Origin of the sequence: Saccharopolyspora ipomoeae, from assembly GCF_029952525.1 — a bacterium.
GTDB lineage: Bacteria > Actinomycetota > Actinomycetes > Mycobacteriales > Pseudonocardiaceae > Saccharopolyspora > Saccharopolyspora ipomoeae.
This window is the reverse complement of record NZ_JASAOF010000004.1, coordinates 284507-335718: the sequence shown is the minus strand read 5'-3', so window position 1 is coordinate 335718 and position 51212 is coordinate 284507. Positions and strand designations below refer to the sequence as shown.

The 51212-nt window shown below is 70.0% G+C and carries 53 protein-coding genes and 1 tRNA gene (1 of these 54 cut by a window edge); 36 read left to right on the top strand and 18 right to left on the bottom strand.

Annotated features, from left to right (window positions below; genetic code table 11):
• The first annotated feature begins 195 nt into the window (after positions 1-195).
• Both menD and QFW96_RS11020 read left to right on the top strand, forming a co-directional pair.
• Entirely contained in the window at positions 196-1941 is a 1746-nt protein-coding gene (gene menD / locus QFW96_RS11025) for a 2-succinyl-5-enolpyruvyl-6-hydroxy-3-cyclohexene-1-carboxylic-acid synthase (protein WP_281455466.1), read from the top strand.
• 360 nt (positions 1942-2301) lie between these two features.
• Positions 2302-3771: a M1 family metallopeptidase gene (locus QFW96_RS11020; protein WP_281455480.1), complete on the top strand. Its 1470-nt coding sequence runs from the start codon at positions 2302-2304 to the stop codon at positions 3769-3771.
• A 204-nt stretch (positions 3772-3975) separates the two neighbouring features.
• On the opposite strand, the gene QFW96_RS11015 is transcribed toward QFW96_RS11020, so the two are convergent.
• The gene (locus QFW96_RS11015) at positions 3976-5367 is read right to left on the bottom strand and encodes an isochorismate synthase (RefSeq protein WP_281455465.1); all 1392 of its coding nucleotides are present in this window, start codon (positions 5365-5367) and stop codon (positions 3976-3978) included.
• A 102-nt stretch (positions 5368-5469) separates the two neighbouring features.
• Here QFW96_RS11015 and QFW96_RS11010 point away from each other — a divergent pair, with 102 nt between their 5' ends.
• The 3 genes from QFW96_RS11010 (at position 5470) to QFW96_RS11000 (ending at position 7679) form a co-directional block, all read left to right on the top strand.
• Positions 5470-5967, top strand: coding sequence for a DUF3592 domain-containing protein (locus QFW96_RS11010; RefSeq protein WP_281455464.1), 498 nt, complete (start codon positions 5470-5472; stop codon positions 5965-5967).
• 107 nt (positions 5968-6074) lie between these two features.
• Complete coding sequence (gene paaC, locus QFW96_RS11005; RefSeq protein WP_281455463.1) at positions 6075-7022, top strand: 1,2-phenylacetyl-CoA epoxidase subunit PaaC; 948 nt, start codon at positions 6075-6077, stop codon at positions 7020-7022.
• 126 nt (positions 7023-7148) lie between these two features.
• On the top strand, positions 7149-7679 hold the full coding sequence (locus tag QFW96_RS11000) for a hypothetical protein (protein WP_281455462.1): 531 nt from the start codon (positions 7149-7151) through the stop codon (positions 7677-7679).
• A gap of 22 nt (positions 7680-7701) precedes the next feature.
• Here the strand turns inward: QFW96_RS11000 and QFW96_RS10995 are convergent, their stop codons facing one another.
• Positions 7702-8553, bottom strand: a complete 852-nt coding sequence (locus tag QFW96_RS10995) for an inositol monophosphatase family protein (RefSeq protein ID WP_281455461.1) — start codon at positions 8551-8553, stop codon at positions 7702-7704.
• Between the two features lie 177 nt (positions 8554-8730).
• Between QFW96_RS10995 and QFW96_RS10990 the strand changes: the two genes are divergently transcribed.
• Together QFW96_RS10990 and QFW96_RS10985 are read left to right on the top strand one after the other, a co-directional pair.
• Positions 8731-9855 (top strand): glycosyltransferase family 4 protein, encoded by a 1125-nt coding sequence (locus QFW96_RS10990; protein WP_281455460.1) that lies wholly within the window; start codon positions 8731-8733, stop codon positions 9853-9855.
• A gap of 34 nt (positions 9856-9889) precedes the next feature.
• Positions 9890-10579: a demethylmenaquinone methyltransferase gene (locus QFW96_RS10985; protein ID WP_281455459.1), complete on the top strand. Its 690-nt coding sequence runs from the start codon at positions 9890-9892 to the stop codon at positions 10577-10579.
• Between the two features lie 55 nt (positions 10580-10634).
• Here the strand turns inward: QFW96_RS10985 and QFW96_RS10980 are convergent, their stop codons facing one another.
• Positions 10635-11552, bottom strand: a complete 918-nt coding sequence (locus tag QFW96_RS10980) for a LysR family transcriptional regulator (RefSeq protein ID WP_281455458.1) — start codon at positions 11550-11552, stop codon at positions 10635-10637.
• Between the two features lie 113 nt (positions 11553-11665).
• Between QFW96_RS10980 and QFW96_RS10975 the strand changes: the two genes are divergently transcribed.
• From QFW96_RS10975 to QFW96_RS10880, 20 genes are all read left to right on the top strand, one after another.
• Positions 11666-12937, top strand: coding sequence for a CitMHS family transporter (locus QFW96_RS10975; RefSeq protein ID WP_281455457.1), 1272 nt, complete (start codon positions 11666-11668; stop codon positions 12935-12937).
• A gap of 8 nt (positions 12938-12945) precedes the next feature.
• Positions 12946-14235, top strand: coding sequence for an acyclic terpene utilization AtuA family protein (locus QFW96_RS10970; protein ID WP_281455479.1), 1290 nt, complete (start codon positions 12946-12948; stop codon positions 14233-14235).
• A complete protein-coding gene (locus tag QFW96_RS10965; protein ID WP_281455456.1) occupies positions 14222-14521 on the top strand; it encodes an AtuA-related protein in 300 nt (99 codons plus the stop codon). Before QFW96_RS10970 ends, QFW96_RS10965 begins: the two co-directional genes overlap by 14 nt.
• Positions 14522-14779: 258 nt before the next feature.
• Positions 14780-16078 carry a geranylgeranyl reductase family protein gene (locus QFW96_RS10960; protein ID WP_281455455.1) on the top strand — a complete coding sequence of 433 codons (1299 nt, stop codon included), beginning with the start codon at positions 14780-14782 and terminating at the stop codon, positions 16076-16078.
• Positions 16079-16270: 192 nt separating this feature from the next.
• Positions 16271-16636 carry an NADH-quinone oxidoreductase subunit A gene (locus QFW96_RS10955; protein WP_281455454.1) on the top strand — a complete coding sequence of 122 codons (366 nt, stop codon included), beginning with the start codon at positions 16271-16273 and terminating at the stop codon, positions 16634-16636.
• 86 nt (positions 16637-16722) lie between these two features.
• Positions 16723-17442 (top strand): NuoB/complex I 20 kDa subunit family protein, encoded by a 720-nt coding sequence (locus QFW96_RS10950; RefSeq protein WP_281455453.1) that lies wholly within the window; start codon positions 16723-16725, stop codon positions 17440-17442.
• Complete coding sequence (locus QFW96_RS10945; protein ID WP_425524741.1) at positions 17439-18206, top strand: NADH-quinone oxidoreductase subunit C; 768 nt, start codon at positions 17439-17441, stop codon at positions 18204-18206. Before QFW96_RS10950 ends, QFW96_RS10945 begins: the two co-directional genes overlap by 4 nt.
• A 19-nt stretch (positions 18207-18225) precedes the next feature.
• Positions 18226-19554: an NADH-quinone oxidoreductase subunit D gene (locus QFW96_RS10940; RefSeq protein ID WP_281455452.1), complete on the top strand. Its 1329-nt coding sequence runs from the start codon at positions 18226-18228 to the stop codon at positions 19552-19554.
• Positions 19551-20306 carry an NADH-quinone oxidoreductase subunit NuoE gene (gene nuoE, locus QFW96_RS10935; RefSeq protein WP_281455451.1) on the top strand — a complete coding sequence of 252 codons (756 nt, stop codon included), beginning with the start codon at positions 19551-19553 and terminating at the stop codon, positions 20304-20306. Before QFW96_RS10940 ends, nuoE begins: the two co-directional genes overlap by 4 nt.
• 8 nt (positions 20307-20314) lie before the next feature.
• The gene (gene nuoF / locus QFW96_RS10930) at positions 20315-21619 is read left to right on the top strand and encodes an NADH-quinone oxidoreductase subunit NuoF (RefSeq protein WP_281455450.1); all 1305 of its coding nucleotides are present in this window, start codon (positions 20315-20317) and stop codon (positions 21617-21619) included.
• Positions 21616-24159, top strand: coding sequence for an NADH-quinone oxidoreductase subunit G (locus QFW96_RS10925; protein WP_281455449.1), 2544 nt, complete (start codon positions 21616-21618; stop codon positions 24157-24159). The genes nuoF and QFW96_RS10925 overlap by 4 nt, the downstream gene beginning before the upstream one ends.
• Positions 24156-25463 carry an NADH-quinone oxidoreductase subunit NuoH gene (gene nuoH / locus QFW96_RS10920; protein WP_281455448.1) on the top strand — a complete coding sequence of 436 codons (1308 nt, stop codon included), beginning with the start codon at positions 24156-24158 and terminating at the stop codon, positions 25461-25463. The genes QFW96_RS10925 and nuoH overlap by 4 nt, the downstream gene beginning before the upstream one ends.
• On the top strand, positions 25450-26016 hold the full coding sequence (gene nuoI / locus QFW96_RS10915) for an NADH-quinone oxidoreductase subunit NuoI (protein WP_281455447.1): 567 nt from the start codon (positions 25450-25452) through the stop codon (positions 26014-26016). The genes nuoH and nuoI overlap by 14 nt, the downstream gene beginning before the upstream one ends.
• A complete protein-coding gene (locus QFW96_RS10910; RefSeq protein ID WP_281455446.1) occupies positions 26013-26984 on the top strand; it encodes an NADH-quinone oxidoreductase subunit J in 972 nt (323 codons plus the stop codon). The genes nuoI and QFW96_RS10910 overlap by 4 nt, the downstream gene beginning before the upstream one ends.
• Positions 26981-27280, top strand: a complete 300-nt coding sequence (gene nuoK, locus QFW96_RS10905; protein ID WP_093414272.1) for an NADH-quinone oxidoreductase subunit NuoK — start codon at positions 26981-26983, stop codon at positions 27278-27280. The genes QFW96_RS10910 and nuoK overlap by 4 nt, the downstream gene beginning before the upstream one ends.
• Before the next feature lie 38 nt (positions 27281-27318).
• Positions 27319-29304 (top strand): NADH-quinone oxidoreductase subunit L, encoded by a 1986-nt coding sequence (nuoL, locus tag QFW96_RS10900; RefSeq protein ID WP_406688563.1) that lies wholly within the window; start codon positions 27319-27321, stop codon positions 29302-29304.
• A gap of 55 nt (positions 29305-29359) precedes the next feature.
• Positions 29360-30937 (top strand): NADH-quinone oxidoreductase subunit M, encoded by a 1578-nt coding sequence (locus tag QFW96_RS10895; RefSeq protein WP_281455445.1) that lies wholly within the window; start codon positions 29360-29362, stop codon positions 30935-30937.
• A 44-nt stretch (positions 30938-30981) separates the two neighbouring features.
• Positions 30982-32523, top strand: a complete 1542-nt coding sequence (gene nuoN, locus QFW96_RS10890) for an NADH-quinone oxidoreductase subunit NuoN (RefSeq protein ID WP_281455476.1) — start codon at positions 30982-30984, stop codon at positions 32521-32523.
• 47 nt (positions 32524-32570) lie between these two features.
• On the top strand, positions 32571-33599 hold the full coding sequence (locus QFW96_RS10885; protein WP_281455444.1) for a polyprenyl synthetase family protein: 1029 nt from the start codon (positions 32571-32573) through the stop codon (positions 33597-33599).
• A gap of 212 nt (positions 33600-33811) precedes the next feature.
• Positions 33812-35116, top strand: a complete 1305-nt coding sequence (locus QFW96_RS10880; RefSeq protein WP_281455443.1) for a sunset domain-containing protein — start codon at positions 33812-33814, stop codon at positions 35114-35116.
• Between the two features lie 30 nt (positions 35117-35146).
• Here QFW96_RS10880 and QFW96_RS10875 read toward each other — a convergent pair whose 3' ends face one another.
• Positions 35147-35593 (bottom strand): Lrp/AsnC family transcriptional regulator, encoded by a 447-nt coding sequence (locus tag QFW96_RS10875; protein WP_281455442.1) that lies wholly within the window; start codon positions 35591-35593, stop codon positions 35147-35149.
• A 74-nt stretch (positions 35594-35667) separates the two neighbouring features.
• On the opposite strand from QFW96_RS10875, the gene ddaH reads away from it, so the two are divergent.
• The gene (gene ddaH, locus QFW96_RS10870) at positions 35668-36522 is read left to right on the top strand and encodes a dimethylargininase (RefSeq protein ID WP_343231370.1); all 855 of its coding nucleotides are present in this window, start codon (positions 35668-35670) and stop codon (positions 36520-36522) included.
• Between the two features lie 66 nt (positions 36523-36588).
• Here ddaH and QFW96_RS10865 read toward each other — a convergent pair whose 3' ends face one another.
• A complete protein-coding gene (locus QFW96_RS10865) occupies positions 36589-37500 on the bottom strand; it encodes a YceI family protein (protein ID WP_281455441.1) in 912 nt (303 codons plus the stop codon).
• A 195-nt stretch (positions 37501-37695) separates the two neighbouring features.
• Here QFW96_RS10865 and htpX point away from each other — a divergent pair, with 195 nt between their 5' ends.
• Positions 37696-38571, top strand: a complete 876-nt coding sequence (htpX, locus tag QFW96_RS10860; RefSeq protein WP_281455440.1) for a zinc metalloprotease HtpX — start codon at positions 37696-37698, stop codon at positions 38569-38571.
• Position 38572: 1 nt separating this feature from the next.
• Here htpX and rfbA read toward each other — a convergent pair whose 3' ends face one another.
• From rfbA to QFW96_RS10840, 4 genes are all read right to left on the bottom strand, one after another.
• The gene (gene rfbA / locus QFW96_RS10855) at positions 38573-39448 is read right to left on the bottom strand and encodes a glucose-1-phosphate thymidylyltransferase RfbA (RefSeq protein WP_281455439.1); all 876 of its coding nucleotides are present in this window, start codon (positions 39446-39448) and stop codon (positions 38573-38575) included.
• Between the two features lie 207 nt (positions 39449-39655).
• On the bottom strand, positions 39656-40147 hold the full coding sequence (locus QFW96_RS10850; protein WP_093414257.1) for a YajQ family cyclic di-GMP-binding protein: 492 nt from the start codon (positions 40145-40147) through the stop codon (positions 39656-39658).
• A gap of 46 nt (positions 40148-40193) precedes the next feature.
• The gene (locus QFW96_RS10845; RefSeq protein ID WP_281455438.1) at positions 40194-40586 is read right to left on the bottom strand and encodes a VOC family protein; all 393 of its coding nucleotides are present in this window, start codon (positions 40584-40586) and stop codon (positions 40194-40196) included.
• 14 nt (positions 40587-40600) lie between these two features.
• The gene (locus QFW96_RS10840; protein ID WP_281455437.1) at positions 40601-41191 is read right to left on the bottom strand and encodes a cadmium resistance transporter; all 591 of its coding nucleotides are present in this window, start codon (positions 41189-41191) and stop codon (positions 40601-40603) included.
• 200 nt (positions 41192-41391) lie between these two features.
• Here QFW96_RS10840 and QFW96_RS10835 point away from each other — a divergent pair, with 200 nt between their 5' ends.
• Both QFW96_RS10835 and QFW96_RS10830 read left to right on the top strand, forming a co-directional pair.
• Positions 41392-41814 carry a DUF4440 domain-containing protein gene (locus QFW96_RS10835; protein ID WP_281455436.1) on the top strand — a complete coding sequence of 141 codons (423 nt, stop codon included), beginning with the start codon at positions 41392-41394 and terminating at the stop codon, positions 41812-41814.
• A gap of 254 nt (positions 41815-42068) precedes the next feature.
• Positions 42069-42827: a S1 family peptidase gene (locus QFW96_RS10830; RefSeq protein ID WP_281455435.1), complete on the top strand. Its 759-nt coding sequence runs from the start codon at positions 42069-42071 to the stop codon at positions 42825-42827.
• Positions 42828-43412: 585 nt separating this feature from the next.
• On the opposite strand, the gene QFW96_RS10825 is transcribed toward QFW96_RS10830, so the two are convergent.
• Entirely contained in the window at positions 43413-43571 is a 159-nt protein-coding gene (locus tag QFW96_RS10825) for a hypothetical protein (RefSeq protein ID WP_281455434.1), read from the bottom strand.
• Between the two features lie 228 nt (positions 43572-43799).
• Between QFW96_RS10825 and QFW96_RS10820 the strand changes: the two genes are divergently transcribed.
• Positions 43800-44546, top strand: a complete 747-nt coding sequence (locus QFW96_RS10820) for an SAM-dependent methyltransferase (protein ID WP_281455433.1) — start codon at positions 43800-43802, stop codon at positions 44544-44546.
• Between the two features lie 643 nt (positions 44547-45189).
• On the opposite strand, the gene QFW96_RS10815 is transcribed toward QFW96_RS10820, so the two are convergent.
• Positions 45190-45603 carry a hypothetical protein gene (locus tag QFW96_RS10815; protein ID WP_281455432.1) on the bottom strand — a complete coding sequence of 138 codons (414 nt, stop codon included), beginning with the start codon at positions 45601-45603 and terminating at the stop codon, positions 45190-45192.
• Between the two features lie 289 nt (positions 45604-45892).
• On the opposite strand from QFW96_RS10815, the gene QFW96_RS10810 reads away from it, so the two are divergent.
• Together QFW96_RS10810 and QFW96_RS10805 are read left to right on the top strand one after the other, a co-directional pair.
• Positions 45893-46309 (top strand): hypothetical protein, encoded by a 417-nt coding sequence (locus QFW96_RS10810; RefSeq protein ID WP_281455431.1) that lies wholly within the window; start codon positions 45893-45895, stop codon positions 46307-46309.
• Positions 46302-46661 carry a hypothetical protein gene (locus QFW96_RS10805; RefSeq protein WP_281455430.1) on the top strand — a complete coding sequence of 120 codons (360 nt, stop codon included), beginning with the start codon at positions 46302-46304 and terminating at the stop codon, positions 46659-46661. Before QFW96_RS10810 ends, QFW96_RS10805 begins: the two co-directional genes overlap by 8 nt.
• Positions 46662-47104: 443 nt before the next feature.
• Here QFW96_RS10805 and QFW96_RS10800 read toward each other — a convergent pair whose 3' ends face one another.
• The 6 genes from QFW96_RS10800 to QFW96_RS10775 form a co-directional block, all read right to left on the bottom strand.
• On the bottom strand, positions 47105-47323 hold the full coding sequence (locus QFW96_RS10800; RefSeq protein ID WP_281455429.1) for a hypothetical protein: 219 nt from the start codon (positions 47321-47323) through the stop codon (positions 47105-47107).
• A gap of 780 nt (positions 47324-48103) precedes the next feature.
• Complete coding sequence (locus tag QFW96_RS10795) at positions 48104-48319, bottom strand: hypothetical protein (protein ID WP_281455428.1); 216 nt, start codon at positions 48317-48319, stop codon at positions 48104-48106.
• Positions 48320-48549: 230 nt separating this feature from the next.
• Entirely contained in the window at positions 48550-48927 is a 378-nt protein-coding gene (locus QFW96_RS10790) for a hypothetical protein (protein ID WP_281455427.1), read from the bottom strand.
• A gap of 50 nt (positions 48928-48977) precedes the next feature.
• On the bottom strand, positions 48978-49238 hold the full coding sequence (locus tag QFW96_RS10785; RefSeq protein ID WP_281455426.1) for a winged helix-turn-helix domain-containing protein: 261 nt from the start codon (positions 49236-49238) through the stop codon (positions 48978-48980).
• Positions 49239-49632: 394 nt separating this feature from the next.
• A tRNA-Tyr gene (locus QFW96_RS10780) sits at positions 49633-49714 on the bottom strand.
• Positions 49715-49788: 74 nt separating this feature from the next.
• Complete coding sequence (locus tag QFW96_RS10775; protein WP_281455425.1) at positions 49789-50097, bottom strand: hypothetical protein; 309 nt, start codon at positions 50095-50097, stop codon at positions 49789-49791.
• A gap of 71 nt (positions 50098-50168) precedes the next feature.
• Between QFW96_RS10775 and QFW96_RS10770 the strand changes: the two genes are divergently transcribed.
• The gene (locus QFW96_RS10770) at positions 50169-50417 is read left to right on the top strand and encodes a hypothetical protein (protein WP_281455424.1); all 249 of its coding nucleotides are present in this window, start codon (positions 50169-50171) and stop codon (positions 50415-50417) included.
• Here the strand turns inward: QFW96_RS10770 and QFW96_RS10765 are convergent.
• Entirely contained in the window at positions 50401-50811 is a 411-nt protein-coding gene (locus QFW96_RS10765) for a TIGR03668 family PPOX class F420-dependent oxidoreductase (RefSeq protein WP_281455474.1), read from the bottom strand. The two genes, QFW96_RS10770 and QFW96_RS10765, sit on opposite strands and share 17 nt — an antisense overlap.
• 28 nt (positions 50812-50839) lie before the next feature.
• Here QFW96_RS10765 and QFW96_RS10760 point away from each other — a divergent pair, with 28 nt between their 5' ends.
• Positions 50840-51212, top strand: partial view of an alpha/beta hydrolase gene (locus QFW96_RS10760; RefSeq protein WP_281455423.1) — the start only. The gene runs 602 nt beyond the window's last position; the window shows 373 of its 975 coding nt (coding positions 1-373); it begins with the start codon at positions 50840-50842; the stop codon falls past the right edge of the window.

Here is a 51212-nt window from a genome sequence, read left to right as displayed (position 1 = left end):
AAGCCCTCGACCGGCTCCCACAACTTCGGATCAAACAGCTCAGACACAACGGGATTCTGCACACCTGGGACAATAGGGGTAGCAAGTGCTCGGCGCGGGGTCCTCCCCGCGGTCCCCCGGTGCTTGCGTGGACGCCGGAGAAGGTCGCCGCGGACCCTTCTCCGTTGTCCGCCAGGCGATTTCAGAGGTGATCGGTTGAACCCGTCCACAGCCCAGGCTGAGGTCATCGTCGATGAGCTCGTCCGGAACGGGGTGCGCCACGCGGTGCTCGCCCCGGGATCCCGCAACGCACCTCTCGCCTACGCTCTGCATCGGGCCGCGCACGCAGCGCGGTTGCGGCTGCACGTCCGGATCGACGAGCGCAGCGCGGGTTTCCTGGCGCTGGGTCTGGCGGCGCGCACGCACCGGCCGGTCCCGGTGTTCTGCACCTCCGGCACGGCCGCGAGCAACCTGCACCCGGCGGTCAGCGAGTCGTACCACGCGGGCGTGCCGCTGCTGGTGATCACGGCCGACCGGCCACCGGAGCTGCGCGCGGCGGGCGCCAACCAGACCATCGACCAGCACCGGCTGTACGGCAGCGAGGTGCGGTTGTTCGACGAGCTCGGCGTGGCCGAGTCCCGGGCGGGCCAGAACGCCTACTGGCGCAGTCAGGTCTGCCGAGCGTGGAGCGCGGCCTCCTGCGGCATGCGCGGAGGACCGGTGCACCTCAACGTGCCCTTCCGCGAGCCGCTGGTGCCCGACGACGACGCGGAGTGGTTCGAGTCGTTGGAGGGACGTCCCGGCGGGGAGCGGTGGACCGAGGTCGCCGACCGCGGCGCGGGGCCGAGCTCGCTGTCGCGGCTCCGGCCCGGGCGCGGCCTGGTGCTGGTCGGCGACTGGGGCGCCGAGGCCGCCAGCGCCTGGGGCGAGCGCTACGGCTGGCCCGTGCTGTCGGAGGTCGGCGGCGTCGGGGTGTCCGGCGCGGCCGCGATCAGCACCGGCATGTGGCTGCTCAACCTGCCCGAGTTCGTCCGCGAACACCGGCCAGAGCAGGTGCTCTGCGTGGGGCGCCCGACGGTGTTCCGCCAGGTCCAGCGACTGCTGGCCGACACCGACGTGGAGGTGCTGCTGGCGCACGGCGGCGTTGACGGGAACGGGGTCGACTGGCCCGCGCCGGCGCACAACGTGCGCGAGGTCGCGGAGGCATTCGGTTCCGGGCCCGATCCGAGCGGGCCGGGAGTGGTGGACCCGCAGTGGCTCACGGCCTGGCAGCAGGCCGACCAGAAGGCCTCGGCGGCGCTGCACGCCGCGCTCGACCTGGAGCGGTGGCCGAACGGACCCGCCGTGGCGCGCGAGGTCGTCGACGCGCTGCCGGAGAACGCGCTGCTGGTGCTCGGGTCGTCGAACCCGAGCCGGGACGTCGCGCTCGCCGCGCGGCAGCGCCCCGACGTCCTGGTGCACCGCAACCGCGGTGCGGCCGGAATCGACGGGACGGTGTCGACCGCGCTCGGCGCGGCCACCGGGCACGGCGGCCCGGCCTACGCGCTGCTGGGCGACCTGACGTTCCTGCACGACAGCAACGGCCTCGTGCTCGGCCCGTACGAGCAGCGACCCGACCTGACCATCGTGGTCTTCAACGACGACGGCGGCGGCATCTTCAGCCTGCTGGAACAGGGCAGCCCGGAGCAGCGCGGATCGGATCAGCGCAACCCCGATCAGCGCGGCCCGGAAAGGGGCGACTCCTTCGACCGCGTCTTCGGCACGCCGCACGGCACCGACCTGGGGCGGCTGTGCGCGGCGCACGGCGTCGAGCACGTCCAGGTCCCGGGACACGCCGAGCTGCGCGAGGCGTTGCGGCCGAAGCCCGGTCTGCGCGTGGTCGAGGTGCGCGCCGACCGCGAGGAACTGCGCGCGGTGCACCAGCGGCTGCACGCGGCGGTCCGGTCCGCACTGCTCGGCTGAGGCGCGACCGGCCTGAAAGGCCTGCCGCAGCGACGTGAAAGTCGTTGCGGGACGAACGATTCCTGGCTCGACGGAACGCGAACGCGGTGCGCTTCCAGCGCTCGTCGGTGTTCGACCGGCCATTGTGGCCGGTGGCAACGCCGTACTCCATTGGTGTGCATTCGCGTTTTTCCGTGTGGTGATGGGAAAAACTCGGCTCGAAAAGCCCGCCGGGTGTGAACGCGGTTGCCTACTCTCCTGATCGGACCTGAAGTTCGAGGAGGTGGCAGGGTGATTCGACCCAGCAGGGTGATGAAGCGGCCCAGCAAGGCGGTGAAGCGGCCCGGCAGCGCGGTGCAGCGGCGGAGCCTGCGCGCGGTGATGGCGGCCTGCTGCGCGAGCGCGATGTTCGCCGCGCCGGCGTTGGCGGGCAGTGCGGGACCGGGTGCGCCGGGAGCGGGTGACCCCTACTTCCCGGGCTACGGCAACGGCGGCTACGACGTGTCGCACTACGACCTGCAGCTGCGCTACCAACCGGCCGACGACCACCTGCGGGGCACCGCGACGATCGTCGCGACCGCCACGCAGGACCTGACGGCGTTCAACCTGGACTTCGCGCTGACCGCCAAGTCCGTGCTGGTCAACGGCGCACCGGCGCAGTTCTCCCAGAACGGGCTGGAGCTCACCGTGACCCCGCCGGACACGCTGCCGGAGGGTGAGATGGCGACGTTCGTCGTGGAGTACGAGGGCACGCCCTCGGCCGTCGACGTCAACGGCTTCAACCCGTGGGTGCGCACCTCCGACGGGGCGCTGGCGATCGGCCAGCCGGAGATCTCCTCCTGGTGGTTCCCCGGCAACGACCACCCGCGCGACAAGGCGACCTACGACGTGGCCGTCACGGTGCCCGACGGCACCGAGGTCGTCTCCAACGGCGTGAACACCCGCCGCAGCACCCTCGCCGGCTGGACCACCTGGAACTGGCGCAACACCGAGCCGACCGCCACCTACCTGGCGTTCATGACCATCGGCCAGTACGAGATCGTCAGCAAGACCGGCGCTTTCGGGCAGCCGTTCGTCACCGCCTACTCCGACAAGCTCGGCCCGCTGGCCGGTCCGGCGAAGGCGAGCATCGAGCGCACCCCGGAGGTCCTGGACTTCCTGAGCGGGCTGTTCGGCGAGTACCCGGTGTCCGCCCAAGGCGGCGTCGTCCCGTCAGAGGGCCTGAGCTTCGCGCTGGAGAACCAGACCCGGCCGACCTACAGCCACCTGTTCTTCCAGAGCGCGGCGAACGTGTCGGTGGTCGTGCACGAGAACGCCCACCAGTGGTTCGGCGACTCGGTGTCGGCCGACACCTGGCGCGACATCTGGCTCAACGAGGGATTCGCGTCCTACTCGGAGTGGCTGTGGTCGGAGGCGCACGGCACCGGCACCGCCCAGGAGCTGTTCGACCACTACTACGGCTCGCACCCGGCCGACGATCCGTTCTGGCAGGTCCTGCCCGGTGACCCCGGACCCGACAACGTCTTCCACGAGGCCGTCTACGACCGGGGTGCGATGGCGCTGCACGCGCTGCGCACCGTCGTCGGCGACGAGGCGATGATCGACATCACCCGCACCTGGGCGGCCGAGCGCCGCCACTCGACCGGCACCATCGAGCAGTTCGTGGAGCTGGCGGAGCAGAAGTCGGGCAAGCAGCTCGACGACGTGTTCAACGCCTGGCTGTTCACCCCCGGGAAGCCCGCCGTGAACCCGGCCACCGGCGTCGCCGCCAGCGCCGCCCGCGAGAACGCGCCCGCACCCCCGGCAGTTTCGGAGATCGACCGCGCGCACGAACTCCTGCACGAGCACTGAGCTGGGAACCGGTTCGTGGTCAACCTGCGTGGCGGTGCGGGTGGCGGAACCTGAGCGCCTTCGTGGACTCCGTGCGCCGCTCCTTGAGCATTCGAATACGCGGCGTCCCGGCGTGCTCGCCACGAAGGCGCTCAGAACCCGCGCCGGTGCCAGTTGCCGGGGTGGTGGAAGAGAACGCGGCTCCGCCGCATGCACGAACAGGCCCTAGAGGACACCTTCCAGCGCTTCGCGCACCGGGAGGAGTTTGGCCTCGGCTTCGGCCACTTCGAGGTCCGGGTCGGAGTCGGGGACGATTCCGCCTCCGGCGAACAGCCGGACCCGACCGCCACGGACCCCGGGGCCGCCACGAACCCCGGGGGCACTGCGAGCACCGCCGGAGACGCCTCCGGCGGTGCTCTGCTGTTCGATCTGCCCGCAGCGCAGGGCGATGCCGAGCTCGCCGTTGCCCGCGCCGTCGATCCAGCCGACCGGGCCCGCGTAGCGGCCGCGGTCCATCCCCTCCAGCTCCGCGATCGCCGGGACCGCGTCGGCCGTGGGCGTGCCGCCGACCGCCGCGGTCGGGTGCACCGCCTCGACCATCGTGAGCAGGCCGGACCCGTCGGGAACGCCCGGGAGGTCGGGGCTGCCCGAGCGGGTCGGGGTGTCGGCGAGCTTGCCCTCCACGTCCGTCGCCAGGTGCAGCACGTTGCGCAGCCGCAGCACCGACGGGGCCGAGGGCACCGACAGCTCGCTGCAGAACGGGCGCAAGGCCTCGGCCAGCGACTCGGCGGCGTAGGAGTGCTCGCTGCGGTTCTTCTCCGAGCTCAGCAGCTCGGCGGCGATCTCGTCGTCGGTGCGGCCCGGGTGCGGCCAGGCCGTGCCGGCCAGCACCCGCGAGCGGACCTCGTAACCGCGCCGCTCCAGCAGCAGCTCCGGGGTGGCGCCGACCAGCCCGTCCACCGCGAAGGTCCAGCAGTTGTCGTAGCGCGCGGCCAGGTTGTGCAGCAGGAACCGCTCGTCGAGCGGCTCGGAGGTGTTGGCGAGCAGGTCGTGGGCGAGCACGATCTTGCGCAGCTCGTCGCCGGAGGAGCGCATCCGCCGCACCGCCTCGGCGACCGCCTGCCGGTAGCCGGTGGCCGACAGCCACCCGTCGCTGTAGGAGACCGTGCCCGGCTGGCGCACCGGCTCCCGCGCGAGCTCAGCGGCATCGCTGCCGGTGGTGGGGGCCGAGTCCGGATCGCCGACAGTGGTGATCCAGCGGACGCCGTCGCGCTCCCCGATGACGACCTCGGGCAGCACCATTACCGAGTCGCCCGGCTGGTCGGCGAACGCCAGGCTCGCGAACGCCACCGGGCCGCAGCCCGGCAGGCCCACGGCGTCGTCGACGTCGATGTGCCCGCACAGCCGCCGCCACCACGAGTCGGCGTCGGCGAAGCGGGCGGCGCCGGAGGTGTCGAGGCGGGCCGCGCAGCCCCATCCGACCAGGCCTTCGCCCTCGCGGACCCAGCTCAGCGACTCGCCACCGGGCAGCAGGTCCAGCAGCGGCCGGTCGTGCCGGGGGTCGGCCGGGTCGAGCCTGCGGGTGCGCGCCATCAGCCGCCGGGATGTAGTCGCCACGCTTGGAGCGTATTCGGCGTGACGGTTCGGGTGTGCCGAGCGGCCACGTGGCTCTCGACACGAGCCCGGCACCGCACCACTCGACCCCTACAATCGGTCACCGTGGCAGGCGACGCGGTGACCCAGGACGCGGCCGACTCGGTGACCGGCTCCAACACGGACGGTGATCGGGCGGCGTCGAAGTCCTCGCCCGGCCGTGTCCGCCGCCGGGTGGCCCGGGGTGTGCTCATCACCGGTGCGCTGCTCACGGTCATGGGCTTGTCGATCATCGGGGCCTGCTTCATCAACGACCGCACGATCGTGGAATCGCGGGGCCAGGCGGTCGCCGAGGTCGTGGACACCTCGCTGACCCGGACCGTCGTGCGGTTCAACACCGAGGACGGTCGCGTCTACATCCCGCCGAACGGCGTGCTCTACCCGACCGACCTCCAGGTCGGGCAGCTGGTGCGCGTCGAGTACGACTCCCGCAACCCCGACCTGGTGCGGGTCGCCGGGCGGACCGCGCTCATCTCGCTGCTCCCGGTCCTCAGCTCGCTGGCCGTGCTGTGGGCCGTGGTGCTGCCGACGTATTGGCTGCTCAGGAGATCTCACCAGGACTGAAGGCCCTTTTCGCCGCCCCGCGGCCGGTGCGAGACTGAGTGTCCGCCGAAAGGGGGTCGGTGGCCGACGAGTCGACGAGCCGGCCCCGCGTCTGCGAGGTCGTTGCCATGAACAGCCCCAGAGCGCTCTTCGAGGAACGCGACCAGGGTCAGCGCTGGGTGCTCGGAGCCCCGGTCCTGGCCACCGTCGACCGCTCGGTTCCCGCCGGGGCGGACCCGGCTGACCTGGCCCTGTACTGCACGATGCTCGGAGACGACGCCCTGGTGCTCGCCCACCGGCTCTCCGAGTGGGGGCTGCGCGCGGGCCTGGAGGAGTCGGCCGCGCTCGGCGAGATCGCCCACGAACTGCTGGGACACGCACGGGTTCTGCTCGGCCGCGCCACCGAGGTCACCGGTCGGACCGACCCGGACGGCCTCGCCTACCTGCGAGAACCCGCCGAGTTCCGGAACGTGCGGCTGGCCGAGATCGACTGCGGGCCCGGCCCGGGCGGGAACTTCCCGACCACCGTCGCCCGCCTCCTGCTGTTCACCACCTGGCGCTTCGCGGTCTTCGAGGAGCTCACGGGCAGTACGGACGCGGTGCTGGCGACGCTGGCAGCGCGCTCGCTGGACGAGCTCGGCCGACACCGCGACCACGCCGCCCAGTGGGTCATCAAGCTCGGGGACGCCGACGGTGAGATGACCGCCGGATGGCAGCTGGTGCGGCCGCTCGGAGCCGAGCTGTTCGTCCCGCACCCCGTCGAGGCGCGGCTGGCCGAGGCGGGCTGCGGCGTCGACCCCTCCCGCGTGCGCGCCCGCGTCGGCCAGTCCCTCGACGAGGTGTTCTCCATCGCCCGGCTGCCGGTGCCCGCCGGGTTCGGCGAGTTCACCCGGCCCGGCGGCCGCGACGGCGCGCACACCGGTGCCCTGGAGTTCCTGCTGGCCGACCTGCAGCACCTGGCCAGGGCGGGGCTGGCGAGCAGCCGCCTGACCCCGCGCGCGCCCGGGGACCGGCCCGGCCGGGAAGCACGACCGCCAGGGCGGCGAAGTGTCGGAAACGCAATCGAAGATGAGTAGTTCCCCGCACGCCGATGAGCACCGGCCAGGAGCACAGTGATCGAGGGGGTATCGGAACGCCGGAAGCACTGGCCTGGGGGCCTTCCGCGTTCCCCTGTCGGGGTCTAGTGGAAGGGCGCAACTGGGATGGACGAGATCTGGTTGCAAGTGCTCGTGGCGTTGATCGCGGGAGCCGCCGGTGCGGGCGTCGTGCTCGCGGTGCGGCGTCGCGGCGTGCCGGAGGAACCGGCCGAGGCGGTCGTCGCCGCGGACCCGGAGCCGCTGCCGCGGTCCGAGCCGGACGGCTGGGAGCCGTTCGTGCAGCACTGCGAGCAGGCGGTGCGGCGGGCCTGCCGTGCCGTGGAGGCCGTGTCGTCGCTGCGGGCCCGCAACCTGCTGCGGACCGTGGTGCGCCGGATGGACGCCGAGCTCCCCAGCCTGCGCGTGTTCGCCGAGCTCGGCCGGGGCCTGGGATCCGCGCCGCGCGACGTGGAGATAGCCCGCCGCGTGCGGGCCGAGCTCACCGACGCCGAGCAGCGCTTCGCGGAGGTCACCGCCGAGGTGCTGGACCTCGTCGAGGACACCGATCCGCAGCGGGTTCAGCAGCTGCGCTGCCGGTTCCCGCTGGTCAAGCCGCTCTCCGCGGTACTGCCGGAACCGGTCGGCCAGCCGTGCTGAGCGCCGGACACCGCTGAGCAGGTCAGCCGGTCGTGATCTCGGCGGCCTGCAGCCACCACTGGTGCACCTCGGCGGCCGCGCCGGGGGCGGCGACGAGCAGGCCGTCGCGGGGCAGCGGGTTCGGTTCGCCGCGCCGGTCGAGGACGGTGGCACCGGCCTCGGTGGCCAGCGCGAGCGCGCCGGCCACGTCCCACTCCTGGTAGTCGTCGAGCACCGCCGCCACCGCGTGCCCGAGCACGACCTGGGTGATGGCCAGCGCCGGTGAGCCCAGTAAACGCACCCCGACCTGCGCGGACGCCGCGTTGGTGATGAACCGGTCCATGCCGGGCCAGGGCCCGTTGCGGGTCAGCTCGGTGCACACGATGCCGCCGCGGATCTCGCCGTGATCGGGCAGCCGCACCGGGGTTCCGTTGGCGCGCATGCCCCGGCCGCGCGCGGCCGCGTAGATCTGGGTGCGGTACGGGTCGGCGACCACGCCCACCACCGGCCCGTGCGCGTCGAGCATCGCGAGGCTGTAGGCGCACCAGGGGAGTCCGGCCACGTAGTTGGCGGTGCCGTCGACCGGGTCGACCGACCAGCGGAACCGCGCCCCGCCCTGCTGCGGCGGGCCGCTGGGCTCCTCCCCGAACTCCTCGCCGAACACCGGGGTGCCGGGGAACTCGTCGGCGAGGATGCGGCGGGTGTGCCGCTCCAGCGTGCGGCCGGTGTCGGTGACCCAGTCGAACGGCGATTCGCTCGGTTCCGGCCGCGCCCCTCGTCCCGCCGTCGCGATGATCACGTCCGCGGCGTCGTTGGCGAGCCGGCCGGCGACCTCGAAAGCCCGTGACACCAGGGCCGGTTCGATCTGTGCGGGAGGAGTAGGCAGGGCCGTCATGCGTCCCCAGCCTCCGCGCGGCGGGTGACCGCCCAGCAACGCCGAGGTGACCGGCCGTGGAGCCGCAGGCCACGTTTGCGGACCGATGTCCGAGTTGGGGCGGACTTCGGTTGTCGTTGGTGGTCGCGTCACATGGGCGTCGGCTGTTCGCCCGAACCGGCCGCGACCGTGTTCCGCGTGCGCATCGCGATCGTGACCGAGAGCTTCCTGCCGCAGATCAACGGAGTGACGAACTCGGTGTTGCGGGTGCTGGAGCACTTGCGTCGCCGAGGGGACCAGGCCCTGGTCATCGCCCCTGGTCCGGGCCCCGACTCCTACGCGGGCTTCCCCGTCATCAGGCTGCCCGCGATGGACCTGCCGATCGTGTCCTCGCTGCCGATCGGGTTGCCGAGCCGCCGCGTGCTGCGCGGGCTGCAGGAGTTCCGGCCCGACGTGGTGCACCTGGCCTCGCCCTTCGTGGTGGGCGCGCGGGGGCTCAACGCCGCGCGCAGGCTCGGGGTCCCGACGGTCGCGGTGTACCAGACCGACGTGGCCGGTTTCGCCGAGTCCTACGGGCTCGGGCTGACCGCGAAGGCCGCGTGGAAGTGGATCCGCCGCCTGCACTGCCACGCCGACCGCACCCTGGCACCGTCCACGTGGGCCGTGGAAACCCTGCGCGAGCACGGGATTCCGCGGGTGCACCGGTGGGGGCGCGGGGTCGACACCGAGCGCTTCACGCCGCGCAGGCGAGACCCGCGGCTGCGGTCGGAGCTGGCGCCGAACGGGGAGCTGCTGGTCGGCTACGTGGGCCGGTTGGCGCCGGAGAAGCGCATCGAGCGGCTCGCCGAGATCGACGGCGACCCCGGCGTGCGGCTGGTCGTGGTGGGCGACGGGCCGGAGCGCGAGCGGCTGCGCGGGGAGCTGCCGAACGCGGCGTTCCTCGGCCAGCGCACCGGCGACGAGCTCGCCGACATCTACGCGAGCCTCGACGTGTTCGTGCACACCGGCCCGCACGAGACGTTCTGCCAGGCGGTGCAGGAGGCGATGGCCTCCGGCGTCCCGGTCATCGCGCCCGACGCGGGCGGTCCCCGCGACCTGGTCGACGTGGGTCGCACCGGTTACCTGCTGCCCGCGCACGACGACTCCGAGCACGCCGAGGCGCTCCGCCGAGCCCTGGACGACCTGCGCGATCCCGCCCTGCGCGAGCGCTTCGGCGGCCACGCCCGCAACGCCGTCGCCGGGCGCACCTGGCCCGCGCTGTGCCGCCAGCTGGTGGATCACTACGCCGCCGTCTGCGGCTGGGCGGAGTCGGCGGCTGCCTGAACCCGGCTCAGCGTCGGCCACGTACGCTGCGGGTGTGTCTCGGGCAGGCTTGGACAAGAACCCACGCGAAGTCGCGGCGATGTTCGACGGTGTCGCGCGCCGGTACGACCTGACCAACACGGTGCTGTCCTTCGGGCAGGACCGGCGTTGGCGGAAGGTGACCCGGCAGCTGCTCGCGCCCCAGCAGGACGAGAAGGTCCTCGACCTCGCCGCGGGCAGCGGTGTGTCGACGGTCGAGTTCGCGCGCTCCGGTGCCTACTGCGTGGCGGCCGACTTCTCGCTGGGCATGCTCTCGGTCGGCAAGGGGCGCGGGGTGCCGCTGGTGGCCGCCGACGCGCTGCACCTGCCGTTCGCCGACGACGCCTTCGACGCCGCGACGATCTCGTTCGGCCTGCGCAACCTCGCCGACACGGTGGCCGGTCTGCGCGAGATGCGCCGGGTCGTCCGGCCCGGCGGGCGCCTGGTCGTGTGCGAGTTCTCCACCCCGACCTGGCAGCCGTTCCGAGGCGTCTACATGAACTACCTGATGCGCGCGCTGCCGCCGATCGCCCGCGCGGTCTCCTCCAACCCGGACGCCTACGTCTACCTCGCGGAGTCCATCCGCTCCTGGCCGGACCAGCGCGCGCTCGCCGAGCTCATCGCCGAGGCCGGCTGGACCGACACCACCTGGAAGAACCTCACCAGCGGAGTGGTCGCGGTCCACCACGCCCGAAACCCGCTCTGAGAACTGCGGGCCCACCGCGGGCGGCGGTATCTGAGCGCTTCCGCACGGGAGCGGATCAGAGCCAGGACGTCTCCGGCGCGGGTGTGCGCGCTCGGGTCAGGGCTTCGGTGAACGCCCTGGTCGCCGGGGGTTGCGGGTGGTGCGGCGCGCGGATCACCGCGATCCGGCGGTGGGTCTCCGGTTCGGTGAGCGGGACGTGCGCGAGACCGGCGAAGGCCACCAGCGGCAGCACCGTGCCCGGCATGACCGCGGTGCCCAGACCAGCGGCTACGAGCCCCGCGACCGCCGAGATGTTGCCGGATTCCAGCACCACGCGAGGTCGCGTCCCGGCCGCGGCGAAGGCGCGGTCGGCGTGCTGGCGGATGCTGGAGTCCGCGCCGAACGCGATGTGCGGCTCGCCCGCCAGCTCTGCCCAGGTCAGCGCCGCGCGAGCGGCGAAGCGGTGCTCCGGCGGGAAGACCGCGCACATCCGGTCGGTCGCGATCGGGAGCACCACCAGGTCCGGCGGCGGCTCGGCGACGACCGTGACGCCCAGGTCGGCGGTGCCCGCGCGGACCTCGGCCAGCACCTCGTCGGACATGCCGTCGGTGATCGACAGCTCCACGTCCGGGTGCTCGGCGCGGTAGGCGGAGACGACCGGCGGCAGCAGGATCGCCGCCATCGACGGCAGCGCCGCCACCCGGACCCGGCCCCGGGAACCGGCGAGGAAGCCCTGGAAGTGGTTGATCCCGGCGTCGAACGACTCCACCACGCGCCGCGCGACCAGGCAGAACTCCACCCCTTCCGGAGTGGTGACCAGCTGCCGGGTGGTGCGCCGGAACAGCGTGGTGCCGACCCTGCGCTCCACGTCGCGCACCGCGCGGCTGATCGAGGACTGCGCGAGGTGCAGCCGCTCGGCGGCCGGGGTGAACCCGCCGGTGTCGTGCACGGCCAGGACCAGTCTGAGCTGCTGCACCGTCAGATCCATGCTCATGGCACATGAATCTATCCGTTTTTATTGCTTGACCGGCATGAGCGGTGTGGATCACAGTCTTCCCGTTCGGTTCGCTTCCCGTCCGACCCAACGGCGGTGTTCGGAGGTCGCCCATGCTCGCCGCGAGCGGATTCCTCACGATCGGCGTGTTCCTGGCCCTGGTGCTCTCGCGCCGGGTGTCGGTGCTGTTCGCGCTCACCCTCGTCCCGATCGCCGCTGCGTTGCTGAGCGGTCACGGCGCGAAGCTCGGCGAGCTCGTGGCCGACGGACTGGTCACGGTCGCCCCGGTCGCCATCATGATCACCTTCGCGGTGCTCTACTTCAGCCTGATGATCGACGCGGGGCTGTTCGACCCCGCCGTCACCCGCATCCTGGCCTGGGCCAAGGGCGACCCGCTCAAGATCACCGTCGGGACCGCGCTGCTCACGCTGCTGGTCGCCCTCGACGGCGACGGCGCCTCCACCTTCCTGATCACCGTCTCCGCGCTGCTGCCGATCTACCAGCGGCTCGGCATGCGGCGGATCGTGCTGGCCGGTGTGGTCTGCCTCGGCGCGGGCGTGATGAACATGGTGCCGTGGGGCGGTCCTACCGCGCGGGCGATGGCCGCGCTCGAGCTCGACTCCGCGCAGCTGTTCCTGCCCGTGCTGCCCGCGATGATCGCCGGGATCTGCTGGGTGCTGCTCGCCGCGTACCTGATCGGCCGCTCCGAGCGGAAGCGCCTCGGCGTGATCGCCGTGGAGGACGTCGAGCGGGTGCGGCTCACCGGCGCCGACCGGGCCCGGTTCTGGTTCAACGCCCTGCTCACGCTGGCCCTCGTCGGCTGCCTGCTGTTCCAGCTCGCCGACCTGGAAGTGCTGTTCCTGGTGGCCTTCCTGGTCGCGCTGCTGGTCAACCGGCCGACCTGGCAGGGCCAGCAGGAGCTGTTCGGCAAGCACGCCTACAACGTGGTGCTGGTCGTCGTGGTGATCTTCGCGGCCGGCGTGTTCACCGGCATCCTCACCGGCACCGGCATGATCGAGGCGATGGCCGAGGGCCTGGTCGCGGTCATCCCCGACGCCGGGGGCGCGGTGCTGCCGGTGATCACCGCGATCGCCGGGATGCCGCTGAGCCTGGTGTTCACCCCGGACGCCTTCTACTACGGAGTGGTGCCGGTGCTGGCCGAGACCAGCGCGGCGCTCGGCGGTGATCCGGCCGCGATCGGTCGGGCGGCGATCCTCGGGCAGATGACCACCGGTTTCCCGCTGAGCCCGCTGACCGCCTCGACGTTCATCCTGCTGGGCATGTCCAAGGTCGACATCGGCGACCACCAGCGGTTCATCTTCGGCTGGGCCTTCGGCACCACCCTGGTGATGACGCTGGTCGCGCTGGTCACGGGGGTGCTGTAGTGCGCGCGATGCGGATCGGCAGCGGGGCCGGGTTCGCCGGGGACCGGATCGAACCGGCCGTCGAGCTCGCCCGGGCCGGGGTGGACGACCTGGTGCTGGAGTGCCTGGCCGAACGCACCATCGCCCTCGGGCAGCAGCGCAGGCTGGGCGATCCGGACCAGGGCCACGACCCGCTGCTGCGGGCTCGCTTCGAGCGGCTGCTGCCGGTGGCGCTGGCGAACGGAGCACGGGTGATCACCAACATGGGCGCCGCCCATCCGCTGCGCGCCGGGGAGGTCACCCGCGAGGTCATGGCCGCGGCCGGGCTCACCGGCCGGATCGCCGTGCTGACCGGCGACGACGTGCTGGACCGGCTCGACCCGGACGCGCCCGCGCTGGAGGACGGGCGGCCGCTGGCCGAGCACGGCGAGATCGTCTCGGCCAACGCCTACCTGGGGGCCGAGGAGCTGCTGCCCGCGCTGGACGCCGACGTGGTGATCACCGGCCGGGTCGCCGACCCCTCGCTGTTCGTGGCGCCGATCGTCCAGCGCCTGGGCTGGGACCTCGACGACGTGCCGCGCACCGCCGCCGCGACGCTGGTCGGGCACGTCCTGGAGTGCGCCGGGCAGGTCACCGGCGGCTACTTCGCCGATCCGGGCGTCAAGGACGTGCCCGGGCTGGCCGAGCTCGGTTTCCCGTTCGCCGACATCGCCGCCGACGGCAGCGCGACCATCGGCAAGCCCGAGGGCAGCGGCGGGATGGTCACCGTCGCCACCGTGCGGGAGCAGCTGCTCTACGAGGTCGCCGACCCGACCGGCTACCGCACGCCCGACGTGGAGCTGGACTTCCGCGAGGTCCGGGCCGAGCGGGCGGGACGCGACCGGGTCCGCATCAGCGGTGCCCGGGGGCGGCGGCGACCCGACGAGCTGAAGGTCAGCGTCGGCTACCGCGCAGGTCACCGGGCCGAGTGCGGCATCAGCTACGCCGGTCCCGGTGCCGCCGACCGGGCGCGGCTGGCCGCCGACGTCGTCACGGCGAGGTTGGGCGGAACGGGGCTCCGGGTGCGCGCCGACGTCCTGGGCGCGATGGGCGATCCGGACGGTGAGTGCCGACTGCGGGTGGCGGCGATGGCGGAGGACCGGATGGCGGCGCTGACCGTCTGCCACGAGGTCGAATCGCTCTACACCAACGGCCCGGCCGGGGGCGGCGGCGTCCGCGCCGACGTCCGCGAGGTGATCGGCATCGTCTCCGCCCTGATCCCCCGAACGGACGTGTCCTCGCAGGTCACGACCCTGGAGGTGGACGATGCGACTGCATGAGATCGCGCACTGCCGCGCGGGCGACAAGGGCGACACCTCGATCCTCTCGGTGTTCCCCCTCGACGACGCCGACTACGAGCGGCTCCGCCGCGAGCTCACCGCGGACCGGGTCCGCGAGCACCTGTCCGGCCAGGTCAGGGGCGAGGTCGTCCGCTACGAGCTGCCGCTGCTGAAGGCCCTGCAGTTCACCTGCCAGCAGGCCCTCGACGGCGGCGTCACCACGTCCCTCGCCCTGGACACCCACGGCAAGACCCTCAGCTCCCGCCTCCTCGCCCTGGAGCTCTGAGCGCTCCGGCTCGCCAGGGGACGGTTTTAGCCAGAATCGCCCGGGTGCGGCGTCCCTTTTGTCCGGTCAATTATGGCTAGAACCGTCACCTGGCGACCCCCTCGCGGGCTCGTGCGGTGCACCCGGAGGGCGGGCTTCCTCACTCGGGTGGCGTAGGAGAAAGGGTCGATCGCGCTGGTGCAGCGGCCTAGACTCGGAATTAGTGAACTCGTTCACAAGCGGGTTCGCACCGAGCACTGCACTAGTTCGAGGAGTGTCATGACCAGCGCCACCAGCCGCCGCGGACCGGACGACGACGCCGACGTGATCGTCGTCGGGGCCGGACCGGCCGGCTCGACGGCTGCGACGTACCTGGCCAGAGCGGGACTCGACGTCCTGCTGCTGGAGAAGAGCGTCTTCCCGCGGGAGAAGGTCTGCGGCGACGGGATCACGCCGAGGGGCGTCAAGCAGCTCATCGACCTGGGGATCGACACCCGGGAAGAAGCCGGCTGGCTGCACAACAAGGGTCTGCGCGTCGTCGGGGGCGGGGTCAGCCTGGACCTCGACTGGCCGAGCCTGTCGGACTTCCCGCCCTACGGCGTGGTGCGCCCGCGAAACGACTTCGACGACCTGCTGGCCCGCAACGCCCAGCTCGCCGGCGCCCGGCTGTTCCAGCAGACCAGCGTCACCGGCGCCCTCACCGACGACCGCACCGGTCGGGTCGTCGGTGTCGAGGCGAAGACCGGTCCCGAGCGCGAGCCGGTCAGCTACCGGGCGCCGCTGGTCCTGGCCTGCGACGGGGTGTCGGCGCGGCTCGCGCTGTCGGTGGGCATCCAGAAGCGCGACGACCGCCCGATGGGCGTGGCCGTGCGCCGGTACTACACCAGCCCGCGCCACAAGGACGAGTACCTGGAGTCCCACCTGGAGCTGTGGGACCGGTCCAACCCGGACGAACCGCGCCTGCTGCCGGGCTACGGCTGGCTGTTCGCCATGGGCGACGGCACGGTCAACGCCGGGCTGGGCATCCTGTCGACCTCGTCGGCCTACGGCAAGACCGACTACCGCCAGTTGATGCGCGCCTGGCTGGACGGCACCCCCGAGGAGTGGGGGTTCCGGGAGGAGAACGCCACCGGCAAGATCGGCGGCGCCGCGCTGCCGATGGGCTTCAACCGCACCCCGCACTACCGCGACGGCCTGCTGCTGGTGGGCGACGCGGGCGGCATGGTCAACCCGTTCAACGGCGAGGGCATCGCCTACGCCATGCAGTCGGCGCGGCTGGCGGCCGAGTGCGCGGTGCACGCGATGGCCCGTCCGACCTCGTTCTCCCGGGAGCAGGCGCTGCGCCGGTACCCGACGGCGGTGCAGCAGGAGCTCGGCGGCTACTTCCGGCTCGGCAATATCTTCAGCAAGTTGATTGGCAATCCCACGGTCATGCGGATGGCCACGAAGCACGGCCTGCCGAGGCAGACGTTGATGCGTTTCGTGTTGAAGCTGCTGGCAAATCTCTACGACGAGAAGGGCGGGGACGCCATGGATCGTGTGATCAGCGCCACTACTCGCGTCACCCCTAGCGCGTGACCCTGAGTGTCTGGTCAGATGTCCCGGTAAGCGTGAGACACGTCATAAAGTTAGGTTCGCCTCACTACGGAGCCGATTCGGCCGACCGCATAGAGTGCGCACCGAATGCCTGAGGCGTGACCTGCGTCTCGGCGGGGACTGACGAAGTGTGTTCCGGGCCACACAGCCGGAACCGGTTGGAGGGCAGCAAAGGTGCTCGACCCGTACATCCCGTTGGTGCTGTTGTTCGCGCTGGCGCTGGGGTTCGCCGTGTTCTCGGTCGCGATCGCACCGCTCGTCGGTCCCCGCCGCTACAACAAGGCGAAGCTCGACGCCTACGAGTGCGGGATCGAGCCCTCGCCGCAGCCCGTCATCGGCGGCGGCCGGATGCCCGTCGCCTACTACCTGACCGCGATGTTGTTCATCCTCTTCGACATCGAGATGGTCTTCCTCTACCCGTTCGCGGTCTCCGCCGATTCCCTGGGGATGTTCGGCGTCATCGAGATCGTGCTGTTCATCGCGACCGTCGGCTTCGCCTACATCTACGTCTGGCGGAGAGGCGGGCTGGACTGGAACTGAAACCGGAGCGCTGAGCCCGGTAACCCGCCGGGCGCCTGGACGAACTGCAGGGACTAGCCGCAAAGACGCGGGAAGGAGTGCCGGCGATGGGGCTCGAAGAGCAGCTGCCCAACGGCATCCTGTTGGCCAACGTGGAGAAGCTCGTCAACTGGACCCGGAAGACGTCGATGTGGCCGGCGACGTTCGGGCTGGCCTGCTGCGCCATCGAGATGATGACCGTCGGCGGTTCCCGCTACGACATCTCCCGGTTCGGCATGGAGCGCTTCTCCGCCACCCCGAGGCAGGCCGATCTGATGATCGTGGCCGGTCGGGTGACCAACAAGATGGCCCCGGTGTTGCGCCAGATCTACGACCAGATGCCCGAGCCGCGCTGGGTGCTGGCGATGGGCGTGTGCGCCTCCACCGGCGGCATGTTCAACAACTACGCGGTCGTGCAGGGCGTCGACCACGTGGTGCCGGTGGACATGTACCTGCCGGGATGCCCGCCGCGCCCCGAGATGCTGCTCGACGCGATCCTCAAGCTGCACGCCAAGATCATGGACGAGCCGATCAACGCCAAGCGCGCTCAGGAGAAGCTGGAGCGCGGCGACCGCACGCCGATGATCCCCTCCTCCGTCCGGTACGCGCCGAAGAACGCCTCGCAGCGCAAGCGCGCCGAACGGCAGCAGGCCGCGCAGCGGCGCGAGATGGGCGGATCCGAGGAGCTCGGTGCCTTCGAGAGCGCTCCGGTGCGCCCAGAGCTCTCCCAGGGTCCAGAGCTCTCCCAGGGTCCGGAGCAGCGCCAGGAAACCAAGGCGGGTAGGTGAATCCAGTGGCAGACGAGACCACCCCGGCGCCCGGCGAACCCGGTTCGAGCGCCGAGCGCGCGACCGACCTGGCGCCCACCGGCGCCGAGCCGGCCCGCGCGGGAGCCCCGATCGCGGGACGCGAGCGCCAGGGCATGTTCGGCGTGCGCGGAACCGGCGACACCTCGGGCTACGGCGGGCTGCACCTGCCGGCCTACGTGCCGCCCGCGAGCGAGCGTCCCTACGGCGGCTGGTTCGACGAGGTCGTCGACGCGCTCTTCGAAGCGTTGCGCGCCAAGGGGATTCCGGACGACACCGTGCAGCAGGTGACCGTGGACCGCGGTGAGATCACCTTCTACCTGCGCCGCGAGCACCTGCTCGAGGTGTGCCGGATCTTCCGCGACGACCCGGCGCTGCGCTTCGAGCTGTGCAGCTCGGTGTCCGGTGTGGACTACGGCCCGGACGCCCCGCAGCGGCTGCACTCGGTCTACCACCTGACATCGATGACCTACCGGCGTCGCGTCCGGCTCGAGGTCGCCGTGGACGTGGAGGACCCGCACCTGCCGTCGGTGGTGCCGGTCTACCCGACCGCCGACTTCCAGGAGCGCGAGGCGTGGGACATGTTCGGCCTGATCTACGACGGGCACCCGGCGCTCACCCGGATCCTGATGCCCGACGACTGGGACGGCCACCCGCAGCGCAAGGACTACCCGCTCGGCGGGATCCCGGTGGAGTACAAGGGCGCGGAGATCCCGCCGCCGGACCAGCGCAGGGCTTACTCGTGATCGCGGAGAGGTGTGGGCGATGACCACGGAATCACTCGCGGGTGCTCACCCGGCGGAGTCGAGGGACACCACCGAGGGCCGCATCTTCACCGTCACCGGTGGCGACTGGGACGAGTTCCTGGACGAAACCGGTGGCGAGGAGCGGGTTGTCATCAACCTGGGCCCGCAACACCCGTCCACGCACGGGGTTCTGCGGCTGGTGCTGGAGCTGGAGGGCGAGACGGTCACCAAGGCCCGCTCGGTCATCGGCTACCTGCACACCGGCATCGAGAAGAACACCGAGTACCGGACGTGGACCCAGGGCGTCACCTTCGTGACCCGCATGGACTACCTGGCGCCCCTGTTCACCGAGACCTCCTACTGCCTGGCCGTGGAGAAGCTGCTGGGCATCGAGGCGCCGAAGCGGGCCCAGACGTTCCGCGTGATGCTGATGGAGCTCAACCGGATCTCCTCGCACCTGGTCTTCCTGGCCACCGGCGCGATGGAGCTGGGCGCGACCACCGGCATGACCTACGGGTTCCGGGAGCGCGAGGAGGTCCTGCACCTGCTGGAGTTCCTGACCGGTCTGCGGATGAACCACGCGTTCGTCCGGCCCGGCGGTGTCGCCCAGGACCTGCCCGAGGGCTGGCAGGACAAGGTGCGCGAGTTCATCAAGGTCATGGACACGCGGCTGCCGGACTACGACAAGCTGTTCACCGGCCAGCCGATCTGGAAGCAGCGCCTCAAGGACGTCGGCTACCTGCCGCTGGACGGCGCGCTGCAGCTGGGCGTGACCGGGCCGCTGCTGCGCGCCGCGGGCCTGCCGTGGGACCTGCGCAAGGTCGAACCGTACTGCGGGTACGAGGAATTCGACTTCGAGGTGCCCACCAGCAACGCCGGCGACTGCTACGCGCGCTACGCGCTGCGGGTGCAGGAGATGCACGAGTCGCTGAAGATCATCCGGCAGTGCGTGGACAAGATGGAGTCCGGGCCGCACATGGTCGAGGACGCCAAGATCGCCTGGCCGTCGAAGCTGAGCATCGGCGCCGACGGCATGGGCAACTCCCTGGAGCACGTCCGCAAGATCATGGGCCAGTCCATGGAGTCGCTGATCCACCACTTCAAGCTGGTGACCGAGGGCTTCGACGTGCCGCCCGGCCAGGCGTACGCGCCGGTGGAGTCGCCGCGCGGCGAGCTCGGCGCGCACCTGGTCTCCGACGGCGGCACCCGGCCGATGCGGGTGCACGTCCGCGAACCCAGTTTCGTGAACCTGCAGGCGATGCCCGCGATGTGCGAAGGCGGACTGGTGGCCGACGTGATCGCGGCGGTCGCCTCCATCGACCCGGTGATGGGCGGGGTGGATCGATGACCGAGCAGTTCGAGTTCACCACCACCGAGGAGCGGACCGACGCGGTCGACACCTCGGTGTTCGGAGAGGACACCCGGGCCGAGGCGAAGCAGATCATCGCCCGGTACCCGGAATCGCGGTCGGCGCTGCTGCCGATGCTGCACCTGGTGCAGTCGGTGCAGGGGCACGTCAGCCCGGCGGGCATGAAGTTCTGCGCCGAGGAGCTGGCGCTGTCGGTCGCCGAGGTCAGCGCCGTGGCGACCTTCTACACCATGTACAAGCGCAAGCCGTGCGGTCAGCACCTGGTCAGCGTGTGCACCAACACGATGTGCGCGGCGCTGGGCGGCGACGCGATCTACCGGACCCTCGGCGAGCACCTGGGCGTCGGGCACGAGGGCACCGCCGGCGAACCCGGCACCGAGGGCTCGATCACCCTGGAGCACGCCGAGTGCCTCGCGGCCTGCGACCTCGCCCCCGTGCTCCAGGTCAACTACGAGTACTACGACAACCAGACGCCCGAGCAGGCGCTGGAACTGGTCAAGGCCCTGCAGCGCGGTGAGAAGCCCGCGCCGTCGCGCGGCCCGGCGCTCTCGGACTTCCGGGGCGCCGAGCGCCAGCTGGCCGGGTTCTTCGACGACCTCGACGAGACGGTGACCGGCTCCTCGCAGGCGACCGAGACCAACCGCGGCGCTGCGCTGGCCCAGGAGCGCGGCTGGATCGCGCCGAGCATGCCCGATGACGCGGAACTCCCGCCGCTGCCGGAGAAGAAGTGAGGGTGGCCATGACCGAACCGAGTCCCAGCCCGGTGACCCCGGTGCTGACCAAGCGGTGGCTGTCGCCGGACGCCTGGCGGCTGGAGACCTACGAGCGGCTGGAGGGCTACACCGCCCTGCGCAAGGCGCTGGGCGCGCACCCGGACCAGCTGATCGAGCTGGTCAAGGCCGCCGGTCTGCGCGGTCGGGGCGGTGCGGGCTTCCCGGCGGGCGTGAAGTGGAGCTTCATGCCGAAGGACCCGGTCAAGCCGCACTACCTGGTCATCAACGCCGACGAGGGCGAGCCGGGTACCTGCAAGGACATCCCGCTGATGATGGCCGACCCGCACTCGCTGATCGAGGGCTGCATCATCGCCAGCTACGCGATGCGGGCCAACCACTGCATGATCTACGTGCGCGGTGAGGCCCTGCACCCGATGCGGCGGCTCACCCACGCGGTCCGCGAGGCCTACGCCGCCGGGTACCTGGGCAAGAACATCCTGGACTCCGGTTTCGACCTGGACATCGTCGTGCACGCAGGGGCGGGCGCCTACATCTGCGGCGAGGAGACGGCGCTGCTGGACTCCCTGGAGGGCAAGCGCGGTCAGCCGCGGCTCAAGCCCCCGTTCCCCGCCGCGGCCGGGCTCTACGCCTGCCCGACGACGGTGAACAACGTGGAGACCATCGCCTCGGTGCCGTTCATCGTCAACGGCGGCTCGGACTGGTTCCGCACGATGGGCAGCGAGAAGTCGCCCGGACCGAAGATCTACTCGATCTCCGGTCACGTGGAGCGGCCCGGCCAGTACGAGGCCCCGATGGGCACCACGCTGCGTCAGCTGCTGGAACTCGCGGGCGGCATGAAGGACGGCGTCCCGCTGAAGTTCTGGACCCCCGGCGGGTCGTCCACGCCGCTGTTCACCGCCGACCACCTCGACGTCCCGCTGGACTTCGAGGGCGCGGCCGAAGCCGGATCGATGCTGGGCACCACGGCCGTGCAGGTGTTCAACGAGACGGTGTCGGTGCCGTGGGCGGTGATGAAGTGGACCCAGTTCTACGAGCACGAGTCCTGCGGCAAGTGCACCCCCTGCCGGGAGGGCACCTACTGGATGGCGCAGGTGCTGGAGCGGATGGTCGACGGGCACGGGACCGAGGAGGACATCGACACCCTCCTCGACGTCTGCGACAACATCTTCGGCCGCTCCTTCTGCGCGCTCGGTGACGGCGCGGTCAGCCCGATCACCAGCGGCATCAAGTACTTCCGCGAGGAGTTCCTCGCGCTGTGCGACTCCAACAAGAACAAGACGGCTCCGGACCTCGTGGGAGCGGCCCGATGACCCTGGCACCCGAATCCGAAGCGCGCCCGGTCCCCGAAGGGCACGTCCGGCTCACCATCGACGGGATCGAGGTCGACGCCCCCAAGGGCGAGCTGCTGATCCGGACGGCGGAGCGGATGGGCATCACCATCCCGCGGTTCTGCGACCACCCGCTGCTGGACCCGGCGGGCGCCTGCAGGCAGTGCCTGGTCGAGGTCGAGATGAACGGCCGGCCGATGCCGAAACCGCAGGCCTCCTGCACCATGACCGTCGCCGACGGGATGGTCGTCAAGACGCAGAACTCCTCGCCGGTGGCGGACAAGGCGCAGCAGGGCGTGATGGAGCTGCTGCTGATCAACCACCCGCTGGACTGCCCGATCTGCGACAAGGGCGGCGAGTGCCCGCTGCAGAACCAGGCGCTCAAGCACGGTCGCGCGGAGTCGCGGTTCCACGACACGAAGCGGGCCTTCGCCAAGCCGGTCCCGATCTCCTCGCAGGTGCTGCTGGACCGCGAGCGCTGCGTGCTGTGCCAGCGCTGCACCCGCTTCTCCAAGCAGATCGCCGGTGACCCGTTCATCGAGCTGCTGGAACGCGGTGCGCTGCAGCAGATCGGCATCGGCGAGCAGCAGCCGTTCCAGTCCTACTTCTCCGGCAACACCATCCAGATCTGCCCGGTCGGCGCGCTCACCAGCGCCGCCTACCGGTTCCGGTCCCGGCCGTTCGACCTGGTCTCCACGCCGGGGCAGTGCGAGCACTGCGCCTCGGGCTGCGCGACCCGGACCGACTGGCGGCGCGGCAAGGTCATGCGCCGGTTGGCCGGGGACGACCCGGAGGTCAACGAGGAGTGGATCTGCGACAAGGGCCGCTTCGCGTTCCGCTACGCCAACGCCGCCGACCGCATCACCCGCCCGCAGATCCGGGTCGACGGCGAGCTCCGCGAAGCCTCCTGGACCGAGGCGCTGCAGGCGGCCGCGAAGGGCCTGACCGCGGCGCGTGACGCGCGCGGCGTCGGGGTGCTGCCCGGCGGCCGGTTGACCGTCGAGGACGCCTACGCCTACTCGAAGTTCGCGCGGGTCGCCCTGCGCACCAACGACATCGACCACCGGGCCCGCCCGCACTCCGCCGAGGAGCTGCGGTTCCTGGAGTCCGCGGTGGTCGGCGTGACGCCGGAGACCGGTGTCACCTACGGCGACCTGGAATCCGCCCCGGCGGTGCTGTGCGTGGCGTTCGAGCCGGAGGAGGAGTCGCCGATCGTCTTCCTCCGGCTGCGCAAGGCCGCGCGGCAGGGCACGACGCAGGTCTTCCACGTCGCCCCGCGCACCTCGCCGGGCGTGGAGAAGACCACGGTCATCACCCACGCCGGAGGCCCGGTGCGCACCGGCTCGCTCGTCGAGTGCGTGCCCGGCGGCGAGGCCGCCGCGCTGCGGGAACTGCCGTCCGAGGTGGACGAGGCGATCCGGCAGCAGGGCGCGGTGCTCGTCGTCGGCGAGCGCGCCGCCGAGGTGCCCGGCCTGCTCTCCGAGGTGCTGCGCACCGCCCAGCGCACCGGGGCCCAGGTCGCCTGGATCCCGCGCCGGGCCGGGGAGCGCGGCGCCGTCGAGGCCGGTGCGCTGCCGACGCTGCTGCCCGGTGCCCGGCCCGTCGTCGACGACCACGCCCGCTCCGACGTCGAGCGGACCTGGGGCATGGCGCCCGGATCGCTGCCCGCCTCGGCGGGGCGCGACCTCACCGAGATCCTCACCGCCGCGGCGTCCGGCGAGCTGTCCGGGCTGGTGCTCGGCGGCGTCGACCCGGACGACCTGCCCGACCCCGCGCTGGCCCGGAAGGCCCTGGAGTCGGCCGATTTCGTGGTCAGCCTCGAACTCCGGCCGAGCGCGGTGACCGAGCGGGCCGACGTGGTGCTCCCCATCGCGCCCAGCGCCGAGAAGAACGGCAGCTACCTCAACTGGGAGGGCCGCCGCCGCGAGTTCGCCACCACCATCGACGGCACCGGCGCGCTGCCGGACTGCCGGGTGCTCGACACCCTCGCCGTGGAGATGGACGCGGACCTGTTCACCCAGAGCCCGGCAGCCGCAGCGGCCGAGCTCGACCGGCTCGGCACGCACACCGGTGCCCGCACGCCCTTCCCGGACGAGGCCGCCGCGCACGCGCCGCGACCCGGCCCCGGGCAGGCCGTGCTGGGGACCTGGCGGCAGCTGCTGGACAACGGGTCGCTGCAGGCCGACGAGCCGAACCTGGCCGGCACCGCCCGCAACCGGGTCGCGATCGTCTCGCCCGAGACCGCCAAGCGCGTCGAGATCAGTTCCGGACAGCGCCTGGAGATCCGCACCGAGCGGGGCAGGATCGTGCTGCCGGTCGAGATCGCCGACATGCCCGACGACGTCGTGTGGGTCCCGACCGACTCCGGCCAGGCCCGGGTCCACCAGGCCCTCGGCGCCGGGCACGGGGCGCTCGTCGACCTCGCTCCGGTCACCGGGGACGCGGGGAGCAACGGGTACTCCCCGAACGGCAGGACCAGCGTGAACGGCAACTCCGCCCACCACCGCGGGGGGAACGCATGACCGAGACAGCCGAACTGCTCGCCGACGACCCGATCTGGTTGATCCTGATCAAGGTCGTGGCGATCTTCGCGTTCCTGGTGCTCATGACGCTGCTGACGATCTGGGCGGAACGCCGGGTCATCGGCCGCATGCAGCACCGGCCGGGACCGAACCGGGCCGGGCCCTTCGGCATCCTCCAGTCGCTGGCCGACGGCCTGAAGCTGGCGTTCAAGGAGGACATCCGGCCGGTCATGGCCGACAAGTGGGTGTACTTCCTGGCCCCGGCGATCTCCGCGACGCCCGCGCTGGTGTCGTTCTCGGTGATCCCGATCGGCCCCGAGGTCACCATCTTCGGCGAGCGCACCGCGCTGCAGCTGGTCGATCTGCCGGTCGGCCTGCTGGTCGTGCTGGCCTGCGCCTCGGTCGGCGTCTACGGCATCGTGCTCGCCGGGTGGGCGTCCGGATCGCCGTACCCGCTGCTGGGTTCGCTGCGGTCGGCGGCGCAGGTGATCTCCTACGAGATCGCGATGGGCCTGTCCTTCGTCGCGGTGATCATGTACGCCGGGACGCTGTCGACCTCCGGCATCGTCGCCGCGCAGGAGAACGGCTGGTTCTTCGCGCTGCTTCCGGTGAGCTTCCTGGTCTACGTGGTGTCGATGGTCGGCGAGACCAACCGCGCCCCGTTCGACCTCCCGGAGGCCGAGTCCGAGCTGGTCGGCGGTTTCCACACCGAGTACTCGTCGCTGAAGTTCGCGCTGTTCTTCCTCGCCGAGTACATCAACATGGTCACCGTCTCGGCGCTGGCGACCACGCTGTTCCTAGGCGGCTGGCACGCGCCGTGGCCGCTGTCGCTGATCGGCGACGGGGTTCTCAACACCGGGTGGTGGCCGGTGCTGTGGTTCCTCGGCAAGACGATCGCGTTCCTGTTCTTCTTCGTGTGGCTGCGCGGCACCCTGCCCCGCCTGCGCTACGACCAGTTCATGGACCTCGGCTGGAAGCTGCTGGTCCCGGTCAGCCTGGTGTGGATCGTGGCGGTGACCGTGATCCGCGCGCTGCGCAACACCGACACCGTCAGCACCCAGCAGTTCATGATCGGCGGGGCGGTCGTGGTGGTGATCCTGGTCGCGGCCACGTTCCTCATCCCGGACCGCAAGCCCGCCGAGGACCGCGACGAGGTGCCGATGGCGGGCAGCGGGTTCCCCGTGCCACCGCTCGACCTGGAAGTCCCCAAGACCCCGCCGCGACGCACCCCGGTGCGCAGCGGCACCGGTTCCGGCGAACTCGCGGGTCCGGAAGGCGAGGAGGCGCCCCATGGGAATGTTTGATCCGATCAAGGGATTCGGCGTCACCTTCTCGACGATGTTCAAGAAGGTCGTCACCGAGGAGTACCCCGAGGTCAAGAAGGTCGCCGCACCCCGGTTCCACGGCCGCCACCAGCTCAACCGGCACCCGGACGGGCTGGAGAAGTGCGTGGGCTGCGAGCTGTGCGCGTGGGCGTGCCCGGCCGACGCGATCTTCGTGGAGGGCGGGGACAACACCGACGAGGCCCGCTACTCGCCCGGCGAGCGCTACGGCATGGACTACCAGATCAACTACCTGCGCTGCATCGGCTGCGGGTTGTGCATCGAGGCCTGCCCGACCCGGGCGCTGACGATGACCAACGAGTACGAGACCGCGGACGACAACCGCCAGGACCTGATCTACACCAAGGCCGACATGCTCGCGCCGCTGCTGCCCGGCATGGAGCAGCCGCCGCACGCGATGCGCCTCGGTGACGACGAGCAGGACTACTACGTCAACGGCCCCGAACTCGCGAAGCAGCGCGGTGTTCCCGAGGGGGCGACGGTGGAATCCGGTCCGGAGGTGGATGCGCGATGAGCACCGGAATCGTGCTGGCGCAGGCCGGCGACGTGGTCGGCACCGGGGAGACGGTGCTGTTCTGGGTCCTCGGACCGCTGTCGCTGCTGGGCGCGCTCGGCATGGTCTTCGCCCGCAACGCGGTGCACTCCGCGCTGTGGCTGGTGCTGACGATGCTGAGCCTGGGCGTGCTCTACATGGGCCAGAGCGCCGCGTTCCTCGGCTTCACCCAGATCATCGTCTACACCGGCGCGATCATGATGCTGTTCCTGTTCGTGCTGATGATGGTCGGCCGCGACTCGTCGGACTCGGTGGTGGAAGTCCTGCGCGGACAACGCCTCTGGGCCGGTCTCGGCGGGATCGGCCTGGCCGCGCTGCTGGTCACGGGCCTCGCCCGGTCGCTGACCTCGGTGCAGGCCGCCCCGCCGCTGGACGCCTGGCAGCCCGCCGGTGGCGGTGCGGGCGGACTCGGCCGGCTGATCTTCACCGACTACCTGTTCCCGTTCGAGCTGACCTCCGCGCTGCTGATCACCGCGGCCGTCGGCGCGATGGTGCTGGCCTACGGCGGCAAGGGCCGCGGCCCGCGCCTGAGCCAGCGGGAGCGCGCCAACCAGCGGTTCCGCAGCGACCGCTCGTCGCCGCTGCCCGGTCCCGGCGTGTACGCCACGGCCAACTCGGTCGCGGTGCCCGCGCTGCTGCCGGACGGTTCGGTGGCGCCGGAGTCGCTGTCCGAGCTGCTGGAGAACCTGCCCGCCGAGAAGCTCGACGAGGAGCGCCGCGCGATCGCCGGGGACGAACCGGCACCCGATCCGCACGCCCTGGCCGGTGGCGAGCCCGAGGTGCCCGAGCAGTCCGAGCAGTCCGGGGCCGGCAAGTCCGGTGAGCCGGGTGGGTCCGGTGCGGACGGACCGGAGATCCCGGTGCCCAACGGCTCCCAGGAGAACGGGCGCGCGCGCTCGGGGCACGCCACCGAGGAGGTTCACCAGTGACCCCCACGTACTACCTGCTGCTGTCGGCGCTGCTGTTCTCGATCGGCGCGGTCGGAGTCCTGGTGCGGCGCAACGCCATCGTGGTGTTCATGTGCGTCGAGCTGATGCTCAACGCGGTGAACCTGACGCTGGTCACCTTCGCCCGCATCGAGGGCACGGTGCACGGGCAGGTCATGGCGTTCTTCGTGATGGTCGTCGCGGCCGCCGAAGTGGTCGTCGGCCTGGCCATCATCATGTCGATCTTCCGGACGCGTCGCTCGGCCTCGGTCGATGACGCCAACCTCCTCAAGTACTGAGCTGCTGAGAATGACTGAGAGGGCGCGTGGTGACGGCAATGATGCTTGAAACCGCAGCGGAGGTCGCCGACGCGACCGGTCCGGCGCAGTCCTACGCCTGGCTGCTGATCGCGTTCCCGCTGGTGGGCGCTGCGATCCTGCTGATCGCGGGACGGCGGGCCAACGGGTGGGGCCATCTGCTGGGGTCGGCAACGGTGATCGCCTCGTTCGTCTACGGGCTCTGGCTGTTCACCTCCGTCGCCGGCAGCCCGGAGAGCGAGCAGGTCCGCGAGCTGCACCTGTTCTCGTGGATCCCGGTGAACGCGCTGCAGGTCGACTTCGGGCTCCGGCTGGACCCGCTGGCGATGGTGTTCGTGCTGCTGATCACGGGTGTCGGGTCGCTGATCCACCTGTACTCGATCGGCTACATGAGCCACGACCAGCAGGGGCGCACCGGCTCCGACAACACCGAGCGCCGCCGCTTCTTCGGCTACCTGAACCTGTTCGTCGCCGCGATGCTGGTCCTGGTGCTGGGCAACAGCTTCGTGACCCTCTACCTCGGCTGGGAGGGCGTCGGCCTGGCGTCCTACCTGCTGATCGGGTTCTGGCAGCACCGCCCGTCGGCGGCGGCCGCGGCCACCAAGGCGTTCGTGATGAACCGGGTCGGCGACGTCGGCCTGGCGCTGGCGATCTTCCTGCTGTTCGCGAACCTCGGCACCACCCAGTACGCGGAGGTCTTCGCCCGCGCCGGTGAGCTCTCGCCGGGCGTGCTGCTGGCGATCACGCTCCTGCTGCTGCTCGGCGCCTGCGGCAAGTCCGGCCAGGTCCCGCTGCAGGCCTGGTTGCCGGACGCGATGGAGGGCCCGACCCCGGTGTCGGCGCTGATCCACGCCGCGACGATGGTCACCGCGGGCGTCTACCTGGTGGCCCGCTCCAACCCGCTGTTCTCGCTCTCGCCCGGCGGGCAGCTGGCCGTCACCGTCGTCGGCGCCGTGACGCTGCTCGTCGGCTGCGTCATCGGGTGCGCCTACGACGACATCAAGAAGGTGCTGGCCTACTCCACGGTCAGCCAGATCGGCTACATGATGCTGGCGGTCGGGCTCGGCCCGGCCGGGTACGCGCTGGGCATCATGCACCTGCTCACCCACGGCTTCTTCAAGGCCGGGCTGTTCCTCGGCGCCGGGTCCGTCATGCACGGCATGAACGACGAGGTCGACATGCGCAAGTTCGGCGGCCTCGCCCGGTACATGCCGATCACCTTCGGCACCTTCGGACTCGGCTACCTGGCGCTGATCGGGTTCCCGTTCCTGTCCGGCTTCTACTCCAAGGACGCCATCATCGAGGCGGCGTTCGGCCAGGAGGGCTGGCGCGGCTGGGTGTTCGGCGGCGCGGCCATGCTCGGCGCGGGCATCACGGCGTTCTACATGACGCGCCTGGTGCTGATGACGTTCTTCGGCGAGAAGCGCTGGAAGGACCTGAAGTCGAGCGACGGCAAGGAATTCCACCCGCACGAGTCCCCGGCGATCATGACCGCGCCGATGATCGTGCTGGCGGTCGGCTCGGTCGCGGCGGGCATGTTCCTGGCCGGCGGCGACCGGCTGGTGACGTTCCTGTCGCCGTCGCTGGGCGAGCTGCAGGAGGCGCACCACACCGCCATCCCGCACGCGCTCATCCCCGTTCTCACGGTGGCGTTCTCGGCGCTGGGCGTGCTGATCGCGTGGCTGGTGGTGGGCCGCAAGCCGGTTCCGGTGCAGCGCCCGGCGAAGGTCTCGCCGGTCGTGCGCGCGGCCCGCGCCGACCTCGGCGGCAACAAGTTCAATGACCTGGTCGCGGTGCGCCCCACTTTCGGCCTGACCAAGGGGCTGCTCGCGGTCGACCGCAAGGGCGTCGACGGCGCGGTGTCCGGCATCGCCGGGCTGCTCACCTTCGCCTCCGGCCGGATGCGCCGCTGGCAGACCGGGTTCGTCCGGTCCTACGCCCTGTCCATGCTCTTCGGCGGCGTCGTGGTGATCGCCGCCTTGATGGCAGTGGGGATCCCGTCATGAAGCCGCCCGTCATGAAGCTGCCCGTCGAGTCCATCCAGCTCCGGGAGGAGATCCGATGACCCTGCTGCTCGCCCTGGTGCTGCTGCCCATCGTCGGGTCGGTCGTCGTGGCCCTGCTGCGCGGCAACACCGGCGCGGCGAAGTGGGCCGCGCTCGGGTTCTCCCTCGCCGAGCTGGTGATCGCGGTGGCCGCCTGGTTCGCCTACGACCCGGCCGGGCCCCGGTTGCAGCTGACCAGCTCGATCCCGTGGATCCCGTCGTTCGACATCAACCTGTCGTTCGGCGTCGACGGCATCGCGCTGGTGATGATCGTGGTCATCGCCGTGCTCACCCCGCTGGTGCTGGGCTACAGCTGGGGCGAGCGGCTGCCCGAGGGGCGCACGCACGGCGGGTTCTTCTCGCTGCTGCTGCTGGAGCAGGCGTTGACCGTCGCGGTGTTCGCCGCCACCGACGTGTTCCTGTTCTACGTGCTCTTCGAGATCATGCTGATCCCGATGTACTTCCTCATCGGCGGCTACGGCGGTGAGAACCGCACCTACGCCGCGGTGAAGTTCTTCCTGTACTCGTTCCTCGGCGGCCTGATCATGCTGGCCTCGGCGATCGGCGCCTACAGCTACAGCGCGCAGGTCACCGGCGAGGGCACCTTCGACTGGGCCAAGCTCGTCCCGATCCTGTCCGACGCCCCGGTGAACGTGCAGATCTGGCTGTTCCTGGGCTTCTTCGTCGCGTTCGCGATCAAGGCGCCGCTGATCCCGTTCCACACCTGGCTGCCGGACGCCGCGCAGCAGGCGCCGATCGGCGTCGCGGTGATCGTGGTCGGCGTGCTCGACAAGGTCGGCACCTTCGGGTTCCTGCGCTACAGCCTGCCGCTGACCCCGCAGGCCTCGCAGCAGCTGGCACCGCTGGTGCTGGTGCTGGCGGTGATCGGCGTGCTCTACGGCTCGCTGCAGGCGTTCGGGCAGACCGACCTGAAGCGCTTCGTCGCCTACGTGTCCATCGCGCACTTCGGCTTCATCGCGATGGGGATCTTCGCGTTCACCAGCCAGGCCCAGGTCGGGTCGGCGTCGTACATGGTCAACCACAGCGTCGCCACCGGCATGCTGATCCTGGTCATCGGCATGGTCATCGCGCGCGGCGGGTCGACCTGCATCGCCGACTACGGCGGCATGGCGAAGGTGACCCCGCTGCTGGCGGGCAGCTTGCTCATCGCCGGTCTGAGCACCCTGTCGCTGCCGGGGACGAACTCCTTCGTCAGCGAATTCCTCGTGCTCGTCGGGTCTTTCGCAACCCGACCGGTGTACGCGACGCTGGCCACGATCGGCATGGTGCTGGCCGCGGTCTACGTGCTGCGGCTGTACCAGCGCACCATGCAGGGCCCGGTGCGCGGCGACGCGCTGCTGGGCACCGCGGGCGGCCCGGGAGCGGTCACCGACCCGAATCGCGAAGGCGCGCACCGGCTCCGGTTCGCCGACCTCGGCGCCCGGGAGGTCGCCGTGCTGGCCCCGTTGATCGTGCTGATCGTCGGGCTCGGCGTGTACCCGAAGCCGGTGCTGGACGTGATCAACCCGTCGGTCGCGGCAACCATGAGCGAGGTCGGCGTCACCGACCCCGTGACCTCGCAGGGAGGTAACTGACAGTGGGAGCGTTCATGGGAGTGACCGCCGGCTTCCCGAGCCAGCTGGGGCACGTCGAGGTCCCGCCGATCGACTACGCGGCGATCGCGCCGGTGCTGGTGATCCTGGGCGCCGCGTGCCTGGCGATCCTGGTCGAGGCGTTCCTGCCCCGGCACCAGCGGTGGTCGGTGCAGGTCGGGCTGAGCCTGGTCGCGATCGTCGTCGCCGGTGTCGCCCTGGCCGTCTTCGCGCGGTCCGCGGGCACCGGGGTGACCACGCTGTCGGACTCGCTGGCCGTCGACCCGCCGACGCTGTTCCTGTGGGGCACGCTGCTGGCGCTCGGCCTGGGTTCGGTGCTGCTGATCGCCGACCGCTCGGTGGAACCGGGCGGTGCGTTCGTGGCCGAGGCGACCCCGGCCGAGGGCCCGGGGACGATGAGCCGCGCCGCCGCGTCGGCGGCCGGGATGCGCACCGAGGTCTTCCCGCTGGCCCTGTTCTCGCTCGGCGGGATGATGGTGTTCTGCGCGGCCAACGACCTGCTGACGATGTTCATCGCGCTCGAGGTGCTGAGCCTGCCGCTGTACCTGATGTGCGGGCTGGCCAAGCGCCGCCGGCTGCTGTCGCAGGAGTCGGCCGTGAAGTACTTCCTGCTCGGCGCGTTCGCCTCCGCGTTCTTCCTCTACGGCCTCGCGCTGCTCTACGGCTACGCGGGTTCGGTGAAGCTGCAGGCGATCGCCGACGCCACCGCCGGCTCGGAGCGGTCGGACACGCTGCTGTTCGCCGGTCTCGGCCTGCTGCTGGTGGGCCTGCTGTTCAAGGCCTCCGTCGGCCCGTTCCACACCTGGACCCCGGACGTCTACCAGGGCGCCCCGACCTCGGTGACCGGTTTCATGGCGGCCTGCACCAAGGTCGCGGCGTTCGGCGGCATCCTGCGCGTGCTGCAGGTGGCCTTCGAGGCCTCCAGCTGGGAGTGGCGCGGCGTGGTGTGGACGATCGCCGTGGTGTCCATGGTCATCGGCGTGGTGCTGGGCCTGACCCAGCGCGACATCAAGCGGATGATCGCCTACTCGTCGGTGGCGCACGCCGGGTTCATGCTGCTCGGAGCCCTCGCGCTGTCCGACCGGGGGCTCGCGGCGACGCTGTTCTACCTGCTGGCCTACGGCTTCACCACGATCGCCGTGTTCGGTGTGATCAGCCTCGTGCGGCGCTCCGACGGTGAGGCAACTCACCTTTCGGACTGGGCAGGTCTGGCAAAGCGGTCACCCCTCGTTGCCTGGGTGTTCACGTTCCTGCTGCTCGCCCTCGCGGGCATCCCCATGACCAGCGGTTTCGTCGGGAAGTTCGTGGTCTTCGAGGCCGCGCTGACCGACGGGATGGCCCCGCTGGTCGTGGTGGCCCTGGTGGCCAGTGCGGTTGCGGCCTTCTTCTACCTTCGTGTCATCGTGCTGATGCACTTCCAAGAACCGGCTGCGGACGGCCCCACCGTCAGCGTGCCGGGTGCGTTCACGACGGCGGCGATCACGCTGGGCGTGGTCGTGACGCTGTTGCTGGGCGTGTTGCCGACGTTGGCCCTGGACTGGGCGAACGTCGGTGGCTTCGTGTCGTAGAGTGCTCGCCCGTAGGGCGATCGTGGGGGAGCGAAGGCGACGGTGACGTGAGCAGGCCAGCGGATGACCCGATCAGTGAACTGACGGCAGGTGGGTCGGGTGGTTTCCAGATCACCGACGCCGCGTTGGCCGACTCGGTCAAGCAGGGCATGGCGCGCGTCGAGCAGCTGCTGCACCACGAGGTGCGCAGCGACCTCGACTTCGCCACGCGCACGTCGCTCCACCTGGTGGACGCGGGCGGCAAGCGGTTCCGGCCGCTGTTCGTGCTGCTCGCCGCCCAGTTCGGCGACCCCGCGGCGGACGAGGTGATCAAGTCCGGCGCCGTGGTGGAGATGATCCACCTTGCGACGCTCTACCACGACGACGTGATGGACGAGGCCACCATGCGGCGGGGTGCGACCAGCGCCAACGCCCGCTGGGACAACTCGGTCGCGATCCTCACCGGCGACTTCCTGTTCGCCAAGGGCTCCCAGCTCATCGCCGACCTCGGCGCCGAGGCCGTTCGCCGGATGGCGATCACCTTCGAGGCGCTGGTCACCGGGCAGATGCGGGAGACCGAGGGCGTCCGCGACGGCGAGGACGCCGTCGACTTCTACCTCAAGGTGATCTACGAGAAGACCGGTTCGCTGATCGCGACCGCCGGTCGCTTCGGCGCCTGGTTCTCCGGGGCCGACGAGGCGACCGTCGAGTCGCTGGAGCGCATCGGCAAGCTGATCGGGACCGGGTTCCAGATCTCCGACGACATCATCGACATCGCTTCGCCGTCGAAGGAGTCCGGCAAGACCCCGGGCACCGACCTGCGCGAGGGCGTCAAGACGCTGCCGATGCTGTACGCCCTGGCCGACGAGAACTGCTCGCCGCGACTGCGGGACCTGCTCTCCCGCCCGCTGTCCTCCGACGCCGAGGTCGCCGAGGCCCTGGAGCTGCTGCGCGGGAGCAGCGGTCTGGAGCGGACCCGCGGCACGCTGCAGGAGTTCGCCGACGACGCGCGCAAGGAACTCGCCTCGCTGCCCGACGTGCCGGCCCGCGAGGCGCTGTCCTCGCTGGTCGACTACGTGGTCGCGCGCACCTGGTGAGCCGTCTCGTGATCTGCGTCGTCCCGTGACCTGCGCCGTCCCGTGATCTGGGTTGTCCCGTGTTGTGGGCCGCATCGTGAGCCGGCTGTTGTCTTGAACTTGCCGCGTGCGTCACGAGCGGGTCAAAGAGGTACCGGGGCGCGTCGGACGCGTGGTAGGAACCCGAGGATGACCGGCGGTGCCGCTGGAACCCCGGAGGAGGGACGTCACTCGTGATCACCTGGCTGTTCACCCAGGTGTGGCTGTGGAGCCTCGCCGCATTTCTGCTGGGTGCGTTCATCACCTGGCTGCTGTTCGTCCGGCCGCTGCGCCGCCGCCTGAAGGCGGAGCTGGCCAGGCCGCTGTACGCGGAGCCCGTGTACGACGAGCCCGTGTACGACGAGCGGGTCTACGAGGACGCCGCCCACGTCGACGACCGCTTCCGGGACGACCACTTCCGGGACGAGCACCACCCGGACGACGGCTACGCGGGCGAGGAGTACGCGGACGATCGGACGGTCGCGCACCAGCCCGCTCCGCTGGACCTGCTGGAGCAGCCGCGCCAGTGGGAGCCGCCGGAGGAGCAGCAGGACGAGTGGGACCGCAGGCCCCGCCCGTGGGTGTCGCCGGAGACGCTGCGCTCCGCCCCCACCGGGACCCAGCGCCTGCCCGAGCCCGACCCGGAGCCCCAGACGGAATCGGATCCCCAGCCGGACCCGGAGCCCCAGCCGGACGCGGTGGTCGAGGCGGATCTCGAACCGTCGGGTGACAACACCTGGTTCCGCAATCCCGAGGCCGAGGAGGCCCGGGGCGAGACGCGGCCGTCGCAGTTCCCGCCGGGGGCCGACGAGGAGGACTCCGGGCAGCTCTCGGGTCAGCTGCGCTCGCTGTTCGAGCCGGAATCCGCGGGTGGGGCGCAGGAGCCGTACACGCCGCCGGTCGGCGCCGACGCCACCCAGGTCATCCCGGCCGTGCCCCGCGAGCAGGACGCGTCCGCGCAGGTCACCGGCAGCCTCGACGACGCAGGGGCGCCCGCCGCGGCACCGCTGCCGAAGCGGACGCCGCAGCCGCGCCCCGAGATGGCGCACACGGCTCAGGACGACCCGGCTCGCGACGACTCCGGCCGCGCCGACGTTCCGCAGATCCCGGAATCGCTGCGCAGGCACGTCGCGGACGGTAGGCCGCTGCCGAAGGCGGACGAGAGCACGGGCGACCCGGCGGAGATCAAGCTCGTCGACAACCCGGACGAGTCGTCCCCGCTGCCCCGCCGGACCCCGGGCGCGGGTCCGCACCCCGGCCGCGACGCGAAGTGGGAGACCCCGTCGGAGTCGCCCAAGCAGGGGTCGCCCAATCAGGAGTTGCCGAAGCCCGAGCCCGCCAAGCCGGAGTCCTCCTCCGGTCCGATGATCAAGGGCCACTCGGCGTCCCGGAAGTACCACAGCCCGGAGTCGCCCGAGTACGACCAGATCACCGCCGACGTCTGGTTCCGGACCCCGTCCGACGCCGAGATCGCGGGGTTCGAGCCCTGGCACAGGTGAGCCCCCGCAGGGGCTCAGGCGGGCCGGGGTTCACTCGGCCTGCTGGGGCTGGCGTTCGAGCAGGCGGGACAGCACGACCGTCGAGACCGTGCGGGAGACGAAGTCGACCTCGCGGAGCCGTTCCATCGCCTCCTCCAGGTGGTGGATGTCGGCCGCGCGCAGGTGCACGATCGCGTCCGCCTGCCCGGACACGGTGTAGGCGGCGATGACCTCCGGCAGCGGTTCGAGGCCGGTGCGGATCCGGTGCGCGGGGACGTTGCCGTGGCAGTGGACCTCCACGAACGCCTCGGTCCCCCAGCCCAGCGCCTCCGGGTCGACCACGGCGGTGAACCCCTGCAGAACGCCCTGGTCGAGCAGCTTGTCCACCCGTCGTTTCACCGCGGGCGCGGAGAGCCCCACGTCGGACCCGATCTCCGCGTAGCTCGCGCGCGCGTCCGCGACCAGGCGCGAAATGATTCGTTGATCCAGGGCATCCATGCGCAACATTCTGCCGCATATCGCGAACGGAGCGGCGTTGATGGTCGGTATCAACACCGCTTAGATTTCGATTCATGACGGCAACAGCGGCGCGACCCGCCGACACGTTCGCGGCCGAACAGGCCACCGCACGCCACTTCCTGATGTGCCCGCCCACGTACTTCACCGTCGAGTACGTGATCAACCCGTGGATGAACCCGGACGAGCCGGTGGACGCGGAACTGGCGATGGCGCAGTGGGAGGAGCTCAAGAACACCTATCTCCGGCTCGGCCACACCGTGGACACCATCGAGCCGCAGCCGGGCCTGCCCGACATGGTCTTCGCCGCCAATTCGGGGACCGTCATCGAGGGCCGCGTGCTGGGATCGAGGTTCCGCGCGCCGGAGCGGGCCGCCGAGGCCGAGCACTTCCGCCGCTGGTTCGTCGCGCACGGCCACCGCGACCTGGTGATGCCGACGCGGATCAACGAGGCGGAGGGTGATTTCGCCTGGACCGGCGAGGTGCTGCTGGCCGGGACGGGGTTCCGCACCGATCCCGCGGCGCACGCCGAGGCGCAGGAGGCGCTGGGGGTGCCGGTCGTCTCGCTCACCCTCGTCGACGAGCGCTACTACCACCTGGACACGGCGCTGTTCGTGCTGGACAAGGGGCCGAACGCGCAGATCGCCTACTACCCGGAGGCGTTCTCGGAGGGCTCCCGGCGGGTGCTGGCCCGGATGTTCCCGGACGCGGTGATCGCCGACGCGGCCGACGCCGCCTGCCTGGGCCTCAACGGCGTCTCCGACGGCCGTCACGTGGTGCTGCCGGTCGAGGCGACGGGACTGGCCAAGCAGCTGGAGGACCGGGGCTACGAGGTGATCGGGCTCGACATGTCGGAGCTGCGCAAGTCCGGTGGCGGCCCGAAGTGCTGCACGCTGGAGCTGCACTCCTGAACCGCGGCCCCGTGTGATCGGCCGAGACGGCCGCGCAAGAGCGTTGCGCGGCCGTCCGCCGCGCCGTCATTCCATGACGGCCTGAACGCCGAGCTCGATGTTGATCGTGGGGCCGACGACCGCGATGCCCTTGGCGAGGGTGGCCTGCCAGTTCACCGAGTAGTCCTCGCGCCGCAGGACGGCCTTGGCATCGCACGCGACCCGCAGGTCACCGTCGAAGCCCGGGCCCTGGAACCTGCGCTGCCCCAGGTATGAGGTCTCCAGGTCGACGGGGCTGGTGGTGCCGCGCAGCGTGAGCCGGCCGCTGACGTTCCAGCGGTCCGCGCGCAGGTGGGTCAGCCGTTCGCTGCGGAACAGGACCTTCGGGTGCGACTCGACGTCGAGGAAGTCCGCGGACCGCAGGTGGTCGTCGCGCATCTTCACGCCGGTGTCGATGGAGGCCGCCTCCATGACGACCTCGATCTGGGAGTCCTCGAACCTGGGCGCGACCTCGATCACGCCGTCGAACTCGCGGAACTCCCCGTGGATCTTGGACATCCCGATGTGCTGGGCGACGAACCGGATCTCCGTGTGGTACGGGTCGAACCGGTAGCGGCCGGGCTGCGGGAGCTGCAGCGAGTCATCGGGTTCCAGGCCGAGGTTGCCGAGCGGGGTGTGCTGGTTGACCTGCACCTGGATGCGGGTGCTGTACCGGCGGTAGCCGCCGGAGGCGACGGACAGCCGGTGCGTGCCGGGCGAGACCGCGAGCGCGAAGCCGCCGTAGGAGTCGGTCTGCGACTCTCCGATAACCTGATTCAGCCGGTCGACGACGGTGACGCTCGCGCCGGGGAGGAGCGCACCGCGTTCGTCGTGCACCTGACCGCTCACCAGACCGCTGTCCAGTGGCGTCGGGTGGAGGGAGAATCCCCCGCCGCGTGGGGAGCGCGCCGGGGTGCCCTCGCTGGCCGACCAGAGTCGGCGCAGCTTGGCGAAAACCATTGAGAATCCCTTCTGAACATCCTCCGTTGGGGGGAAGCGGAGGATGATTTTCGGTGTCATCCGCTAGAACTTTCAGCCTAGATCGAAGCACGATTTCATCCGATCGGTGGGCGGAGTTGCATTCCGCACATCCGTTCAGCGGAACCACTCGCCGCGCCCGCGCGTTTTCCAGTTGAATCACAGGCGGAGGCAGAGGTGCACAGTCATTTCAACGGTCTGAAAACCGCGGTGCTGCTCGGCGGTATGAGCGCGCTGGTGCTGCTGGTCGGCGCGATCTTCGGTCGGGCCGGTCTGGTCATCGCGCTGGTCGTGGCGCTGGGCATGAACGGGTACGCCTACTTCAACTCGGCGAAGATGGCGTTGCGCTCGATGCGAGCACGGCCGGTGTCGGAGGCCGAGCAACCGGCGATGTACCGGATCGTGCGCGAGCTCGCGACGTCGGCGCGGCAGCCGATGCCCGCCCTCTACGTCAGCCCCACCCGGGCTCCGAACGCGTTCGCGACCGGCCGCAACCCGCGCAACGCCGCGGTGTGCTGCACGCAGGGAATCCTGGAGCTGCTCGACGAGCGCGAGCTGCGCGCGGTGCTCGGCCACGAGCTCTCCCACGTCTACAACCGCGACATCCTGATCTCCAGCGTGGCCGGCGCGCTGGCCAGCGTCGTGACCTTCCTGGCGAACTTCGGGATGTTCTTTGGCATGTTCGGCGGCAACGACGAGGATCGGCCGAACCCGTTCGCGATGCTGCTGGTGGCCCTGGTCGGCCCGATCGCGGCGGCCGTGGTGCAGATGGCGGTGAGCCGGTCCCGCGAGTACCAGGCCGATGCGTCGGGCGCCCAGCTCACGGGTGACCCGCTGGCCCTGGCCTCAGCGCTGCGACGGCTGGAGAAGGGCACGCAGGCGGCCCCGCTGGCCCCGGAACCGCAGCTGGTCTCGCAGTCGCACCTGATGATCGCCAACCCGTTCCGCCCGGGCGAGCGCCTGGCGAAGATGTTCTCCACGCACCCGCCGATGGCGGAGCGGATCTCCCGGCTGGAGGGCATGGCGGGACGTCAGCTGCCGCCGATCCGCTGACTCAGGCACCCGCTTTGCGGGCGACCTCCATCACGTATTCGCCGTAGCCGGACTTGGCCTGCTTGGCACCGAGCTCGTAGCAGGCCTCGGCGGTGATGAAGCCCATCTTGAGCGCGATCTCCTCCAGGCAGGCGATCCGCACGCCGGTGCGGTGCTCCAGCACCTGCACGAACTGCCCGGCTTCCAGCAGCGAGTCGTGGGTGCCGGTGTCCAGCCAGGCGAAACCCCGGCCCAGCTCGGTCAGGTGCGCGCGGCCTTCCCGCAGGTAGGCGAGGTTGACGTCGGTGATCTCCAGCTCGCCTCGCGCCGACGGGGTGAGTCCCTTGGCGATGTCGACGACGGCGTTGTCGTAGAAGTAGAGCCCGGTGATCGCCATGTTCGACCGGGGCTCGGCGGGCTTCTCGACGATCGACAGCAGCTTGCCGCTGTCGTCGACCTCGCCCACGCCGTAGCGCTGCGGGTCCCGCACGGGATAGCCGAACAGGGTGCATCCGAGCAGGTCGCGGGCGCAGTTGCGGAGGATCCCGGAGAAGCCTTGGCCGTAGAAGATGTTGTCGCCGAGCACCAGCGCCACCGGTTCGTCGGCGACGAAGTCGGATCCGATCACGAAAGCCTCGGCCAGCCCGTTGGGCTGGGGCTGCTCGGCGTAGGAGATGTCCAGCCCGAACTGCGAGCCGTCGCCCAGCAAGCGCCGGAACAGCGGCAGGTCCGAGGGCGTGGAGATCAGCAGCACCTCGCGGATCCCGGCCAGCATCAGCACCGAGATCGGGTAGTAGATCATCGGCTTGTCGTAGACGGGGAGGAGCTGCTTCGACACCGCCTGGGTGAGCGGGTGCAACCGCGTCCCGCTCCCGCCGGCCAGCACGATCCCCTTCACACAAGCCTCCACTGAACCTCTAGTCGCACCGGCTCGTCCGGCGGACGAACCCTCGCACGAGGGTAGCCAGCGCGGAGGCCCGCGGTCGGGCCCGAGCCCGTGCGAGGTGTTCCGTGGCACGAACCCGCCACGCGCGTGCCGGTCCGAGCGCGAAGAGGCCCGTTCCGCCGGTCGGTCCGGCGGAACGGGGCCAGAGGTGCCAGGGGGTTACCGGTAGTTCTCGAACTGCAGCGCCACGTCGAAGTCGGAGGACTTCAGCAGCGAGATGACCGCCTGCAGGTCGTCCTTCTTCTTGCCGGACACCCGCAGTGCGTCGCCCTGGATCTGCGCCTGAACGCCCTTGGGACCCTCGTCGCGGACCTTCTTGGAGATCTTCTTCGCGATGTCCTGCGAGATGCCCTGCACGATCTTGCCGGTGACCTTGTAGATCTGGCCGGAGCTCGCCGGCTCGCCCATGTCCAGGGCCTTCAGCGAGATGTTCCGCTTGATCAGCTTTTCCTTGAAGACGTCGATCGCGGCCTTGCAGCGCTCCTCGGTCTCCGACTCCAGGACGACGGCGTCCTCGCCGGACCAGGAGATCTTGGTCCCGGTGCCCCGGAAGTCGAACCGGTTGGCGAGCTCCTTGGCCGCCTGGTTCAGCGCGTTGTCCACCTCCTGGTGATCCACCTTGCTGACCACGTCGAAGGACGGGTTTGCCACCTTGACTACCTCCCAAGTGCGCGCTGTTCAGGTCTGACTGAACACGCTACCGGGGGCCGAGCAGGTCCCACTTGTTACCCGCGATGTCGCGGAACACCACCACCCGCCCGTACGGCTCGCTCCGGGGCTCGCCGAGGAACTCCACCCCGGCCTCGACCATCCGCCGGTGCTGCCCGTCGAAGTCGTCCACCTGCAGGAAGAACCCCACCCGGCCTCCGGTCTGGTTCCCCGTGGCGGCGACCTGCGCGTCCCCGTCGGCCTGCGCCAGCAGCAACCCGCTCTCGGCGTTCGGCGGCCGCACCACGACCCACCGCTTGGCCCGCCCGTCGTTGGTCAGCGAAGGGGAATCCTCCACCAACTCGAACCCCAGAACGCCGACGAAGAACTCGATCGCCAAGTCGTAGTCGTCCACCACGAGAGAAACCAGGGAGATCCGCATCCGGTCATCCTCGCTCACAACCCGAACGCGCCGCCCCGGACGAGGATCGTCAAGCCGATGACGATCAGCACCGCGGGCAGCGCGAAGTGACCCCAGCGGGAGAGCGTGCGAGCGATCATCGGGCGGGTGGCGAGGTACCTGCCCGTCGCGCACCACACCGCGACCAGGCTCAGGAAAACGCTGGTGAACACGGCCATGCCACCGGTTCCGGCGGTGGCGAACACGGGCACGTACACGCCGATGTTGTCGCCACCGCCGGCGAAGGTCACCGCTGCCACCGCGGACGCGCTCGGACCACCACCGGACGCGGGCACCTCGCCCTCGTCGTCGCGATCCCGCCACGCGCTCCAGCCGGCCCGAATCCCCAGCGCGACCGGCAGCAGGCCGAGGTAGGGGATGAAGGCTGCGGGAAGCAGCTCCGCCCCCAACGCCCCGACCACCGCGACGGCCAGGATCGCCCCGAACCCGAGGTACTGACCGACCGCGATCCGCAGCGCACCACCCGGCCCGGTGACCTGCCCGTAGAACAACGCCAGTACCAGCAGGTCATCGACGTTCGTCACGGCGAACATCCCGACCGCCTCAACCACCACACCCAAACCCACCCGCGCACCTCCCACCGAAAACCCGCCGCGAGAGCTTAACGGGTGAACTCACCACCTATTCGCATGTACGTTCGACAGCCCTGTTGGGGTTTTCCCAAGAGGGCCGCCTGCACTCCTGTTTGAGCGGCGCGGGCTTGATCTCCAGTTAACTCGAAGTTCTAGCGTCGTGGTGTACCTGATCGAAGAGGAGGCCGGTGACCATGAACGACGTGCGACCGAACCTGAACGACCCCGCGGCGCAGGCCGTTGCGGAGGCTGTGGTGGGGAGTTTCGCCGCCGAGCTGCAGAAGGGGCTCGACAGCGGCGACGCGGACGTCTACGACCGCTCGTTCGCCGCGGACGTGATGTGGGGCAGCCCGTACGGCGCGACCCTGGACAGGTTCGAGGAGCTGTCCGCCGCGCACCACCGGCTGATGGCCGCGGCCGTCGCACCGCGGTCGCGGTTCGAGGTCGTCAACGTGCTCGCCCCGGCACCCGGCGTCGCGGTCGCGCACATCCGCAGGCAGGCGCTGGACGGCACGGGCTTCTCGGAGATGGCGCTCTACACGCTGATCGAGCGAGACGGCCGCTGGTGGCTGGCCGCCGCCCAGAACACCCCGATCGCCCAACCCCCATCGAGCTGAACCCATCGCCGAGCGCTCCTGTCCAGCTGGCCAGGAGCGCTCGGCGACGACGAACCCGCGAGCCCGGACGTGGCGTGATCGGGGCTCGGCGGTGCAGGAGGAGAGGTCGTGCCAGTCGCTGAAACTCCCGGCTTCGCCTCGGGAAGGTTGGCCGGAAGTACTAGATCACGTGGCCGTTGAGCCGATCCCGTTCCCGCAGCCGCTCCATAGCTTGGTGTCCGACCGGATTTGCGGGAACGTCAGGAGGATCGGACATGGTCAAGCCCGGCAAGGTCGGATGGGGCGGAGCGGCGTTGGCGATCGTGCTCACCACGGCATTGGCGCCACCGGCATCGGGGATCATCGGCGGGCACGACGCCACGGCGGAGTACCCGTTCATGGTGAGCGTTCTCAAGGACGGGCACCACTACTGCGGTGCGTCTCTGATCAAACCGGACTGGATCGTGACCGCCGGGCACTGCACGGTGAACCTCGATCCGCAGCAGCTGTCGGTGCGAGTCGGCGACCGCGACCGCACGAAGGGCGAGGAAGCAGAGGTCACCGAGGTCATCGCGCACCCGAACTTCTCCTACGAGCCGTTCCACGACGACGTGGCGGTGATGAAGCTGGATCACCCGGTGAACGCGCAACCCATCGAGGTCGCCGCCGATCCCGGACCGGAAGGCACCGCCACCCGGATTCTCGGTTGGGGCATGACCTGCGAGGACGGCAGCGAGTGCCCGGACGTGCCGATCGTGCTGCAGGAATTGGACACCGAGCTCGTCGCAGACGACCGGTGCAGCGAGAACTACAACCCGGACAACGAGCTGTGCACCGACAGCCCCACCGAGAACGCTCAGGCGTGCATGCTCGACTCCGGTGGGCCGCAGATCAAGGGACGCCCCGGGCAGTGGGAGCTGATCGGGGCGACCAGCCGCGACGGTGACGCCAACCCGCAGTGCGCGACCGGCCCGGGGATCTACACCGACCTGACCGCCCACCGGGATTGGATCAACCGCACCACCGCGGGTTGATCCCCGCTGCCGGTCCCGGGGACGTGCCTGGGACCGGCACTCGAACAGCATCCGCTTGACGGCCGGCAAATCAGCCAGCATCGCCTTCGGCGACCACCGTTGCCGCCGCCGACATCGTTCGGGGCGAGGAGGACCTGCTGAGCATCGCCGTCCGGCACGGCTACGGCTCCAGCGAGGCGTTCGGTCGCGCGTTCCGGGCGGTGCACGGCGCCGGGCCTGGTGACGTGCGCCGAGACGGAGGCCCCCTGCGATCACAACCGCAGCTCAGGTTCTGCCCTTGGTGCTGCCGCACAAATGCGGTATGGGCTGGTGCTATTGTGGTTGCAACAGCGAAACTGGTTCGCTTGTGGAGATTGAAGGAGGTGAGTTGATGACTGTCGTGGAGACGACCGCTGTGCGCGGTGCCCGGATCATCCTCACTTCCCGGGCCTCGTCCTGACCTTCGTCTGCCTTCCTCCTTCGTAGGAGCGCTTGCGGCACGCCTGTCGTCCGGCGAGGCCCCCGATCAAGGGTCTCCACGTTGTTTCATCAACCCACTTCACGCCAACCTGCACTCTCCCGTGAGCGCGTCCTGACTCTGGCCGACTACGGCTGGGGCTGCTGCCGCTGCCACACGGCGGGGTGCAGCTGGACACCCCTGGCCTGTGTGGCGTCGGCCTGCACGAGGCTGACGAGGGCCTGGACCAGACCTTCGCTGAGATCACCGAGCTGGCGCAGGACTACCGCTTCGCGGACTGCGCCCATTCCGCCGAGCCGGGTTGCGCGGTGCTGTCCGTCATCGAGGGACTGCCATCTCACCCGGCGGCGCCTGGACAGCTACTACCGGCTGCAGCGGAAGAACACCTATGCCGCCGCCCGCACCGACGCGCGGTTGCGCGCCGAGCTTGAGCGGCCGAAGAAGCAGATCGCACGCCGAGTGCGCGCCCTCAAGAAATCCCCGCACTTCAAGTCATGACGGAAAGGAATCAGGTCGTGGACCTTCCTCGCATCTTCACCATCCGCGAGAGCGGTCATCGCATCCACAACCCGCTGAGCGCGGACAAGTTGGCCGCGCTGGGCGAATCGCTTCGCCTCGCCCCCGGGACACGGGTGCTCGACCTAGCCAGCGGCTCGGGCGAGATGCTGTGCACTTGGGCGCGTGACCTCGGCTTCACCGGCACCGGGGTGGACATCAGCACGGTCTTCACCGAGCACGCTCAAGCTCGCGCTGCCGAACTCGGCGTCGCTGACCGGGTCGAGTTCATCCACGGTGACGCCGCAGGGCATGTCGCGGACGAGCCCGTCGATCTGGCCGCCTGCGTCGGCGCCACCTGGATCGGAACCGGCGTCGCCGGAACGGCCGAACTGCTCGAGCGCAGTCTCCGTCCCGGAGGGCTGATGCTGATCGGCGAGCCGTACTGGCGGCAGACCCCTCCGGACGAGGAGACCGCCAAGGCATGCCACGCGACGTCCATCGCCGATTTCCTGCTCCTCCCGGAACTGATCGAGCAGTTCCAGGAACTCGGGTACGACGTCGTGGAAATGATGCTGGCCGACCAGGACAGCTGGGACCGCTACGCCGCGGCCCAGTGGCTCAACATGCGCCGCTGGCTGGACCGGAACCCGGACGACGAACTCGCCCCCGAGGTGCGGGAAGAGCTCAACACCGAGCCCGCCCACTACTCCCGTTACGGGCGTGAGTACCTCGGCTGGGGCGTCTTCGCCCTCATGAAGCGCTGACGAGCACAGTCCCGCGCGGGCCCAGACGCCATCCCGTCCGGGCCCGCGCGGGACATGACCACTGATCGACCACCGCCAGTCGCACCGAGCCGGTAGCCGCCGCACGCAGCAGTACAACGCGAAACGGCCCCCTGATCGCTTGTGCGCTGATCAGGGGGCCGTCTCGGAGTGCCGGGTGGAGGATTCGAACCTCCGAAGGCAATGCCGGCTGATTTACAGGCTCTCGGCCAGATGGCTCCTGAACAGGCTTTTACTCCCGGCTTCGGCTGTTTGGACGTGCATTTGGCGTAGATGGCCCCCCGATGACTCCTGTGGGGCGTCGGCAGGGTCCCTCATGTCTTCTCTGAGGCTGAGGAGTCGCCTGACGGCCCTGGCGGGCGTTAAGGGCTCGGCGGTAGCCAGCGAGAGCGTCAGTCAGGCTATGGCGAGCTGTCTTTGCCACCGACTCGTCCTGTGAGTCGGAGCACAGGCGGGCGCTCAATCCATCGGATGCTGCTGCTGCCCGCAGGCGACACCGTTCGACCTCGTTCATAAGAGCATCGTGGTGTAGGGAACGTCCTCCCGAACGAGCTACCCGGCGGCTGTGAGAACGAGCAAGCGGCTGGCGGCAGTTCTCCAGCCACGGTCCATTCCGCTCGCCTGATCACAGCGCCTCGCCCTGCTCAGGCGCGGGGGAAAGGCCGAGGGCTTCGCGCACCGCGGCGATATCGTCGTCGCTGACCTGGCGGCGGGCGGTGGCGTAGGACAGGTCTGCGGCCTTGGCCAGGGTGTGCCAGCTGTAGCCGGGCTGGGTGCCGCCGGTGAAGTGTCGGCCGTAGGCCAACAGCTCGCGGATGAGCCGCTCGGCTTGTTGGCGCTGGTCGGCCGCAGTGCTCAGCGCGGCAAGCAGCTCGTCGTCGTCGGTGGCATCGACCAGGGCCTGCAGGTTCTCGGCGTAGTCTTCGCGGCGTTCCTGCGCCTCGATGGCGGCGTCGTCGAAGAACTCTGTGGGTGTGACCTCGCCTTCCCGGGGGTGCGGGTGGGCGATGCGGGCGATGTCGTTGATCCGGTTCGTCATGCGTTCATTATGGCCCATGTTATTCAAAATGAACAGAGGTATCCATAATGAACAGCTCGCGATATCGAGCCTGCGGCCGCTGGGATGCAGGTCCGGGCTGATCAACTCCCGTGTGGTGGCCTGCACCTCCTGTGGTTGATATGTGTATGACCTGCGGCGATGCTCGGCGAGCCGAGGGCTGGGCCGTTGCCAGGTGGGTTCTTGTGTTGACACTTCAGAAGTTGTTCTGAAGTATGGAGGTGTGACTACGACGGTTTCGTTCTCTCAGTTGCTCCGTTCGCCTAGTGAGGTGGTCAGCAAGCTTGAGGCTGGCGACGTGCTGCTCGATCGGCGGGACGGCGAGACCTTGCGCCTGTCCAAGGCCAAGGAGGCACAGCAGGAGATTGACACCCTGCAGGCTCTGGCGCAGTTGATCGCTTCCTCGCTCGATGATGAGGCCTGCGACCGCCTCGCCGACAAGCTGGAGCTGTCTTTCCCGTGGATCGCCTTCCTGCCCGACTCTCGCCGCCGCGAGTTCGTGGGGCAGTTCCTGCGCGTCGCGCGGGCGTGTGCCTCGGTAGGCCGGTTCGAGCGGTTGACCATCGTCCTTAACTCGTGGCGTGCAACCGCGGAAGCCTACGCCGATCCGGCAGTAACCCCGGATGGCTCCGATCTCGAGTACCTGGACGAGGCGGCGGGCGTCGACGACCCTCGCGTGGATGAGTAAGAAGACGCGGGTCGAGCGTCCGCTCAAGCGCGTCGAGTACGAGCTCGTGTTCATCACGCGTGAAGCCCAACAAGGCTGGCAGGACTGCCTGGCGACGGCCCGCAACGCCACCGTAGAAGCGTGGGAACGTCTCACGACCGCGCCCACGCACGAGGACAAACGCCAGTACCGCCTCCACGCCGACTACGCCACGGGCACCTACCAGGGGGAGACCTACGAGCGCTGGCAGTACAAGATCACCAACGGTGGGCGAATCTGGTACTTCGTCCAACCAACCCCAGAAGGCAAGGTCGCCGGACGGGTTCTGCTGGAACGCTGTAAGACCGGGCACCCCAAAGAAACCGAGCGCTAGCAGGACTGCTGGAGTCGAAACGGCGACACCACCGCGATGCCGCCAGCGTCCTCCCCAGAATCACTGGTCCCGAGAGCACCACGCGGAAGATCGGTTATGGGTGGTGATCACTGGTGAGCGAGGTGGTGATCATCGTGGGGTGGTGGTGACTCACCACGGGTCACCGTGGTGAGGGGAAGGGTGACCGCAGTGCGGCCACGGGGAGGCACGTTCGAGGCAACCGAGGGGCAACCGGCGGCGGTGTGACCAGGCTCAACGAAGTTTTTGGCACTTTGACACCGCGGTGTGATCCCCACGGGCGTGTGTGGTGTGTATGGTTCGCGTAGCCCGTAAATACGGATAACGCCACAGCCTGTGGCGGCGCTATGCATAGTGCAGACTGTCCGGGGCGGGCGCACAAACGAAGAGCCCCAGCCAGGTGGCAGCCTGACTAGGGCTCGACGTCACAGCAAGACCGGGAACTGGCTCACCACGTGCCAAACGGAAAAGACCAGTCCCACGGTTTTCACGAGAAGCCCGGCCCATTCCCAGGGTCCGGGCTTCTTGCTGCTGTCCTCCTCCGGCTGCGCCGACGGAGTCTCAGCGTCCTTCTCCGGCTCGGCCGGACAAGCCACCTTGTTGTTGATCACGCAGACGTTGAACGTGAGCTTCAACAAGGTCATCACCTCCTTGCGGATCTAACGTGACGGAGCATCCCGGCGGGATGCGCCTGCCAGCGGATGCGCTGACACGAAAGAGCCACGGAGGCCAACTCGATCACTCTGGCATATCACCCCGACGCGGACCGCAGGGGTGGTGTGTTGGTGCAATGCCAGCCGATCTTGCGCGGAAGTCTACTCATCAATCCCGGCGTGTTTGGGAAGGCTCGACGCTCGCGGGGGCGGATGAGGCCAGATCCGAGGCCGAAAACCTTGCCGGCAATGGGGTTCGGCCTCCTACCTGCGGAAATATCAAGTGTGGCATTGGTCATAGTGCGGGCGAAAGCTTTTTGGCCGGTCCGGACCGCGTCGCAACGAAATCCGCAGGTACGCGCCGACTTGCTCATTGGCGTTGTGACGCGGCAAGTCAGCGCGTGCATCAGGGCTGCCGGCTGATGATTACCTCGTGAGAGGGCAGCAGCTAGTCACTGCCGGCTGTGACGATCGAGTCCGCCGTGCCCAAGTGCTGGCAGGGTGGACCGGCTCGACGGGTGCGGCGCCGGGCAGCTGGGCGATCTGTGCCTATGGTTGTGCGCCGTCTGCGAGCGCGCGGTGATCGAGCACGTCCGCATAGGCCGCGGCTGCAGTGGGCGGGACCGGCCCGTTGAGGAGGCGGTCCAGTTGCTTCGATGGTGGGTGCTGGCTCGATCCTCAGCGCGGGCTCACTGCATCCGCCGGTACGAGCTGAGTCACCACCAGGCCGGGCTTCTGCGAGCGGTTGGTGAGCTTGAAGGTGGCGAGTGCCTACCAGTCGCCGGTGATGGTTTGGTGCCAGGCGAGCAGGACGCCGGGGACGGTGGCGGAGATGTCGATTCCGGCGGCGCGGACTCGGAGCGGAACGCCGTGGAGACCGCCGGGGCGTGGGCTGGGTGGGAGGACGGAGGCGAGCTTGATCCAGATGGGGACTGGGGCGTCTGGTCGCCGCCGGGTGCCCTGCCAGTCCCCGTCCTTGTGCGTCATGTGGTGCCTGCTCTGGTGTGCCCGAAGGGCGGGCCGGTCGAAATGGGGTGCAGGTCGACCGGCCCGCATCGGGCCCGGAGATCTTCCCCATCTGCCCGACCCGACTTGCGAGCATCGTAGAACGTAAGTTCGAAATATCGCCAGTTCTGGCCCTGCTGACCGGTCAAAGCTCCTGCTGGTGTTGCCAGTGTCTGGGCGGAGGCTGTCGCCTCGGACTTAGCTGGTCCGACTCAGGTAAGCGTCTCCGGATCAAGTGGCTGCATGCTGAATTCATCGATGCGGACGGTTGTCCATCCAAGCACGTACGCCTCGCTGAGGAAGCGGTCGATCTCAGCAAGTGCTGCGTCGTAGTCGCCAGCGTCGTGGCAAGCGAGCAGAGTTGTTACGACGGATCCAGGTGCGTTCCGGAGGGGGCGCCGGGGCTTGACCAACCCGTCGTCCTCGTGAGGTACGAACATGTCAGCGCCAACGGTGATCTCAGCGGGCTCGCCTGGTCGGACCTTGGTTTCCTTCAGGCCTTTTGCGATCGCGGCCAGGGTGGTCGCACGGTGCGCATCCGGATCTGGTGTTGATCCGTAGGTTCGTGGTCGACGTCGAAACTGCGGCATGCGCTGGAGGCTACTGCGCTCTACTGACGTGCAGCTTCGAAAATCGACGCTCAGGGGCGGTTCGCCGTTACGTAGGTGCCCATGCCGTTGACGACGGTGAGTAGGCCGGCCTCTTGGAGGTGGTGGATGGCCTTGGCTGCGGTGACCTTGGTGACGCCGTAGATCTCGGCGATTTCGGTACCGGCGGGGAGGCGCTGTCCTGGGGAGAGCTCGCCGGACTCGATGTCGGCTCGGAGGTCGTCGGCGATCTGCGACCAGACGTAGACCGGCAAGTCCCGGTTGATCCTGTCTGCGCGGCTCTCCCAGCTCATGCAGCGACGCTAAGCAGCGGGGGGAAGCTACGCCTGATGAGATGAGCCCAGAAGAGCCCATACGAGGGTGTATGAGGCTACACTTCTCCGCATGGATGCTTCCCGCGCGGAGGAGCCGAAGGCGGTCTTTGTCGACGGCCGCCGGTGGCTCGTGTGCCCGGTCGGCGGCCGTGATTGCTTCCGAGTGGTCGCGGACCTGGGGAGCATCGCTGTGGACGCGGTCGAGTTGCACGCGGAGATCCATCACCTCACAGGCGTTGGCCCAAGCCTGAGCTTTGCCGCGTATTTGCCGTGGATGGTCGTACACGGCTGGACCGCACCGGACACAGCCGGACCGCAAAACAAAGACCCCGTGACCGCTTTGATGCTGGTCACGGGGTCTTTTTCCTGCTTGTGCCGGGTGGAGGATTCGAACCTCCGAAGGCAATGCCGGCTGATTTACAGTCAGCTCCCTTTGGCCGCTCGGGCAACCCGGCGTGCTCGCCAGCGTGCTGGCTTGCGGGAAAAAGCATACAGACCGCTTCGCGGGATGTTCCGGCGGGGTCCCGGGTCAGGTTTCCTCTGGGTGGAAGACCAGGTCGTCGGCTTTCGAGCGGCCTGCGGTGAGGGTGTTCCGGGACGTTTCGTCGAGGGCGTCGGGGAAGTCCGGGCCTGCTGCCTTGATCAGGACCATGAGGCGTTTCGCCAGGCCCCTGGCCTGGGTGAGGCGGATCTGCGGTTGGGTCAGCAGGGCCAGGGACTCCTGCAGCATCGCGCGGTAGCGGTCGTTGAGGTCCGCGCGGGAGTCGAGGAGCTCCAGGGCTCGGGTGAGGTCCGCGAGGTCCTCCGTCGGGACCTGGACGTGGTACGGGTCGGGCACGGGGCGACCCTACTGGTGGCCGGACGCCGCGGATGGTGCTGATGAGCGCTCCGCCGGGTTAGCGTGGACGCATGGCCATCGATCGGGCGGGACGGGCGAAGCGGCGCGCGGAGCTGCGGGCGGCCCAGCCCGAGCCCAAGCCGGAGCCCTCCCGCGTCGGCTCCGTGGCGATGGAGGTCGAGGGGCTGTTCAACGTGGGCGTCAAGCACCAGCTCGACCACCTGGCCTGGGTCGAGGTGGCCAAGGAGGACGAGCGCGAGTCCGGGGCCGGGCCGCTGGATCTGGACTCCGACGTCGTGCGCCTCAAACCCCAGAACTAGCCCAGCCGGTCCAGCGGTCCACGCGCACCGCGATCAGCGCGCCTCCCGGGGGTTTCCGCTGGTACTGCGGGTACTTCGCGATCAGCGCGTCCAGCAGCGGGTGCTCCTGGAGGATCTCCGCCGTGCCGTCGGCGCGGGCCCACCACAGCTTCGACCAGTCCTCGTCGTAGCCGTCGACCAGGACCGATACCAGCGGGTTCTCCTCGATGTTGCGGATCCGGCGCAGCTCGCGCCCCGACTTCGGCTTCCAGTCGACCGCGGTGATCAGCTCATCGCCCGCGGCGGCGAGCACGATCGGCACAACGTGCGGCCTGCCCGCGGCGTCCGCGCTGGCCAGCCGGGCCACCCTCGCCGCGGCGATTCGATCACGTGCCTGCTCTCGGCTGATGCGCATGGTCACCCGGACTCCGTATGTTCGAGGTGTGCCTTCGAGCGCTCCATCCACCCCAGGGTCCGCCACCGACGTCGGCCCCGGCTACCGCGACCACCTGCACTGGCAGCGTTACCAGGCGTTCTTCCCGGGCGCGCTGCGCCTGAGCGCCGACAACGCGCCCGACGAGCAGTGGTGGCGGTGGCGCGGGCTCAAGGTGCACGTGGACCGAGTCGACCGCCCCGACGCCCCCGCCAAGGTCATCGCGCTGCACGGCGTCGGCACCTACGGCCGCATGCTCGCGCCCTACGGCAGGCTGCCCGCGCTGGCCGACCTGGAGTACATCGCCCCCGACCTGCCCGGATTCGGTCTCACCGGCGCCCCGCTGCTCGGCGCGACCTACGCGGACTGGCTGGACTGCGTGC

Bases quoted from the DNA above. Each gene is read 5' to 3' on its own strand.
- QFW96_RS10865 (WP_281455441.1), bottom strand. From the start codon at position 37,500: ATGGTTTTCGCCAAGCTGCGCCGACTCTGGTCGGCCAGCGAGGGCACC.
- QFW96_RS10970 (WP_281455479.1), top strand. From the start codon at position 12,946: ATGCGGATCGGCAGCGGGGCCGGGTTCGCCGGGGACCGGATCGAACCG.
- QFW96_RS10765 (WP_281455474.1), bottom strand. From the start codon at position 50,811: ATGCGCATCAGCCGAGAGCAGGCACGTGATCGAATCGCCGCGGCGAGG.
- ddaH (WP_343231370.1), top strand. From the start codon at position 35,668: ATGACGGCAACAGCGGCGCGACCCGCCGACACGTTCGCGGCCGAACAG.
- QFW96_RS10980 (WP_281455458.1), bottom strand. From the start codon at position 11,552: ATGAGCATGGATCTGACGGTGCAGCAGCTCAGACTGGTCCTGGCCGTG.
- QFW96_RS10950 (WP_281455453.1), top strand. From the start codon at position 16,723: ATGGGGCTCGAAGAGCAGCTGCCCAACGGCATCCTGTTGGCCAACGTG.
- QFW96_RS10785 (WP_281455426.1), bottom strand. From the start codon at position 49,238: ATGAGCTGGGAGAGCCGCGCAGACAGGATCAACCGGGACTTGCCGGTC.
- QFW96_RS10835 (WP_281455436.1), top strand. From the start codon at position 41,392: ATGAACGACGTGCGACCGAACCTGAACGACCCCGCGGCGCAGGCCGTT.
- QFW96_RS10940 (WP_281455452.1), top strand. From the start codon at position 18,226: ATGACCACGGAATCACTCGCGGGTGCTCACCCGGCGGAGTCGAGGGAC.
- QFW96_RS10830 (WP_281455435.1), top strand. From the start codon at position 42,069: ATGGTCAAGCCCGGCAAGGTCGGATGGGGCGGAGCGGCGTTGGCGATC.
- QFW96_RS10910 (WP_281455446.1), top strand. From the start codon at position 26,013: ATGAGCACCGGAATCGTGCTGGCGCAGGCCGGCGACGTGGTCGGCACC.
- QFW96_RS10805 (WP_281455430.1), top strand. From the start codon at position 46,302: ATGAGTAAGAAGACGCGGGTCGAGCGTCCGCTCAAGCGCGTCGAGTAC.
- QFW96_RS10975 (WP_281455457.1), top strand. From the start codon at position 11,666: ATGCTCGCCGCGAGCGGATTCCTCACGATCGGCGTGTTCCTGGCCCTG.
- QFW96_RS10875 (WP_281455442.1), bottom strand. From the start codon at position 35,593: ATGGATGCCCTGGATCAACGAATCATTTCGCGCCTGGTCGCGGACGCG.
- QFW96_RS10925 (WP_281455449.1), top strand. From the start codon at position 21,616: ATGACCCTGGCACCCGAATCCGAAGCGCGCCCGGTCCCCGAAGGGCAC.
- QFW96_RS10815 (WP_281455432.1), bottom strand. From the start codon at position 45,603: ATGACGAACCGGATCAACGACATCGCCCGCATCGCCCACCCGCACCCC.
- QFW96_RS10825 (WP_281455434.1), bottom strand. From the start codon at position 43,571: ATGGGCGCAGTCCGCGAAGCGGTAGTCCTGCGCCAGCTCGGTGATCTC.
- QFW96_RS10960 (WP_281455455.1), top strand. From the start codon at position 14,780: ATGACCAGCGCCACCAGCCGCCGCGGACCGGACGACGACGCCGACGTG.
- nuoH (WP_281455448.1), top strand. From the start codon at position 24,156: ATGACCGAGACAGCCGAACTGCTCGCCGACGACCCGATCTGGTTGATC.
- nuoF (WP_281455450.1), top strand. From the start codon at position 20,315: ATGACCGAACCGAGTCCCAGCCCGGTGACCCCGGTGCTGACCAAGCGG.
- paaC (WP_281455463.1), top strand. From the start codon at position 6,075: ATGAACAGCCCCAGAGCGCTCTTCGAGGAACGCGACCAGGGTCAGCGC.
- QFW96_RS10995 (WP_281455461.1), bottom strand. From the start codon at position 8,553: ATGACGGCCCTGCCTACTCCTCCCGCACAGATCGAACCGGCCCTGGTG.
- nuoI (WP_281455447.1), top strand. From the start codon at position 25,450: ATGGGAATGTTTGATCCGATCAAGGGATTCGGCGTCACCTTCTCGACG.
- nuoL (WP_406688563.1), top strand. From the start codon at position 27,319: ATGATGCTTGAAACCGCAGCGGAGGTCGCCGACGCGACCGGTCCGGCG.
- QFW96_RS10770 (WP_281455424.1), top strand. From the start codon at position 50,169: ATGGCCATCGATCGGGCGGGACGGGCGAAGCGGCGCGCGGAGCTGCGG.
- QFW96_RS10895 (WP_281455445.1), top strand. From the start codon at position 29,360: ATGACCCTGCTGCTCGCCCTGGTGCTGCTGCCCATCGTCGGGTCGGTC.
- QFW96_RS10800 (WP_281455429.1), bottom strand. From the start codon at position 47,323: ATGACCTTGTTGAAGCTCACGTTCAACGTCTGCGTGATCAACAACAAG.
- QFW96_RS11000 (WP_281455462.1), top strand. From the start codon at position 7,149: ATGGACGAGATCTGGTTGCAAGTGCTCGTGGCGTTGATCGCGGGAGCC.
- nuoE (WP_281455451.1), top strand. From the start codon at position 19,551: ATGACCGAGCAGTTCGAGTTCACCACCACCGAGGAGCGGACCGACGCG.
- QFW96_RS10965 (WP_281455456.1), top strand. From the start codon at position 14,222: ATGCGACTGCATGAGATCGCGCACTGCCGCGCGGGCGACAAGGGCGAC.
- QFW96_RS11020 (WP_281455480.1), top strand. From the start codon at position 2,302: ATGGCGGCCTGCTGCGCGAGCGCGATGTTCGCCGCGCCGGCGTTGGCG.
- QFW96_RS10795 (WP_281455428.1), bottom strand. From the start codon at position 48,319: ATGACGCACAAGGACGGGGACTGGCAGGGCACCCGGCGGCGACCAGAC.
- QFW96_RS10845 (WP_281455438.1), bottom strand. From the start codon at position 40,586: ATGCGGATCTCCCTGGTTTCTCTCGTGGTGGACGACTACGACTTGGCG.
- QFW96_RS10790 (WP_281455427.1), bottom strand. From the start codon at position 48,927: ATGCCGCAGTTTCGACGTCGACCACGAACCTACGGATCAACACCAGAT.